Raw genomic sequence first — 54,370 nt, forward strand, 5'->3', positions numbered from 1 at the left:
TGGCGGCGGATGACGTCGCGCACCTGATGACTGATGGCGATACCCGCTGGATACACCGCGGCGCCTACGACCTGGTGGACCTGAACCCGCAGGCCGAGCTTTCGGCGGGGCAGATGCCGCGTTCGAAAACCCTGTACGGCAGCCTCAACCGCCAATTGCAGGACCCGGACTCGTTCGCCTCCCAGTTGCAGAAAATCCTCGCTGTGCGCCGTGCCTATGACATCGCGGCCAGTCGCCAGATCCTGGTGCCGGACGTCGAACATCCTGGCTTGTTGGTCATGGTCCACGAACTGCCGGCCGGTAAAGGCACGCAAATCACCGCGTTGAACTTCGGCAGCACGCCGATCACCGAAACCCTGCACCTGCCCAATATCGCGCCGGGGCCGGTGGTGGACATCATCAATGAGCGGGTCGAGGGCGATCTGACGGCCGAAGGGGCGTTCACCATTACCCTGGACGCGTATGAAGGGTTGGCGTTGCGAGTGGTCAGCAGTTCGCCGATGCTTTAGCGCAGATCAAGTGATGACCGGCACCGAGCCGCCAAACTGGTTGGGTGCAGGTTGGCACACGGGTTGAGGGCAACCCGACACGACGCTCATCCAGCCATAAAGGAAACCCGACCATGTTGTTTGATGCATATGCTGAAGAGTCGCTGAATGGTATCGGACATGTCGTCCAGGATATCGAGCAAGTCGCCAAGTACACTGAAGGCCTGCGAACGCGTCTTTCTGAACTCTTCACATCTACGCACAGCCGTTTTGGCGTGAGCTTTACCGTTCCGCCAGAGGGTTACTTCCAGCTTGAAGGTCATTTCGGCCTGATCAGAGCGAATCTGCTCTATGCCAATGAGGGCAGCGGCACCTTTGGTCGCGTGGTGCTTCGCAAGCACACGCTGGACGAGCAGGGGAGAGAAGCGTGGCCAGAAATCTGGGCGTTCCGCATTCTGAAAGATGGCGATGTCTGGGTGAGTGACAAAGGCCCGGTGCTCTACAACGAGTGGAGTACGCCAAGCGAACACAAGTTTGTCGCTGCTCGGCGTCTCGTTGAATCAATCGTGCTGTCTGCGATGAAGCCACGCTAGACCGCGCAGGTAGTCAGCAAGCAACCCCTGGGGGAGGCGCTTGAACGCGTTTACCGCTGCGGGTTGCGTCTCGCAAGCGCCACGGCCGCAGTGATGGCCGCGCGCGCTTGTGGGCTGTTCTTCCAGCACGTCGAGCCCAATGCCGCAGAGGCTTGGGCGAGGATGTCCCCCACGTTGGATTGGCTGAGTGTGTCCAGCGATTCAATGCCCATCTGTTCAAGCCGGGTAATCACCGTGGGGCCTACCCCCTTGAGTGCGAGCAACGCTGTTCTTTCTTCCAATGAGAATGGCATCGGTGAATTCCTTTTTCCAAGAGTCGCGGGAGTGTGCCGGATACTGGAGAGTGCCTCAATAGGTCGTTGTTGATTGGGTATATCGAACTCCCCGGCTATCGACGACAGCGCCACGCGGGCCTCCTGTTTTTGTGCGCTGAAGAGCCATATAAAGAACGTTACATTTTTGACTGTTAAATCACTCTCCATTAAAAAATAAAATAGCTGACTTTGGAGTCGATCCGCAAAAACAGGATCATATTTGAAGTAGGGAAATAAATTCCCTCTTAAAAAGGTGAGCCAATTGGAATATACGTATAAAAACCAGTTTCACGAAAAAGCCAATGTAAAAGCGGTTCTCGTGGGCGACAGTAAAGTCATTAGTCCCTCCGAGTATATTGAGATCTTCTTAATAACCAGAGGCTATGACACGAGCCCGGAAAACAGACTCCGGGTCGCGGAAAGCCTGGCCCACGTGCCCGCGCGCGAACGCCATTCCGCCTCTGAGCTGGACCACTGGCTTGATTGTCACTTCAAAAGCTGAGGGGCTCCGTCGCGGCACATTCAACGCAAGAGTGATAATCAAAGACAATGCCAGGTACTTATGCAGGCAGATTACGAGATACATTATATAAAGAGCGATCACAAGAAGGTCCGACGCGTCAGAGCCCAACACATGATGGATCTTGATGCGTGGAAATTCGCAATTATTGCCGAAGGCGGCAGCCGTGAAGAGACTTCGCCGTTAGTTTGTTTGGCACAGGTCAAAGCACTTGCCGCTAAATACGATGTAAGTTCAGTCAGGTGAAACAAGGCGATCCATGTCAACAACTTGGATACCGTCGTATCGAATAGGCGGATGGCGTTGGAGGATGCCGGCGACCGTAACTTAGAGTGGGCTCAACCTCGGGATGACGTGACACCCGATCAATCTGGCTGATAGAACGCAATCGAGTGTTGTTCGACTCGAAAAAGGCCTGGACGTGTTCCAGGCCTTTTCATCGAGCAGCGCCGCTTCAGCAGTTGGCGCTCCTTGGGCTTGGCTTGGTTTTGTCGGCGCATAAAAAACCCCGCACTGGGCGGGGTTAGTCTGCATCACCGATGCAGAGGGCGGGAAATAGTGCTGGGAACTTCCCCCAGCTTGCCCCTGTGGGGCGTTTTAACAAGCCTGTCATCAGGCAGGCTTTGTCGGGACTCTGTTAGCTGTTGGAGCAACCGTTAGCCATGACACTGTATTGCATGACATGTACGTGACCTTGGTGGTCCAGGTAGGTCATCTGGACAGGGACTACGGCACAGACATTGTCAGGGATGGAGTCCATGTGAATCACTTTGGCAATGTCGAGGTGCGAGCTGTAGCTGTATTGCTCAACGGCAGGCTCATCGGCAAACGCCATCTGGCTACCCAGCATTACAAAAGAAGCAGCAATCAACATTTTAAACAGTTTCATTTTTTCAGTGTCCCAACGATGCAAACGATTTACGTCTTCAGTCGGATTGGCTATGGCCGAAGGCTCTACGAGGCGCGGGAGGGTGGTTTGCTTGGACCCTATGGATTCGCGCTTCGTCGCTTTGTTTGGAAGCTGTGTTTAGTTTATGCCTATGGCGATTTTGATAAATCCCAAAGACTGGAAAGCATTGTTGTTGAAAAAGTAATAATTCACTCCGGCGCCTGGTAGCCACCCCAGCCGATACACTCGGTTTCTGCTCCTGTCGATGACGCGAACTTGCGCTTGTTTAGTGCCGTGAGAAAGCATGGGGTTGGGGGTAGTACGAATCTCAAAACCGAGCGTCTCAGCATTAAGTGATGGTGGTTTGAATTAATACTATTGGCCTGTTATTTCAATATTTAAGCGTTCTGGTTAAAGCGCTCATGAATAAAAATAATTGAGAGTATTTCGCAGGCTTAAGTTTGTTTCGGTACTTGGACAATCAAGTGTTGTGTGAAAAATTCGTGATATGTCTGTGATGCTTGGCGAGTTGCTTTTGCCCTATCCCTGTCGGCGGATCGTGTTGCCGGCGTCGCGCCAGGTTAATGATCAAGGTCGGGGCGGTGCCAGGGATCTACATGCGTCATAAGATTCAAAACACGATGAATCTGCATCACATTTTCCCTTGCGCAAACTGCAATGGCATGACCTTCCTCAACGGTAATTGAGGCATCCACTTCGATATGAGCGTCGACAATGATCATGTCCCCCATTTTTCGAGTGCGTAGATCATGTACACCTTTAATGCCGGGGGTATTTTTAAGCGTATTGCGGATAGTTTCGACTTCCTGCTCATCAGCCGATCGGTCCATCAGGTCGTGCAATGAATCCCAAGTGAAACTCCAACCCATCTTGGCGATCATGCCTCCAACAACCAGCGCAGCAATCGGGTCAAGAATCGGGTAGCCCGCCAGATTGCCCACAATACCTATGCCGACAACCAAGGAGGAGGCGGCGTCGGACCTTGCGTGCCAGGCATTGGCAACCAACAGACTAGACTTAACTTTTTTGGCCACCCGCAGCATAAAGCGAAACAGCAGCTCCTTGGCCACCAGCGCTGCGATGGCAACCCATAAGGCTGCAATGTGTACCGTTGGAATCGATTCAGGGGTTTCAAGCTTGAACACTGCAGAACCGATCATGCCCACGCCCACGATCAACAACAGTATGCCCAATACCATGGATGCGGCGGTCTCGAAACGCAGATGCCCATAGGGGTGACCTTCGTCGGCATCCTCCTTGCTTTTGTGGCTGGCGAACAGCACTACGAAATCGGCGATCAAGTCTGATAGCGAGTGAATACCATCGGCTACAAGCCCCTGGGATTTTGACATCACGCCTACGACAATCTGTGTGCACGACAGCGCGATATTGACGATGACGCTCATCCAAGTGCATCGCGAGGCTGCCGCTGCGCGGGCGACTTGACTATATTCCTCGTCTTCAGATTGTTCAGAGATCTGTTGATGATTCATGTGTATTTCTCTAATTGAAATTGATACTCGTCTCGCGCGGTAAGACGCGCCATAACTTAGTACTGGTTGCGCTTTTTATCGGGGTTGGAGGGTAAGGCGTCTGCCTCAATTAAAGCAAGGTGCGATGAGTTATAAAAGTGCCTATTTATCGGTATTTAGGTCTGATCGTAATGATGTAAATGCTAATACTTCGCGTAACTAAGTTTTCCACCTGGCCGCAGGGTTTGTGAGTCAAATAAGGATGACTCTCAACTTCACTAAAGAACAGGTGGGCCGGTGCGGCGGGGTGGGTTTTATCTCTCGAGCCGAAGCGGTCAGGCGCAAGAAAAATGCACGGAAGAATAATGTGATTGTCGTGGGGTATTTGTTTGTAATAGATGTATTGGGCGGCAAGTTCAGAACCTTGCGCTACAAAGTGAGGGCATGGCGAAAGACCTAGTGTTCGGTTGGCCAGACGCTTAGGAATGGGGAATTGCGGAGCCGGACAGATGATTGCGGCTCAAAAAAAAGGGGCTGCACGAAGTTCATCATGCACGCCCTTGATATCCATAGTACCCGAAGCCGGAATCGAACCGTCACGCCCTTACGAGCGGGGGATTTTAAGTTCGCATGAGGGCATGCGTCGGGCGTAAACCTTTAAGCCCGGCGCCATCCGTAATTAACGGCGGAAGCGGAATTTTTGCCAGCCATATTTGAACCTGAACGTTCCGGTATCTCCTCGTAGAACGTAGAGGCTGACCCTGTAAAAAGCAGTAAAACGAGAGAATCCAAGGTGTCTGATTTTTCTGTAGACCCAAACCCATCCGTGGCGATTGGTAGTTTTGGCGGGTCTCAACACGATTAACACGCTCCTTCTGCTATGCGTAATTTGGCGCAGATGATAGCGATGTGCCCCATCTAGAGGCTGTCAAATAATAACGGTGCGGGAACTCGTTGTCGCAATAGCTGTATTGCCAATATTCATCTTGGTACTGCACCGCGCGCCCACGTAAACCAAGCTGCTGTTCACCTCTAATCTCCGCCGTTGTGCGGGGTTTTTTCGTAGGGAGAAAAGTATGACTGCAACCGGAAAAGACCGGGATATCTTGGCGCGCCCCCCTTTGGCGTGAGGTCCGTGGTGCAGGTCTGGACGGACGGATCGCCGTGGCCCGGACCATCCGTCACCGAGTGCTCAACGAATTCTCGCCATCACCGGTGACGGCGATCAAGGATTGATCGCGCTGTGGGCGTGCCAGGCGTATGTGAGGAGTGTTTCAAAATAGGCGTTGGTGTTCGGTCGGCAGGACGCCGGGGAATGGAGAGTTGCGGAACAGGTCTGAAAATTGCGGAATAAAAAAGATAAGGGCTCGCATGAAGTTCATCATGCAAGCCCTTGATATCTATGGTGCCCGAAGCCGGAATCGAACCGGCACGCCCTTACGAGCGGGGGATTTTAAGTCCCATGCGTCTACCAGTTTCGCCATTCGGGCGGCAGCGCGGTGCAGCAGGGTTGGGAATATATAGATCCGGGCGCCAGGGCGCAAGGTCGGAGGTTGCCTTTCTTGCACAAACATCGGGATGAAAAAGCTCGATAGATCAGTGATCTACATCGGCTTTTGAGCAAAAGCCGAAGATTCCCAGGGCCGGCGAATACGCCTCATAAATGACAGGTGCGGCAATACGCCGTCACGCTGCTTCAGAGTGGACGACTCAGCAGTGGCGGCCTTGGGCATAAGCCGCTGCGACATGCGGTCCGCAACGGCGCTGGATGCGGGTGTAAGGTAGGCCGTGCAACGCTTGGAAATCTCAGGAAAAGCGAGGTGACTATGAGCGCTCCAACACTCAAGAAGCTGCATCTGAATGGGTATGACATCGTGCAGGTCAATTTCGGGCCGTGGCGGGTGTGTACGGCTCAGGACCGGTTGGCGTCCTTCGATTCCCGCGAGCAGGCGCTGGCCTATGCGGCCACGCTGTCGGTGCGCAAGGCGCGTGGCAGGCCGGGGTCCAATGATGACTGAGTGACTGATTCAGCAGAACCAAGCCCCGGCGCAACCGGGGCTTCTGCTGTTTGGGACTACACGAAGGGCTGACCACTGAAGCCGCGTGGCAGGCGCTGCAACCCTGGCAGGTCGGTCAAGTGTTGCGCCCAGGCGCTGCGCCAGTCGCTGGAGGTGTGGGTCTTGGCTGCGCGCGAAGCTCGGCGGGCGGCGTTGCGCTGGGTGCGGCGCGCTTCCTTGTAGGCCTCGGTGTTGCGGCAGGTTCGGCATTTGACGCGGTTCAGCTCGGTGCTGGAGGGGAGGCTGCCGCCGTGATGGCCGCAGGCTAAGTGCCCGGCGACCTTGAAGTGAATGACCATGTAAGCGTCTCCTTCTTGGGTATACGCGCATCTGCAGATCCACAATGCACGCGGGGAGGGCGGGCTGCGATTGATCCCGACACCTACAATTACGACCCCGTGCTGGTCGCAGCGTTCGGTTTACGGGCCTGGCCCTTCTCAACAGCAAGGCTCGACGTTACCCTGCCTCAAGTCCAATCATAAAAAGGAGTGAGTGATGAGCGTCGAGAACCTGCCTCGTGAAGGCAGTTGCCGTTGTAACCGCGTGCGCTTCAGTGTGAGCCAGCCCCCCGTGATCACCATGGCCTGCCATTGCACCGGTTGTCAGAAGATGACCGCCAGCGCGTTCTCCCTCAGTGCGCTGATTCCCGCCAGCGCGTTCACCGTGACCCAGGGTTGCCCGGTGATCGGCGGCATGCATGGCGTGGACCGCCATTACTTTTGCCCCCACTGCATGAGCTGGCTGTTTACACGGCCCCATGGCATCGATGAGTTCGTCAATGTGCGTGCGACGATGCTGGAGAATGCCGAGGATTATCCGCCGTTCATGGAAACCTGGACCGGCGAGAAATTGCCCTGGGCCACGACGCCGGCGGTCGAGCACTTTGCACAATTGCCCGGGCCGGAGGATTTTCCACGATTGTTGCAGGCTTACGCCGAGTTCAGCGCCCGCTGAGTTCAGTCGATCAGCGCGAGCAGGTCGGTATCGCCCACATCGTGTCCGGCCTGGGTCAGCAGTGTCGTCAGCTGGCCCCGGTGGTGGGTCTGATGATTGAAAAAATGCACCAGCAGGCCAAAGAACGGCTTGTCTGCCGCGACCCCGCGCATGTTGTGGTAATGCAGGCGCAGGTCGAGGTCAGGCTCGCGCAGGCTTTGCGCCCAGTCGATGATCAGTCGATCCAGCCAGGCGCGGTGGGTGGCCAGTTCGTGCAGGTCGGCGAAGGCCAGTTGCTTGAGATCGGTGGGCGCGGCAATGCCGCTTAACGGTGCCAGCGCCGCATGGCTGGCGGGGTGCTGGGCAAAGCGTTTGAGCCACACGGTGTCGCCCAGTGTCAGGTGGTTCAGCGTGCCGAGGATCGAGCCGAAAAATGCGCGGCGGTCCATCCGTAGTTCGGCGTCCGTCAGCTTCGCGGCCGCGTCGTAGACTTTACGGTTCATCCACTGGTTGTAGGTCGCCATCAGGGCGATCTGTTCGATACGGTTCACGGGCTTTCTCTCTGTCTGGGCGGCGCGATGGCGCCATCATAAGGCGTGCCCACCCCGCGGTCATCGGGTTCCGCCAGAGGACGCCACCCCTGCGAAGGCGTGACGCCTAGAAACGCAACGTGGCGCCGGTGGTCAACCATTGCGCGCGTTCAGCGACCAGGCTGCGCCCAACCACCACATCGATGTCGATCAACGGCCCAAGGTGGAACCGCGGCCCCGCTTGCCAGGCCTGCTCAGCACCTTTTTGGCCGTAGCGTTCGACAATCAGCGTCAACGAGTGCGCTACCCGATATTCGGCGCCGGCGCCCCATGTGAGACGCTGGTTTTGTTCGCCGTCGTCATACGCGTGGGTCCAGCCGGCATTCAGGTTCAGTCGCAGGGGCTCCAGCGGTTGCCACGTCAACGGCACGTTGAAGTCCGCGCCATCAAACGCATGTCGCCGGTCCAGGGCAACGTGGGCGCTGGCGGACACGGCTATCTCCAGGCGCAGGTCCTGACGTGACATTACTTGCGCCTTCACTTGCGGGCTCACTTGCGTCTCGCGGTTGGCCCGTGACAATGCCGCGCCCCATTGCACGGCGGGCAGGGCCTCGAAGGTGCAGGCAGGCGACAGTGTCTCATTGTGCGTGCCGCCGTCGTGTCGGTGGGCGCTGTGCCAGGCGTCGACGTTGCATTCGCCCGGCGCATTGATCGCGCCGTCGTCGACTGCATAAGCGCCCCCGGCCGCGAAAGCCTTCGAGAGTAGGCTGATGAGCAGGACGACGCTGAGTGTAAGCCCGATAAACATCAGGTTGCGCCGTAACGCCCGCCGTTTGGCTGGCGGTAACAACAAGAGGGTTTGGCGAGCGCCTCGATAGCGGGTAACCCTGTCCGAGGGTTGGCGGTGTTTTTTGTACATGTTGTGCCTCGCTTGAATTCAGCTTTCTACGGTCAGCACCGAGATGCCGCTGGCTTTGGCCTGACAGACCAGCTCTGACGTGTCATCGCCACCGGGCAGGGCGATGACCACATCAGGGCGGCTGTCGGTCAGCATGAAATGGTTGCGCTGGCGTTCCGCCTGCTTGCCGTGGCGTTGCCAATTGGGCGGATAACGCACCACGTCGATGCCGATTTCCCGCGCCCACTCCTCGATCTCGCTGCCGAGGAACTGGTTGCCGCCGTGGATCAATACCTGCACCGGGCGCAGGCGGTGGTAAGCGTCCAGCACGTGGCGGGAACGTTGGGTGTCGGCGTAATGACGACCTGCACAGATCAACACGCGCATGCTTGAAATCCTTGTAATGCACGGTGGCCGCCGAGCGACCGCCACCGTCTGAACGGCGGGAGTGATCAGTACCACTGCTTGAAGCGGCGGATGTAGATCGTCTTCATCAGTTGAGCCACGCAGCAGTAGCTGAGCAAGGTGCCTGCCAGCCATGGGAAGTACGCCAGCGGCAGCGGTTGCAGGCCCACCAGGGTGCCGAGCGGCGAGAACGGCACATAGATCCCCAGGGCGATCACCACACCGGTCATCAGCAACACCGGCCATGCCGCGGTGCTCTGGAAGAACGGGATCTTGCGGGTGCGCAGCATATGCACCACCAGGGTTTGCGAGAGCAGGCCCTCGATGAACCAGCCGGACTGGAACAGGGTCTGCATCTCCACGCTGTTGGCGGCGAACACGTACCACATCAGCGCAAAGGTGGTGATGTCGAAGATCGACGAGGTTGGCCCGATCCACAGCATGAAGCGGCCGATGTTCTTCGCGTCCCACTTGCGTGGCTTGGCCAGGTATTCCTTGTCCATCTTGTCCCACGGCAAGGCCAGTTGGGAGATGTCGTACATCAGGTTCTGCAGCAGCAGGTGGATCGCCAGCATCGGCATGAACGGAATGAACGCACTGGCCACCAGCACCGAGAACACGTTGCCGAAGTTGGAGCTGGCGGTCATGTTCAGGTACTTCATGATATTGCCGAAGGTTTCGCGGCCCTTGAGCACGCCTTCTTCCAGCACCATCAGGCTCTTTTCCAGCAGGATGATGTCGGCCGATTCCTTGGCGATGTCGGTGCCGCTGTCCACCGAGATCCCCACGTCGGCATCGCGCAGCGCCGGCGCATCGTTGATACCGTCACCGAGGAAACCGACAGTGTGGCCGTTGGCTTGCAGGGCCTTGAGCACCCGCGACTTCTGCAGCGGTGTCAGCTTGGCAAACACCGTGCGCTCTTCCACGCGGCGCTGCAGGGTTGCATCGTCCATTGCTTCGATGTCCACGCCGAGCAGCGGCTGGCCTGGGTCGAGGCCGACCTGGCGGCAGATCTTGCTGGTGACCACGGCGTTGTCGCCGGTCAGCACTTTTACCGCTACGCCGATCTGTTGCAGCGCCGCAATCGCCGGGCCTGCGGTTTCCTTCGGCGGATCAAGGAAGGTCAGGAACCCCTGGATCACCAGGTTGCGCTCATCGGCGGTGGTGTACTGCCGGCGCGCCAAGGCGTTCGGGATATTGCGGGTGGCCACCACCAGCACGCGAAAGCCGTCTTCGTTGTAGTCATTGGCAATCGCCAGCAACGCCTCGCGACGCCGCTGATCCAGCGGCACCGCGGCGCCGGCTTCGATCACGTGCGTGGCAATGCTCAGCATCTCTTCCACGGCACCCTTGCACACCAGCAGATGGTCGCCGGCGGCGTCCTTGACCACAATTGACAGGCGACGGCGTACAAAGTCGAACGGCAATTCATCGACCTTGCTGTAGGCAAACGGCGCCTGGAACTTGGGGTTTTGTGCCGAGAACTGCACCACGGCCTGGTCCATCAGGTTCTTCATGCCGCTTTGGTGATAACTGTTGAGCCAGGCCAGCGACAGCACCGCGTCATCGCGCTGGCCAAAGGCGTTGACGTGATGTTCGAGGATGATCTTGTCCTGGGTCAGGGTGCCGGTCTTGTCGGTACACAGCACGTCCATCGAACCGAAGTTCTGGATCGCGTTGAGGCGCTTGACCACCACTTTGCGCTTGGCCATGGCGGTGGCGCCCTTGGCCAGGTTGGCGCTGACAATCATCGGCAGCATTTCCGGGGTCAGGCCGACGGCGACCGCCAGGGCAAACAGGAAGGCATCGCCCCAGTCACCCTTGGAGAAACCGTTGAGGAAGAACACGATCGGCACCATCACCAGCATGAAGCGGATCAGCAGCCAGCTGACGCTGTTCACGCCGCGATCAAACGCGGTCTGCGCCCGGGAACCGACAATCGCCTTGGCCAGCGAGCCGAAGTAGGTGCGCGGTCCGGTGGCCACCACCACGGCTTTGGCGCGGCCGCTGACCACGTTGGTGCCCATGAAGCAGATGTTCGGCAGGTCGAGCAAGTTGCCCTGGTCGGCGGCAAGGGTACTGGCGGACTTTTGCGTCACGTCCCCCAGCGTGTCGTATTTTTCCACGGGCAAGGCTTCGCCGGTCAGCACCGCCTGGCTGATGAACAGGTCACGCGATTCGATCAGGCGGATGTCGGCCGGGATCATGTCGCCGGCCGACAGTTGCACGATATCGCCGGCCACCAGTTCGCGCATCGGCACTTCGCGCAGGGTTGGCTGGGCGCCGACCTGTTCGCGGCGTAGTACGGTGGCGGTGGTGCGGACCATGGCTTTGAGCGTTTCGGCGGATTTGGCCGAACGGTGCTCCTGCCAGAACCGCAGCAGGCTGCTGAGCAGGACCATGGTCATGATGATGATGACTTTGGTCAGGTCGACTTCTTCACCGGCCTGCAACGGCAACCAGTAATCGGTGACGAAGCTGATCGCGCCCAGCGTCAGCAGCACATAGATAAACGGATTGTTCAGCGCCTGCAGGAACTGGATGAATGCGTGAGGCGGCTTGTCATGGGCGACTTCGTTATGGCCTTGCCGTTGCAGGCGTGCAGTGGCATCCAACTCGGTCAGGCCATCCAGAGTGGCTCGCACATTGGCCAGGGTGGCCGACAGGCCGTTATGGGCTTCGCGGGCGGCCCGCATCGATAGCCGAGTGTCGGCGTCGGTGCGGTTTTTGTTGGGCTGTGGCGGTTTTTTTACGGCGCTCATGGTGTGTACTCCTGTCGCCAGTTCTCGACAAAACATACCCGGTACTGACCTGATGACAGGCGAGCGAAAGCATGCCGAGCCGCGGACTTCGCGATCGGTTCAAATAAGGTGTTGAATAACTTTCAATGGGCCCGCTAAGTGCGCCTTAGTTACTGAGCGCGCAGCGGGCTACTACTGGAAAGGTTCATAAAAGAACTCCAGGGTATTGATCAGAAAGTTGCTGTTTCCAAGCGGTCAAGCGGCGCGAGTGCCCAGGTAAAGAGCGGGCATCAGGCGGGCTTCAGCCAGGTTGGAAACGTTACGTCTCTGTGGGTCTTGAGGGTCGGCGTGAGCCCAATGCTGCTGCAGTCGGCCAGTCGTCGGGCAGGCACGCCAGTGCGCCAGCGGATGGGCCGGGCGCATTCGAGGGGAGGGTACGGCAAAGGTTGGGCGGGCAACACAAACGCCTGCGGGCGCTCGGCACAGCTTGGCCCGCAGGGTCGCGGCCAGCGTTCGTACATCTTTTACAACAAAGGTTTGGAAGGTCATAACACACCTCGGGACCGGACGGGCGACCGGCGAGGCAGTTACGGTGGAGCACAAGCTCTAGCGCAGCTTACCGGACCGGAGAGGCAAGTCCTGTCATCTTCTGGGTTGGGCGCCCGATGCCCGCCAACGCGGTGCTCGGACAGCGACTAGATACTGTGTCCATTGGCTTCTTTTGTGAGGTTTAAAAAAGGCCCCAATTGCGGGCAGGGGCAATCTACTCAGCCGGTTGCGGAATGTCAACGCATGATTAATTAAATTGCCAAGTGTTCAGAGTCTATTCAGATAAAACATATTCACAAGTTACCGGGCATATATAACTTCATATGCCTTGCGCGGCGAGAACGGCGAGATAGATCAAGACCACACCGCACGCCGCGTAACTGATGCGTTGCCAGGTCGGCGAGGCGTTCTTGCGCAGCAGATTGACCAGTGCGGCCGTCAGAAAACACGACAGCACCGAGGCCAGCATGAAACCGCCGAAAAACATCAGCGTCTGCGTGTGGCTGGGCGTAGCCCCGACGATGCCCGACAACGCACTGCCCAGCGCCCCCCAGTACACAATGTTCTTCGGGTTGGCCAGCGAAATGGCTGCGCCCACCGCCAGCGCATTCGTGCCGGAGCCGGCCGGTGCGCTGTCGGCTGCGGGCAAACGCCAGGCGTCGAGCAGGCTGCGCACGCCGAGCCAGGCGAGATAGAGCGCGCAGAGGAGGGTCAGCGGCACGCGCACGGCGTCATGCTGGATCAACAGCGCGATGCCGGTCAGGCCGATCACGGCCCACACCGCATCGCCGACCAGCGAACCGACCTGCACCAACAATGCCGGGGTGAAACCGTGTTGCAAACCGCGGCGCAAGGTCTCCGCCAGCACAGCGCCGGGGGACAGGCAAAACACAAAACCGAATACCAGTGCGTAAAAGAAGATCGCCAGCATCCCTATGCTCCATCAAGTGATGGCGGGCAGTGTGCTGGCGCACGCACACGTTGTCTTGGACCAGATTGTGCTGTTCAGCGTTTCGCCACACTCTGATAGCGGCCAGGCGTGAGGCCATAGGCGGCGCGGAAATGCCGGTTGAGGTGGCTCTGGTCGGCAAAACCGAGCTGATGGGCGACCTCGCCGGCCGCCATCCCATTGCGCAACAGGCCTTTGGCGCGGCGCGTGCGCAATTGCATGGCCCACTGGCGAGGGCTGAGCCCGGTCTCTTTTTGAAAGGTGCGCAGCAGGTGGAACTTGGACAACCCCAGCGCCTCGCCGAGGTGGTCCAGGGGCAGCGATTGATGCAACTGTGCGGCGAGCAATTCCTGGGCGCGGCCGATCAGGCTTTTGCCGGCTGCCGCGTTGCCGGGCAAGCGCACGCCGCTGAGGCCGACCACTTCTCCCAGCAGCACAACCAGGGCGTCTTCGTTCAGCTCGCGGACCAGAACGTCGCCGCTCGATGCGCCTTTTGCCACAACCGCCAGGCGCCGCGCCAGATCCGGCTGGAAACACAGCGATCGATCGAATTCGACATGCGCCAACCCCAGGTCGGCGGCCAATTGCTCGGCGCTGACGTACAGGCTGACAAACTGCCACGGCGCGCCTTCCGCCGCACCGCCGCCCTGAATCTGCCCGGGGTTGTACAAGGTGATGGCGCCTGGCCCAGCCACGAATTCGCGGCGGTCCAGCCACACGTTTTCTTCGCCCACCAAGTTCACGCCGATCACGCATTCGTCGTGGCTGTGGCGGGCAAAGGTCAGGCCGGAGCAGTGGACGCTGTTGATTTCGTAGTCGCCCAGCCAGGCGTGTTGCAGGGTGCTCATGGGGTCGGCTCAGTCATGGGATGGACGTGAGCATACGCCGTCAGCCAGGCTCAGATCGACCGTTGATTGACCCGTTGCGACAGTTCTTCGGCGCTTTCCCTGCGCTCCGAGTAGCGGTCGACCAAATCCGGACGATCACGCAGCAGCACGGTGAACTTCACCAGTTCCTCCATCACGTCGACAACGCGATCATAGAGCGCCGAGGGTTTCATGCGGTCCTGATCATCGAACTCCATGAACGCCTTGGGCACCGAGGATTGATTGGGGATGGTGAACATACGCATCCAACGCCCGAGTACGCGCAGTTGGTTGACCGTGTTGAAGGACTGGGAACCGCCGCACACTTGCATCACCGCCAGGGTTTTGCCCTGGGTCGGGCGGACCGCGCCCAAGGACAACGGCACCCAGTCGATTTGCGCTTTGAACACCGCCGACATCGAACCGTGTCGTTCAGGGGAACACCAGACCTGGCCTTCCGACCATTGCATCCGTTCCAACAGCTCCTGCACCTTCGGATGCTCACGCGGGGCATCATCGGGTAATGGCAAGCCGCTCGGGTCGAATGCGGCTTGGATGCTCGCCTCGTCGCCCGACATCCGAAGGGTCTGCCAACCCCCAGTGCGCCTTCAGCGCCGGGCCGAAATACACTGGGCAGGCTTCACCGGCGGCCTTGTCGCACACCGTGATCACCACATCCGGCGGGCTGCCTTCAAAGGCGTCGTTGCCCTTGCTGTACAAGCCCTGCGTGCGGATGCCTGCCGCCTGCAACGTGCTCAGGCTGCGGGGCAGCACCTGGCCCTTGGGGAAGCTGCCGGAGCTGACCGCCTCAAACCCTTCTGGCGCCAGGTGGTTGAACATCGCTTCGGACAAAATGCTCCGTCAGCTGTTGGCGGTACACATGAACAAGACTTTCATTGGCGTATGTCCTTCAGAGGCTAAGACGCAAGGCGAGGGCGGCGAGAGTGATCAGCAACACCGGCAAGGTCAGGACGATGCCGACCTTGAAGTAGTAACCCCAAGTGATGGTGATGCCTTTGCGCGCCAGGATATGCAGCCACAGCAGGGTGGCCAGGCTGCCGATGGGGGTGATTTTCGGGCCGAGGTCGCTGCCGATCACGTTGGCGTAGATCATCGCGTCCTTGACCACGCCCGCGGCATGGCTGGATTCGATGGAGAGCGCACCGATCAACACGGTCGGCAGGTTGTTCATTGCCGAAGACAACAATGCCGTCAGCACCCCGGTGCCCATCGCCGCGCCCCATACGCCGTAGGTGGCGAAGGTGTCGAGCCAGGTCGCCAGGTATGTGGTCAGCCCGGCGTTGCGCAGCCCGTAGACCACCAGGTACATGCCCAGGGAAAAGATCACGATCTGCCAGGGCGCTTCCTTGAGCACTTTGCGCGTGGAAATCTTGTGGCCTTTGGCGGCGATCACCAGCAGCAACACCGCGCACACTGCAGAGATCGCGCTGATGGGAATCCCCAACGGTTCCAGGGCAAAGCAGCCGATCAGCAGGATACCCAGCACCCACCAGCCGGCGCGAAAAGTCGCGTGGTCGTGAATGGCGCTGGCCGGGGCCGCCAGGTCGGCCGGGTCGTAGGTCTGCGGAATATCGCGGCGGAAAAACCACAACAGCACCGCCAGGGTGGCGGCGACGCTGACCAGGTTCACCGGCACCATCACCGCTGCGTATTCATTGAAGCCGATCTTGAAATAGTCCGCCGAGACAATGTTCACCAGGTTCGACACCACCAGCGGCAGGCTCGCCGTGTCGGCGATGAACCCAGCGCCCATGACGAACGCCAGGGTCGCCGCCGGGGAAAAACGCAACGCCAGCAGCATCGACATCACAATCGGCGTGAGGATCAGTGCCGCGCCGTCATTGGCAAACAGCGCCGACACCAGCGCGCCCAGCAGCACCATGTAGGCAAACAACCGCCGGCCGCGACCACGGCCCCAACGGGCCACATGCAGCGCAGCCCAGGCAAAGAACCCGGCCTCGTCCAGCAACAGGCTGATGACGATCAGCGCGACAAAGGTGCCGGTGGCATTCCAGATGATGTGCCACACCACCGGGATGTCTGCCAGGCTGATCACGCCGCAGGCCAGTGCGAGGATCGCGCCCATGGTCGCGCTCCAGCCGACACCCAGGCCTTTGGGCTGCCAGATGACCAGGATGATGGTGAAGATAAAAATCGCAATTGCGACAAGCATGAATAAACGCTCCGGTGGCTCAACAGCAGGTGCTGGCTCGTTGTGGTCTGTCGCCCATTGCATCAAGACGCAGCGCGTCGTTTTGCAACCATGGCTGGTTGGCTTGCAGGGTGGTGTCCAGCACGTGAGTCACCCAGTCGGGCAGTGCCGGATTGATGCGGTAGTAGATCCATTGCCCTTGGCGACGATCCAGCAGCAACCCGCTGTTGCGCAGTTGCGCGAGGTGGCGGGAGATTTTCGGCTGGCTGTCGTCAAGTGCGTGGATCAGTTCGCACACGCAAAGTTCGCCTTCGCGCAGGATCAGCAAGGTCATTCGCACGCGAGTGGCATCGGCCAGGCATTTGAATAGGGTTGGAGGTGAGAAAGGGACTGACACGGTCAAGGCCTGCTCGTATAGGCATATCCGAATATACGTATTTCCATATATTTCAGTCAAATCCTGTTTCAATTGATATGGATCAAATGTCTGGAAACACGCCACAAGTGATTGAAATTAAAATGAAACACAAATGTCCTAAAGTGCCTGCCCATAGCTGATGAAGGAATACCACGCGTGACCCGTGCCACTCGCAATCTGCGCAAGACCCTCGATTCCGTCGCGGAAAATAACGAAACCGCGGCGTTCGATCTGATGCGTGCCGTCGAAAAACTCGGCGATGAAGTGCTGCGCCAGCGCTTGCTCAATACCATCCACCGCCTCAACCAGGACGCCTATGAACTGCGCGAAGCGCGGGACTCGGTGGAACTGGTGTCGGTAAGGCTCGCCTGAGCAAGATCGTTCAAGACAACCTGCATATTGCGCTGGCATGCTTGTCGTCCGTCTGTCGATGAGCGGTTCCCATGCCTACTGCTTTACCTCACTACGCCTTCGCCCGTGGCGCGATTGCTGTCATTCCGTTATCCCTGGCGTGCGCGCCCTGGGGCTTGCTGGCGGGCTCAATGGCCATCGAAGCGCACTTTTCCCCGCTCGAAGCCCAGGGGCTTTCCGCTATCGTGTTTGCCGGTGCCGCGCAACTGGTGGCCATCGGCATGGTCAAGAGCGGCGCCAGCCTGATCTCCATCTTGCTCACGACTTTGCTGCTGACCTCACAACATCTGCTGTACGGCATGCATCTGCGCCCCACATTGTCCGTGCTCAAACCGCGCTGGCGCATGAGCCTGGGTTTCCTGATGACCGATGAGTTCTTCGCCCTGGTCAGCCAGTACGACCGCGAAACCTTCAACCGCTGGTACGCGCTGGGTGTTGGCCTGACGTTCTATATCGCCTGGAACCTGTTCACCCTCGCCGGCATTGTCCTGGGCAAGAGCATTCCGGGGCTCGAACACCTGGGCCTGGAATTCTCGATTGTCGCGACGTTTATCGCGTTGATCACGCCCGTGGTGCGCGATGTGCCCACCGTGGTGTGCGTGGCGGTGGCGCTGTTGTGCTCGGTCGGCTTGAGCTTCCTGCAGTGGGAGTCGGCCGTGGTGGTATCGGGTGTGTTGGGCATGAGTGCAGGGTATGCCTGCAAACGATTGGGAGTCGGGCAGGCATGATTTTTGTGATGATTGTTGCAATGGGTTTGATCGTATTTTTTAACCGCTACCTGTTTATCGAACCGCGCCTGCCCGTGCGGCTCACCCGTGGTGCGCGGGAGTTTCTCGGGTTCGCGGTACCGGGCATGCTCACGGCGATTTGCGGGCCGATCATTTTCTTCGCCGACCACCGGCTCAACCTGAGCCCGGCCAACCCCTACCTGCTGGCCGGGATCTGCGCGGTGGCGCTGATGGTCTGGACGCGCAATGTGCTGCTCACCGTGCTGTTGAGCATGGCGTTGTTCTACCTGTTTCGCTGGTGGTTCTAAACACATAGGCGAAAAAAAGCCCGCGGGAGAGCGGGCTGAAGGAGACTTCTAAAAGTGAGCCCGGCCATTATCGGTGGCGCGTTCTGCTGTCACAGTGAAACTAAATTCATTCGGTGGGCGGCGTCGGCTTCTTTTTCGCCTTGGCCTCGGCCGCCAGGCACTCCAGCGCGAACTGCTCGGTGTAGGTCATCTGGATCGGCGTACTTTCGCCTTTCACCGTGCGCTCGCCGTCGAGAATGTAGCGAATGCGCTTGTCCGTCACGCCAATGCGCTTGGCGATCCACGTGGGCGTCTGGCCGATGCGGCTGATCAGCTTGTCGGCATAGTCGGTGGATGGGTTGTAGCGTTCGGCATTGGGTGTCATCGGTTTTCCAGGTAGAAGCGAACTCGCAAGTAGGCGACAGGGTGACGTAATAATCCGTGAGTGTCGCCTGCTAATGGTAGAGTCGCGTTTTTTTCCAAGGAGCGATGGCATGCGGAAACTGGTAATTGGCGCATTGGTACTGGCAGCACTGGCCGGCTGCGCGGGCTCGAAAATGAACGCGGCACGCACCGGCACGCCCTACAAGACCTTGGCGTCGGACAAGGCTGCGCTGGTGGTTGCCCAATGTATCCAGTTCGGCTGGCAGGACGAGGCGGTGTTTGGTGTCGACGCCGGCGGCTTCAAGGAGCCGATCGGGGCGGGCGGTTTCACGGTGTACACCACCGGCGGCGATTACTTTGCCGACGTGCGCAGCGCAGGGGCCGGTTCCTCTGTCGATTACTACACCGCCGAAGACTCCATGGTCGCCAAGCGCCGTTTGGCCGCACTTGCGACTTGTCTGTAATCTGTTGCCGTAGTGCTTTTAGGAAATGCCCTGCGGGACAGTCGCAGGGCATTGTCCTATGATTCCCCCGCTCGCTCGACGTAATAGCTCTTTACCAGTACACGGATGTCGAGGCCGTCACGTCGGGCGAGCCTCCCAGGTCATCAGCGCGGCATATAACCCAAGTGCCAGCGCCGGGGGATCTTCAGTGACACCAGGCCCAAAACCGCAGCCAGCGCCCCGCTGACCAGCAGCGCACCCAAGCCCATGCGGTGCTCGAGCAACGCCCCGATCACCGCCCCGATGAACATCCCCGTCCAGGGGACCAACTGCACGCGCCACCCGTTGCGACGCTCCCCCAGCAACCAGCGCCCCAACCCGCGACCAAAGCGTGACAGCGCGCCGGTGACATAGGTAAGCCCCACCGGCAAGCCGTTGACCTCTTCGACCGCGGCATTGAGCATGCCCATCGCCACAATCGCCGCGAGCAAGGCGGGCAGCATATCGGCGAACGGCCACAGCGCGCCGCCGCAGAGCAGCGCCGCGATGCACAGCAGCAGGGGTAGGGCGTGACGGCCGCTCATGCGGCTGACCACGATACCCAAGGCGTTGCCGACCACGAAGGTCGCGACCAGCAACAGCAGGCGCCCGGTCAGGCCCAGGTCACCTTCGCTGATCGCTACTGCCAGGCGCGTGGTGTTGCCGCTCATGAATGAGACAAAGTCGCCACTGGCCATGAAACCAATGGCATCGGTCATGCCCGCCAGCACAGACAGGCTGGCCACCAGCATCATGCCGACACGACCCCGCCATTGCTGTTGACGGGCGAGTACGACGTTGGCGTAGGGTTTTTGGGACGAAGGCAGCATCGGGCTGGGTTCCTCGGTGAGATTATGCGGCCACTACCGTAAGGCGCTTTGATGTCTGGCGCAATGACCTCAGGCCGCTTCCAGCCTCCAGCCAGCGTCATGCCAGACCAAAGTATGAGAGGACTCGATCGCCTGTAAAAAACTCGAGGTGTGACACGCCCTTTGCGTAGGTAATGTTCTTGCAGGTCGCGGGGCAGGTCGGCGGACAGCAGGTTATAAACAGATCAGGCCGGTCTGTTTGATTGACTGCAACGCAAGACGCTGCGGCCACAAGGTTTCGCGGCTACGCTAGCACCGCCACCGCCTTGATCTGCGCCCACAGCATCTGGCCGGGGTGCAGTTGCAACTGGTCGCGGGAGAAGCGTGTGATCCGTGCCAGCAACGGCGTGCCGCCGGCATCCAGGCGCACCAGCACATGGGCGCTGTTGTCCGCCGCAATCTCCTGGGTGACCGTCACCGGCAGGCGGTTGAGGATGCTGCTGTGGGCTTCGGCCTGCAAATTGAGGCTTACGTCCCGCGCCTGCACCTTGACCCGCAGGGCTTTGCCCAAGGCCAGCGGCGTATGGGCGACGCGCATCTGCAAGGCGCTGCCGGGCAGTTGCAGGGTCAGCAATTGATAGTGCGCGTCGTAAGCGCTTACCGTGCCGTTGATCACCACACCGGCGTCGTCGCCCAAGGCCAAGGGCAAATCCAGCCGCGCCAGGGTTTCACCGATGGGGCCGCTGGCCAGGGCCTGGCCGTCGCGCAGCAACACGATGTGATCGGCCAGGCGCGCCACCTCGTCCTGGGCGTGGCTGACGTAGAGCACCGGAATGTCCAGTTCGTCGTGCAGGCGTTCCAGGTACGGCAGGATTTCACCTTTGCGTTGGCTGTCGAGAGCCGCCAGCGGTTCGTCCATCAATAACAGGCGCGGGCTGGTCAGTAACGCGCGGGCGATACCGATGCGCTGGCGCTCGCCGCCGGACAAGTGCTGCGGATGCCGCTCAAGCAAGTGGCCGATGCCCAACAGTTCGGTGGCCTGGGCCATGTCGACGCGACGTTGCGCAGGCGGGATGCGCTTGAGGCCGAATTCCAGATTGGCGCGTACCGACAGATGGGGGAACAGGCTCGCTTCCTGGAACACATAGCCCAGCGCACGTTTATGCGGCGGTACGAACAGACCGTTGCGGCTGTCTTGCCAGACTTCGTCGTTGACCTGGACAAAGCCGTCCTCGGCACGTTCCAGCCCGGCAATGCAGCGCAGGCAGGTGGTCTTGCCGGAGCCGGAATGCCCATACAGCGCGGTGACGCCGCGACCGGGCAGTTGCAGGTCCACTTTCAGGGCAAAGGCGGAATACGTGAGGTGCAGGCGTACATCGATCATCGGCATCAGCTCCAGCCCATCTTGGTTTTACGGCTGGAGTAGAGCGCCAGCAACACCAGGAACGCGAACACCACCATGGCGCCGGCCAGCCAGTGCGCCTGGGCGTATTCCATGGCTTCGACGTGGTCGTAGATCTGCACCGAGACGACCCGGGTCTTGTCCGGGATATTGCCGCCGATCATCAGCACCACCCCGAACTCGCCGACGGTATGCGCAAAGCCGAGAATCGACGCGGTGATAAACCCCGGGCGGGCCAGGGGCAGGATCACGCTGAAGAACGTGTCCCAGGGGTTGGCGCGCAAGGTCGCGGCCACTTCCAAGGGGCGTGTGCCGATGGCGGAGAAGGCGTTTTGCAACGGCTGCACCACGAACGGCATGGAATAGATCACCGAGCCGATCACCAGCCCGGCGAAACTGAAGGTCAGGGTGCCCAGGCCCAGCCATTGGGTGAACTGGCCGAAGTAACCGTGCGGCCCCATCGTCAGCAGCAGGTAGAAGCCGATGACCGTGGGCGGCAGCACCAGCGGCAGGGCGACCACCGCGCCGATAGGCCCGCGCCACCAGGAGCGCGTGCGCGACAGCCACAGGGCAATCGGAGTGCCGATGACCAGCAGAATCACCGTGGTCAGTGACGCCAGTTTGATGGTCAACCAGATCGCGGAAAAATCGGCACTCGATAGCGGCATTTAGAGCTCGTAACCGTAGGACTTGATAACGGCAGCGGCTTTCGGCCCTTTCAGGTACTCGACCAGCGCCTTGGCAGCGGCGCTGTCTTTGCCCTTATTGAGGATCACCGCATCCTGTTTGATCGGGTCATGCATGGACGCCGGGACGATCCACGCCGAACCGCTGGTGACTTTGCCGTCTTTGTAGATCTGCGACAAGGCCACAAACCCCAACTCGGCATTGCCGGTGGAGACAAACTGATAGGCCTGGGTGATGTTCTGGCCCTCGACGAGCTTGTCCTTGAGCTTCTCGGTCAAGCCTTCCTTGGCCAGCACTTGGGTGGCGGCCAGCCCGTAGGGCGCGGCTTTCGGGTTGGCGATGGACAGGTGCTTGAACGCGTTCTGCTTGAGCACATCGCCCTTGGCATCGACATAACCTTCCTTCGCCGACCACAGCGCCAGGGTGCCGACCGCGTAGGTAAAGCGCGAACCCTTGACGGTATCGCCTTCGGTTTCGAGTTTTTGCGGGGTGGTGTCGTCGGCGCTGAGGAACACTTCGAACGGCGCGCCGTTCTTGATCTGGGTATAGAACTGCCCGGTGGCACCGTAGGCGGCGATCAGCTTGTGACCGGTGTCCTTCTCGAAGTCGGCGGCAATCGCCTGGATCGGTGCGGTGAAGTTGGCGGCGACGGCCACCTGGACTTCATCGGCGTGGACCGCAGCGGCGGTGACTAGCGCAATGACGGCCGCCAGGCCGGGGCGAATCAAGCGTGGGAGGCTGAAGGTCATGGATAGCTCCGTATGAGAAGGAAAAAAGCCAGGATTGAGCGCTGCGGGACCAGGGGGGCGGTCAAGCGGTGTATGTATAGGTATATAGCGAAAAAATGGCAAGGGGAATCCGCCGGCCCCGCGCTGACATTTCCCGGCGGCAACGGCCCGCCTCCTGACAGCCAATGCATGGGAACCCGTTGATAGTGCAGCTCCTTTAGCAGGCAAAGGAGCAAGGGCCATGCAAAGGGAATATGCCTATATCAACGTCGGCGCCCCGAACAACCTTACCAGCGAGGCCGCCGTGAAAGCCTGGCTGGACCGCGTACTCAGCGCTTCGGCACTGGAACCGCAGGCCAAGGCGCTGATCACCACGCAATCGTTGATACCGGTGGAGTTTTCGATCCTGGAGGAGGGGGCCGAGCCGGGAAGTCCTGCGTTGATTGTCGAGCGCCAGGAAATGCCCCTGTGGAAAATACTCGACAAGCGCTTTACCTGGCGCGCGAGTGTCGGAAAAAACCAATCGACTGACAGCGTGCAAGTCAATGTTCTGTTTCCCAAGTTTTACGGGGCATTGGCCCAACGCTTGACGGCCCATCGATACTTTCTCGACAGCCTGCGAGTGTCAGGCCAGGTCCAGAGTGTCGAGTGGGAAGAGCGTGGCCTAGCGATCGCGACACGGCCTTTGCTCAAGACCGAGGTGGTGCTGTTCTCCGTGTGGGGGGCCAGTAAGCGCCTGCTTGCGGATATCTGGTTTGATCTCCCGCTGATTTCCCTGGGGGCCGGGCAATGGCCCAGGGCGATTGGCACCGGTTGGCCGGGGATGCGTATTGGCGCACGCAGCGGCGATCTCATTCGTTATTCCGATGAGCCCGGCAAAAACACGCTGTGGGTCAAGCCGTTCAACGAGGCGGTGCTCGACGCCGATTTCAGCATTTTCCCGCGCTGGACGCCCCGTGCCGTCCTCCTGGCCGACCAAGCGCTGAAGGCCGACGAAGTGATCGAGGTGACCCTGAGCGCAATGCCTTATCAGGCCGATGAGGAGCGCTATATCATAGAAGTTCCGGCCTCGCGCCGCGCCGCTGCGGATTGGCACTACTATCTCAGCGTCTACATGAGTTACCGCTGCCCCTGGGTCAACTGCGGCGTCTTGCAGGAAGACGGCGGCATCCGGCTGCAGAGCGAGCGGCTCAATCAATGGTTCGTGCGCTGCGATGCCGCGCGGCTGTTTATAGCGGTCAGCATTCAGCCCCGCGAACGTACCGGCTGGAAGGCCCCCACCGCGCCCCCGACGCCCGAGGCAACGACGACCCAGGCCTGGCAAAAATGGGATGGGCTGAGGGAGAGCGTGGGCAATAACAAGATCGCCAAAGACTATATCGAATCGTTGATCGATCGCTGCCTGAAGAAGTCCGGTCTGCCTCAAGACACCCAGCAATTGTTCAAAAAAGAACGCCAATTCAAGTTCAAATACCTGATAGGCCACCCCACATATTCTCCTGGCGTGAGTGCATTCGTGCCGCCACGCTACAAGTACTTTTCCTTTGAACAAGTGCTGTTGGGTGAGCCGCAACGGCGTGCGTACTTCCAGGAAAAACTCAGTGCCGTGGATGTGCAGGGGCAAGCCTTGCCGGCGTCGCAAGTCGCGACATTGACCGGGATGCGTGATGTGTTGCTGGCTGACTTCCTGGCGGATATCGATGCGCTGGCCGCCAGCGACGACTACCAGAAACTATTCGGCGAAACCTGTGACGCCCTCGCCAGGGTGCGGGTCGCACGCTACCTCGCGCAAGTCGATGCAGCCGACGAAGACTTGCGAGGGTGTGCGTTCCGCTACTTGAAAGGCGAGTTGAAACCGCGACTGCTGCTATTCAACGAAGCGGTGGTGCCCAATGCGATTGTGCTCAAATTCAACTCACAGAAGGCATTGCTGATATCCCTCAACTTCACCGAGCTCAAGTGGGCGGTCTGGGCACCAAGCACCACCGCCGGGCAACCCTCGGAGGTGTTGATGCGATTTGTCGCGGAACATTCCCCTTTCCCGCAGAAAATGAACCTGGTGCCTCAGGATTTTTTCCCGCAAAAAAAACGCTATGGCTACCATTACCGGCGTTTCGCCCCGGAGCCGGTGTCCTTTCGTGATACCCAGCACATCAACGCGCAATTGCAGTTGGCGGCCATCGCGGATATCAAGGGGCAGGTCGACTACGCAGTGTTTTCGTCCGACGAAGAGCGGCGCCGGGTAAAACTGGCGATGTTCAAAAGTGTCGCCCGTGCGGTGTCCGGTCTGGTGACGGCGGCCGTCGGGCCTCTGAGCGGGTTGGGCGCGCTGCTGCTTTCCGGCATGGCGCGCTTCATCGCCAATGTCGGTGATGTCGGCCTTACGTATGCGTTGGCGCAAAATACCGATCGGCCCGAGGACTACGCCCGCTACATCCATGAGTGCAAGCTGGGGGTGCTATTGGCGATGGTTGACCTGGGGGCCGATCTGCCCAGCGCCAATGCCAAGTTGCGCATATTGCTCAAGCAGTCGACGCTCGGCGGTCGGACCGTGGCGCCGATTCTGAATGCGCCCATAGACTACGACGCCCCGATAAAGTTGAAACAGACCAGTGAGTCCGAGACTTTTGTCTCCACGCCATTCTGGTTGATCGACCTGCGCCAGCGCATGGAAAAATCCTTCGATGACCGGGGCAAAGGCGCCGAACTCAAAGGTTACCTCCAGGCAACCGCCACCTGTGGGTATGCCGAGGCGAAAAGCTGTTCCGACTTTTTGCGCAGTCAGCGCTGGGAGACACAGGCCGTCGGCGTGCTGATTTTCTCCGAACTCGGCGATCAGCGCCCGCAAACGCATTTTGCGTTGTCGATTCGGGATGCAACGGACACCGCGATGGTCGATTTCAGCCTGGGCGACCTCGATGCCTCAATGAACGGTCGCGGCTATTTCGGTACGTTGAAAGGCTGGGAGGACTGCGTGCGCGGGTTGCCGGCCTTGGAGGGCGCGTTGGTGATTTACAAGTTTTATCCGGACTTTGCCAACGCAAGCCTGGAGGTTGACGGGGCGTTTGCGCTGGGCATCAGTTGGAGCCCCTTCGTCAATGGCGGCGATTACAGCGTGCTGTCGTTTCCCCTGGATTTCGTCTGCGGGGTTCGCGAGCAGTTGGAGCGTGTCTGGGCCCAGGTCTTTCACCAGTTGCCGATCAATGCATCGCTATCGCTCAATGAGCCGGCGACCTTCAATCAGTCTGAACTGCTGGCGCAAGTCAGCAACCTCAGCGGCCTGGTCGACGAGGCGGAAGGGCTATTGCGGCGCACCATTGGCGTGCAGGCGATCGGTGAGTTGCGGGCCTTGATGCTGGGCTTCCTTCAGGCATGGCGTAACGAACCATGGGGCGGCTATCGAGAACTGATGGAGGGCGTGATGGCTGAGGAGGCAGACTTGGTCAACCAGGCATTGATCCACCTCGAAGCCCTGCAGGCCGGTTTGCCAAGCACGCTCGCGAGCGCGCAAAACGCGCTGGTCGATTGTGTCGACTGGGTCGCGGTGCGGGCCGGAATCGACGACGATGCGTGGCGACTGTTATTTAAACAACAACTGGAACTTCATGTGTCAGGCGAGCAGGCGACGGTGGATTTATACACCGCCGCCGAACTGGATGCGTTGTATGAACAGCTCGCCCGGGGCCAGCAGCGCGAGTGTCATCACCAGCGCAGCTCCGGTTATGAGCGACTGACCATGACCAGTAGCCGGGCGTTGCTGGGGATAGGGTTGGGATTGATCCGCAAGATGGCCCCGGAGCGCCAGGCCGAATGCTGTTTCGCGCTGATCATGGCGAGCCAGCCCTACGACGACAGCAACGAACACTTTGCCCGAGTCGTATATGGTATCTGTGCGTTGCGCCAACAGCGGTTTACTGTGTTGACGCCGCTGCACGAACGTCGGCTCAGCGGCCTTCCACCCGCAGAGCCGATACTGATCTGACGTGCGCTACCGAGACAGCCGGCTCAAGGCTTGTTCTGCCAGCCAGGTGGTCAGCTCGCGGGTTGCAAACGGATGCCGCAGGCCCAACGCCTGGCCCGCCCACAGGTTGCTGAAGCCGGCTTCATCCTTGGCCTTGAGTGGCAGCAACGCACCGCCGGCCCTGGGGAAGGCCGGGGCCAGCGGGTTGATCGCGCCGAGTTCTCGCATCACCCGGTTGACGATGCCGCGCGCCGGTCGGCCGGTGAACAGGTTGGTCAGCGCGGTTTCGCTGGCCTGGGCGTGGCGCAATGCATGGTGGTGCGAGGGGCTGACCGTGGCTTCGGGGGTCAACAGGTAGGCGGTACCGATCTGCACCGCCGAAGCACCCAAGGCAAAGGCGGCCGCGATGCCGCGCGCGTCAGCGATACCGCCGGCGGCGATCACCGGCACGCTCACGGCGTCGACGATCTGCGGCACCAGCGCCATCAAGCCGATCTGGCTGTTGAGGTCGTCGCTGAGAAACATACCGCGGTGGCCGCCGGCTTCAAGGCCCATGGCGATGATCGCATCGCAGCCATGCTGTTCCAGCCAAATCGCTTCTTCGACGGTTGTGGCCGATGAAAGTACCTTGGCGCCGGTCGCTTTGACGCGGTCGAGCAGGGATTTTTCCGGCAAACCGAAATGGAAACTGACCACCTCGGGACGGAACGCTTCCACCACTTCACAAGCCGCTTCGTTGAACGGCGCACGGTTGGTCACCGGCGTCGGTGCATCAAAGTCGGCGCCCAGTTCGCGGTAGTAGGGTTGCAGCAGGTCTTTCCAGCGTCGATCACGGGCGTCGTCCGCCTCGGGCGGTTGATGGCAGAAGAAGTTGACGTTGATCGGCCGCGTGCCGGCCTGGCGGATAGTGCTCAACGCAGCGCGCAATTGCTCGATACTCAGTGCCGCCGCCGGCATCGAACCGAGCGCGCCGGCCTCGCTGGCGGCGATGACCATTTGCGCGGTGGTCGCACCGGCCATGGGCGCCTGGATAATCGGTACGTCGATGCCCAGCAGATCGAGAATGCGCGTGTCTGGCCAGGTGCTCATGGGATGCGTCTCCAGCGTTGGTAAGAGTTTTCGCTGTTTTAGCAGGGCCCTTGGCGTCCGGCCAGTCTGTTTTATTCACTGGACGCAGCCTGGGTTTCGTGTAGTGGCGCGGGCTGTTTTAGCGGTCGCGCTCGCGTTCCAGCAACTGGCGCTTGCGCTCCACCCCCCATCGGTAGCCCGACAACTCGCCATTACTGCGCACCACGCGGTGGCAGGGAATCGCCACTGCGAGGCGATTGGCGCCACAGGCCTGGGCCACGGCCCGAAAGGCGGTGGGCGCGCCAATCCGTTCGGCGATCTGCGCGTAGCTGGCGGTGCTGCCCACCGGGATGTCACGCAAGGCTTGCCATACCCGTTCCTGAAAGGCCGTGCCGCGCAGGTCCAAGGGTAAGTCCAGGCCCAGGGCCGGGGCTTCTATAAACCCCACCACCTGGGCGACCAACTGTTCGAAGGCCGGGTCCGCACCCAGCAGTTCGGCCTTGGGGAATTGGTCCTGCAGGTCGCGCACCAGCGTGTCCGGCTCGTCGCCCAGCAGGATCGCGCACACGCCGCGATGACTTTGCGCCACCAGAATCGCGCCGAGGGAACATTGGCCGACGGCAAAATGGATGTGAGTATTCGTGCCGCCGGCTTTGTAATCGCTTGGCTTCATGCCAAGCAGTTGGTCCGCCGATTCATAGAAGCGGCTGTTGGAATTGAAGCCGGCGTCATACAGCGCGTCGGTGACGGTGTTGCGACCTTTGAGCCCCTTGCGCACTTTGCGCGAGCGCTGTGCGCTGGCATAGCCCTTGGGGGTGAGGCCGGTGACTGACTTGAACACGCGATGGAAATGGAACGGGCTCAGCCCGGCTTGCTGTGCCAGTTGGTCGAGGCTGGGCGGGGTTTCGGCGTGTTCGATCTGCCGACAAGCGTTGGCCACCAGCTCGGCATGGCGTGCCGCGCGTTGCGTCTGGTCACCGGTCGCACGTTTGCTTGGGCGATAGCCTGCCGCCTCGGCCTGTTGAGGTGTCTCAAAGAATTCGACGTTTTCCGGACGCGGCAAGCGCGAGGCACTGCTGGGGCGGCAATACACACCGGTGGTTTTTACCCCATAGACAAACAGCGCGTCGGCCTGAGGATCACGGGCGAGGATCGCTGCCCAGCGCGGGTCATGTTCGTTATTCATTGCCTGCTCTCATGACGGGTCACGGCCAGATTAGTCGTGTCGCGGCGGCCTGGCACTCTGAAGCTTGCGGTCAAATCAGCCGGCGGTGCGAAAGGTCAGGTTGATGCGTTGCGGGCCCATGACCGGATGCGTGCCGTCCTTGACCGGCATGACTCCGTGGAAGCGCAGACGATCAACCCCGCCCCACACCACCACATCGCCATGGAACAACGAGATTTTTTGCGGCTTGTCGCTGCGTGCATGGCCGCCGAACAGGAAGATCGCCGGCAGCCCCAGCGACACGGAAACCACCGGCGCGGTATAGCAGCGTTCGTTCTTGTCCTGGTGCAACGACATCTTTGCCCCCGGCACATAACGGTTGATCAGGCAGGCATCGGGCACAAAATCGCTGAACCCGGCGTCGGTCGCCGCGTGTGCCGCCAGTTGGCGCAACGTTTCGGGCATGGCTGGCCAGGGGTGGCCACTGCGCGGGTCAAGCGCGGTGTAGCGGTAGCCGCTGGGATCGGTGGTCCAACCCAGTTCTCCGCAACTGCTCAGCGCGGCTGACATGGTGAAACCACCGGGCGTGACCATTTGCCGAAACGGCGACTGAGCCAGCACGCAGCGCAACGCTGGCAGAAGATGCTCAATCCAGGGCAGGGCATAGCCCCTCAGAACGTGGGACTGTTCGCCAATCTGCTCACGCCCTGCGGGTTGTTGCAGGGCGTCGTCGGCGAACAGGTCGACGGTCGGGCCGGGCATGGGCTTACAGCGCCTTGCTCACGTTGATGTCAGTGATTTCATCGCTGGCGTCGTGAATCTTCGCCAGTACTAGCTTGGCTTCTTCGACGCTGTTGCTGTGCAGTTGGGCAAACTCAAAGCGGCGTTCGCCGTTGAGTTTGTACTTGATGACGTATTTGGTCGTGGTCACAACTTTTTTCCTGTCGAGTGTTCGGGTCAGCTCAATTTGCTGTTGGTGCGACGAACGATGCGGATCTTGTGGGACAGCGCAGGTTTGCGGGTAACGCTGATGGCGCGGCGCGTCACAACGTCCAGGGTGATGTTCCAGAAACCGGTGCTCGGCGCGGTGATTTTCGCCGGGAACTTGTCGAACGCGCCGCCGTGGTAGGTGTGACGGCCGCCATTCTTGAAGCTGCGAAAATTCGCATCGCTCATCAGACGAATATTACAAGTCTGTGAGCATTCGATGACGACAATATCTCCCTCGTTGAGGTGCTCACGCTGGTGGATGAATTTCATGGGCGGGTGTCTCCAGAAGGGCTTTTTCTGAAAAATCAGAACGATACGTAGGTTAAGATAGAGTTTATCAGCCCCAGCGCGTTTATTATCGGGCCGTCGTCGACGACTTCGACAATTTAAAACAGTTATTTACCGAGTTATCAGGGATAAATCCTACGTTGGCGGGAGAAAATTACCATCCCCGCTGTCCTAGGGTCTTTATCGGAGGTTTTATATGAAGTGGAGTGTGTTGGTTCTGGCCTTGGCGATTGGTGGGTGTGCTTCGGTTGCAGATATCAAGCAGACCCCCCCGACCTTGGCGGTCATTTCAGGGAAAAAACCGCAGGAATATGCCGCCTGTGTGGTACGCAAATTGTCGACTACCCGCCGGCCGCCGCAGATCGAGCCGCATAAAAACGGCGTGCAGGTGATTGTGCCGCAGAAATTCTCCGCTGACCCGTCGGCTATTTTCGAGATTGACGAGCGCTCCAGCGGCAGCAGCATCAAGCTCTACGAGAGCATGTCCAATGTGCCGATCCGCCCGGGCGATGTGAAGAAGGCCGGGGAGGACTGCATTTCCGGCTGAGGCCGCGCGTTTACACGGTCCGTTTGAATCCGATAAAGAAGCCTGACCTGCCGTTGCAGTGTCGGGCTTTTTTTGGTGGTTGCGTTTTCGCAGTTGTCGCGGCGGGAAGGTTCTCCTACCATTTGTAGGCTTATGACATAAACGCCTAAATATATAACTATAAAAAATGGAGCCGTGATGATGTCTCTGGAACGAGTACTGATAGGCAGTGCGCTGATGTTGCTGCTGGGCAATGCCCACGCGCTGGATGGGAAGAAGATATTCACCGAGGGCGGCTCGCAGCCGGGCGCCATGCCCTGCGTAGCCTGCCATGGTGCCGATGGCGCGGGGCTCGCCGCCGCGGGCTTCCCCAGGTTGGCGGGGTTGCCGGCCCTGTACGTGCGTAAACAGTTGGAAGACTTCAGGCGCGGCACGCGTGCCAACCCGGTGATGCAACCCTTGGCGAATGCCCTCACTGACGCCGAGATCGACGCTGTCAGCCAGGCGCTGGCGGCGATGCCAGGCGTCGTCCCGCAACCGATCCATCGCAGCGAGATGCCTATCGGTGCTGCGCAAAAGCTTGCCCAGCAGGGCGCCTGGGAGCGGCAGATTCCGGCATGTGCAAGTTGCCATGGTCCTGCCGGTACAGGTGTCGGCGACACGTTCCCGCCTCTTGCCGGTCAGCCTGCCACCTACCTGGCAGCACAGTTGACGGCCTGGCAAAACGGCACCCGTCACAACGACCCGAATGACCTGATGGGCCACATCGCAAAATCCCTGACGCCGGATGAAGTACAGGGCGTGGCCCAGTATTTCGCCTCACTGAAACTGGAGGCCAAGCCATGAGCCCGTTTGTTTTAGTTCTAGGACTGTTGGGTCTGCCGTCCGCCCACGCCGCTACGATCGCCATGGAAGACCAGTCGCAGTTGCAGCCTTCTGCCGGCCATGCGGCTGTCAGTCAATTCCAGCCGCCCCAAGAGAGCGAGCTGCCTGACAATGCCTACGGCAAGCTGGTCAAGGAGGGCTACGCGTTGTTCGTGGATACCAAGCGCCTGGCGCCGACATTCGTCGGTAACGGGCTCAACTGCAGCAACTGCCACCTGGATCAGGGCCGCCTGGCCAACTCGGCGCCGCTGTGGGGCGCCTACCCGATGTATCCGGCCTATCGAAAGAAGAACGACAAGGTCAACACCTTTGCCGAGCGGTTGCAGGGGTGTTTCCAATTCAGCATGAACGGCGGTACGCCGCCGACCGCTGATAGTCGCGAAATTACCGCGCTCTCGGTGTACGCCTACTGGTTGGCCAGCAAAGCACCGTTGGGCGTGGAGTTACCAGGCCGTGGGTATCCCGACGTGACCCAACCGGCCAAGGGTTATGACCTGTCCGGGGGCGCGCAGGTTTACAAAGGGCAATGCGCCGTCTGCCATGGCCCCGAAGGGCAGGGCCAGAAGGTCGGTGACAGTTACGTGATGCCACCGTTGTGGGGTAAGGACTCCTACAATTGGGGCGCCGGCATGCACCGCATCAATACTGCGGCGTCCTTCATCAAGCACAACATGCCCCTGGGCAAGGGTGGCAGCCTGAGCGACCAGCAAGCCTGGGACGTGGCGGCCTACGTCAACAGCCACGAGCGACCGCAGGACCCGCGGCTGGTTGACGGTTCCGTGGAGAAAACCCGGGTCAAATTCCACGCCAACGATGGGGTCAATCTCTACGGCCAAACCGTAGAAGGCGTGTTGATTGGGCAGGGCATCCGTTAGACTCACGCCCAATCAACGCAAAAATGCCGCGCAAACCCTCGGTTTGTGCGGCATGTGTCTTTTTTGGGAAGTCTTTCATGAAGCGTGAACACGTCAGGGCTCGCCAGGCCGAAGGTCAGATATCGGCCACTCACATCATCCAGAACCCGGCTGACCTCGGGGAATGGATCGTATTCTTCAAGAAAAGCGGCGGTCGCAGTTTTTTCCTGGTGGACGATCAGGATGAAGTCGAATCTTTCTCGCGCCTGGATGACCTGGTGGAGACCGTCCGTGGCCTGGGTATCAAGTTTGCCGATATCCAGCTGTAGACGTAACGCTTACTTGCAGACCACCACCACACTGCGGCTTTTGAAGTTGCCCACGTCCTGGCCCAGGGTCTTTTCACTTTCCTTGAGCGAAGGCGTGCCTTCGGTACCGACGATACGGTAGCCGGTGCCCGCACAAGAGGCGTCGGCCTTTTCGTAGCAACTGGCCCAGGAATTGGCTTCGCCCGAGCAGTCGATGGTCAGGCCTTGTTCGCCGTTTTTCAGGTAGACATCAGACGTGGTCGTGCAGCCGGCGAGCGCCAATACTGCAGTGAGTGCCAGAATCTTGTTCATATGTGTTCATCATCGAGGGTGTTGGAGGGTGCGCTGACACTGTCGTGGGGCGTTTCGACGAGACTATAGCGAACTGCCATCTACGTATAGACATGTCTCGTCCTGAAAGTCAGGTGTAAGCCTATTCCAGGGTTATACAAAAGATACAAAAAAGCCCCGTTCACCGGGGCGTTTTTACGCAGCTTCCAAGGCTTACTTGCCCTTCGGTCGCTTGCTCGATGCGTGGCCCGCTTCATCCACAAACACTTCCGCAACCGCAGTTGCCTGGCTCTCGGTCGCGAATGCGCCAGCGACGCTGTCGCCGTGGAAGTTGATCAGGTGCCAACCGTCCGCTCGCTTTGTGATCAGGTAGCCGTTCACGCCTTTGGGTTCTGACATCTATTAACAATCTCGTGGTCTGGTTCAAGGGCGTAATGATAGCGCCAATTGTCGCGCCACCGCCCAAGTTATTCCAGGTCAATGTTTGCGGCGCCGAAGCGTGCTAAAAGGGTTGCAGCCCTTTTCAAGCCACAGGGCTACGCTGTTTTTGTCGGGGTATTGGTGAAGCTCTTTGTAGGATTAGCGGAACTTACGCCGACATTTTTTCTCTATGATGACATCGCAACGCCAGCAGGACCCATTGTAAGGTGACTGCGGCCTGATTAGACTGCGCCGAATTCCGTACGCACAGCCCTTTGTAAGGACCCATATGATCAAGAAATGCTTGTTCCCAGCAGCCGGTTACGGCACTCGCTTCTTGCCAGCGACCAAGGCCATGCCCAAAGAGATGCTGCCGGTGGTGAACAAGCCACTGATCCAGTACGGCGTCGAAGAGGCACTGGATGCCGGTTTGAATGAAATCTCTATCGTTACCGGCCGTGGTAAGCGCGCGCTGGAAGACCACTTCGACATCAGCTACGAGCTGGAAAACCAGATCAAAGGCACCGACAAGGAAAAATACCTGGTTGGTATCCGCAAGCTGCTCGACGAGTGCTCGTTCTCCTACACCCGTCAGACCCAGATGAAAGGCCTCGGCCACGCCATCCTGACCGGCCGTCCGCTGATCGGTGACGAACCGTTCGCCGTGGTACTGGCCGACGACCTGTGTGTGAACCTGGAAGGCGACGGCGTACTGACCCAGATGGTCAAGCTGTACCAGAAGTACCGTTGCACCATCGTCGCGGTTCAAGAGGTCGATCCTCAAGAAACCAACAAGTACGGCGTGATCGCTGGCGACGACATCGGCGATGGCCTGATCCGCGTGCGCGACATGGTCGAGAAGCCAGCGCCTGAAGATGCTCCGTCGAACCTGGCGATCATCGGTCGTTACATCCTGACCCCGGACATCTTCAAGTTGATCGAAGAAACCGAGCCGGGCAAGGGTGGCGAGATCCAGATTACCGACGCCCTGTTGAAGCAGGCCAAAGACGGTTGCGTGATCGCGTACAAGTTCAAGGGTCGTCGTTTTGACTGCGGTGGCGCCGAAGGCTACATCGAAGCGACCAACTTCTGCTACGAGCACTTCTACAAGACTGGCAAGGCTTACTGATTCACGGTTGCCCGCCTGTTGTAAGAGAAAGCCACCTTCGGGTGGCTTTTTCGTTTTTCACCCCCAACTAAGTCGGTATGCTGATTGCCTGCCGAGGAGAGTGAAATGGCCTACGATTTTGACCTGTATGTGATTGGCGCCGGTTCCGGCGGTGTTCGTGCTGCGCGCTTTGCCGCTGGTTTTGGCGCCAAGGTGGCCGTGGCGGAAAGCCGCTACCTGGGCGGCACGTGTGTGAACGTCGGCTGCGTGCCGAAGAAACTGCTGGTCTACGGCGCGCATTTTGCCGAAGACTTCGAGCAGGCCAGCGGTTTCGGCTGGTCCCTGGGGGAGGCGAACTTTGACTGGGCGACCCTGATCGCCAACAAGGACCGTGAGATCAACCGCCTCAACGGCATCTATCGCAACCTGCTGGTCAACAGCGGCGTGACCCTGCATGAAGGGCATGCGCGACTGGTCGATCCGCATCAGGTGGAAATCAATGGCGAGCGCTTCACGGCCAGGCACATCCTGATCGCGACCGGCGGCTGGCCGCAGATCCCGCAGATACCGGGGCATGAGCACGCGATCGGTTCCAATGAAGCGTTCTTCCTCAAAACGCTGCCCAAGCGCGTGCTGGTGGTTGGCGGTGGCTATATCGCCGTTGAGTTCGCCGGAATTTTCCATGGTTTGGGTGCGCAGACGTCTTTGCTGTATCGCGGCGACTTGTTCCTGCGCGGTTTTGACGGTGCGGTGCGCAAGCATCTGCAGGAAGAATTGACCAAGCGTGGCCTGGATCTGCAGTTCAATGCCGATATCGAACGGATCGACAAGCAAGCCGACGGCAGCCTCAAGGCCACCCTCAAAGACGGGCGCGTGCTGGAAACAGACTGCGTGTTCTACGCCACCGGCCGTCGGCCGATGCTGGATAACCTGGGCCTGGAAAACACCGGGGTCAAACTGGATAAGCGCGGTTTTGTCGAAGTGGATGACCTGTACCAGACCGCCGAATCGTCGATCCTGGCGATTGGCGATGTGATCGGTCGCGTGCAGTTGACCCCAGTGGCCCTGGCCGAAGGCATGGCCGTGGCGCGTCGCCTGTTCAAGCCGGAGCAGTATCGCCCGGTGGACTACGCGATGATCCCGACGGCCGTGTTCAGCCTGCCGAACATCGGTACGGTCGGTCTGAGCGAGGAGGACGCGAAGGGCAAAGGCTATAAGGTGAAGGTTTTCGAAAGCCGTTTCCGGCCGATGAAGCTGACATTGACCGGCTGTCAGGAGAAAACCCTGATGAAACTGGTGGTCGACGCCGACACCGACAGGGTCCTGGGTTGCCATATGGTCGGCCCGGACGCCGGGGAAATCGTGCAGGGCTTGGCGATCGCGCTCAAGGCGGGCGCGACCAAGCAGCATTTTGATGAAACCATTGGCGTACACCCGACGGCGGCCGAAGAGTTCGTCACCATGCGAACGCCCGTGGCCGACTGATCAGGTGCTGGGCGTTGCCTCGGCGGTCGCTGCAACGGCGGCTGTCAGACGCAACGCCTCGATGCTGGCCTGAGCCTTGATCAGGTCCAGCTCCAGCGCCTTGTTGGCCTGCTGGAATTCGCTCAGCGCGGCTTGGCGTGACTGACTGTCTTGCACCGCGACCCGCAGGCGTTCCTGGAGCAGGGTGCGTTCGCTGTCGATCTGCTTCAACTGTTCGCTCAGGTGGAGTTGTTGCGCCTGGTCCTTGCGCACTTGCTCCTGCAGTGTCGCCAACTCCTTCACCGTCACCCGATGTTCGATCAGCAGGCGCTCGTTGTCGCGGTGCAACTGGGTGATCTCGTCCTGGCGCACCATGGCGCTCTGCTGGGCCTGGCGCAGTTCCGCCTGGACCTGTTGCACCTGGCCTTCGTGGCGTCGTTGCTCCTGTTCGCGCTGTTCTTTGATGGCGTTGCGGTAATGCTCCAGCGCATCCCGGGCGTGCAGGTGTTTGTCTTCCAGCGAGCGAATCTGTTCGTCCTTGTCGCTGATGCGCAGCTCGTAGTCACTGCATGCCTGGCTCAACCCGGCGTTACGGGTTCGTTCGGTCTGCAGGCTGGTGCTGGTGGTTTGCAGGGCTGCGCTTTCTTCGGCAAGGGCTGCGGCCTGGATATCGAATTGCTGTTGCAGTTGGTTGTGGGCTGCTTGCAGCGTTTCGAGCTGGGCGAGCAGGGCGGTTTTCTGTTGCTCGAATTGCGCCAGGGCCAAGTCGATGGGCTCTTGGGCTTTCTCTTTCAGGCGCTGGGCAAGCCGTGCCACCAATTCGCCGAGTTCATCGTCGATGGGCGCTTCGGTGATGGTCTGCCGCGTTTCGCTCTCGTCCAGTTCCTTCAAGTAGCGATGAATCGTGGTTTTCGAGCCGGTATTGCCCATTTCGATGCGTACCGCATCGATGCTGGGGTTTTCGCCGCGGGCGAGGATCGCCAGGCGTGCCGTTTGAACGACTGCTTTGTTTATGCCGCCACGAGCCATGGGGTCTCCGTCGATTTAGTACTGTGGTACATGGTATGTATTTACGTATCATATCATGAATAAAAACGAGTTAAAAATCATGATCTAATAGATGGGATATTGGCGTATTATCCCGTGTCAGCGCGGTTTTCACCGTGAGTGCGCCCTATCAGCAGTACGAAAAGGCTTTCATGAGCGATCTGGATCGTTACCTCAACGCCGCTACCCGCGATAACACGCGCCGCAGCTATCGCGCAGCCATCGAGCACTTCGAGGTGAGTTGGGGCGGATTCCTGCCCGCCACCAGTGACAGCGTGGCGCGCTACCTCGTGGCCCATGCCGGGGTGTTGGCGGTGAATACCTTGAAGTTGCGCCTTTCGGCATTGGCGCAATGGCATACGAGCCAGGGTTTTCCCGACCCGACCAAGGCGCCGGTCGTGCGCCAGGTGCTCAAGGGAATTCGCGCCGTACACCCGGCGCGGGAGAAGCAGGCGCAGCCGTTGCAGCTCAAGCATCTGGAACAGGTGGTTGCATGCCTGGAAGGGGAGGCGCGCGCAGCGAGCGAAGCCCAGGACCCCGCCCGGCTGTTGCGCGCCAAACGCGACAGCGCATTGATCCTGCTCGGCTTCTGGCGCGGCTTTCGCAGTGATGAGTTGTGCCGGTTGAGCATCGAGCACGTTCAGGCCGTGCCCGGGGCCGGCATCAGCCTGTACCTGCCGCGCAGCAAAAGCGACCGCGACAACCTCGGCAAGACCTACCAAACCCCGGCATTGCTGCGGCTGTGCCCGGTGCAGGCCTACAGTGAATGGCTCAGTGCCTCGGCGCTGGTCCGCGGCCCGGTGTTTCGCGGGATTGACCGCTGGGGCAACCTGGGCGAGGCGGGGTTGCACCCCAACAGCGTGATCCCGCTGTTGCGCCAGGCCCTGGAGCGTGCGGGCATTGCGGCCGAGCACTACACCAGCCACTCCCTGCGTCGGGGCTTTGCCACGTGGGCCCATCGCAGTGGTTGGGATTTGAAGTCGTTGATGAGTTACGTCGGCTGGAACGACATGAAATCCGCCATGCGCTATGTTGAAGCGACACCCTTTCTAGGCATGACCCTGGCAACTGCGCCGCTGATTTGAGGTTTCTTCTATTAATACTGTCGACTGATAGAGAAAGCCAATCGCGAGCATCAGGTTTGCCAATGAGCCATCGGCCAAGAGAGTGGGTAGGATTCACTTCATCAACTTACCAACCCCTGACGGAGAGTCAACGATGCCTATCATCAACAGCCAAGTAAAACCGTTCAAAGCGACCGCCTACAAAAACGGCAACTTCGTAGACGTGTCTGACGCTGACCTGAAAGGCAAATGGTCCGTAGTGTTCTTCTACCCGGCCGACTTCACCTTCGTTTGCCCGACCGAGCTGGAAGACCTGGCTGACAACTACGCCGAATTCCAGAAGCTGGGCGTCGAAATCTACAGCGTTTCCACCGACACCCACTTTGCCCACGCTGCGTGGCACAACACCTCGCCAGCCATCGGCAAGATCCAGTACACCATGATCGGCGACCCAACCCTGACCATCTCCCGCAACTTCGACGTGCTGATCGAAGAAGCCGGCCTGGCAGACCGCGGTACTTTCGTGATCAACCCAGAAGGTCAGATCAAGATCGTTGAACTGAACGACGGCGGTGTTGGTCGTGACGCTTCCGAGCTGCTGCGCAAAATCAAAGCCGCTCAGTACGTCGCTGCCCACCCAGGCGAAGTGTGCCCAGCCAAGTGGAAAGAAGGCGAAGCCACCTTGGCTCCGTCCCTGGACCTGGTCGGCAAGATCTAAGTCTGTGACACATCAAGGGCGGGATTCCGCACCTAAGTAAGCTGCAACCGCCCTCAAAAACGCCCGGGCGAGATTCGCTCGGGCGTTTTTTTTACCAAATTCAAAGGAATCGCCCGTATGTTGGACGCCAATCTTAAAGCTCAGTTGAAGTCATACCTGGAACGGGTCACCCAGCCGATTGAGATCGTCGCCTCCCTCGATGACGGCGCGAAATCCCAGGAAATGCTTGCACTTTTGCAGGACGTAACCAGCCTCACCACGCTGATTACCCTGAAAACCGAGGGTGACGATGCACGCAAGCCCTCGTTCTCCATCAACCGCCCGGGTGCCGAGATCAGCCTGCGTTTTGCCGGCATCCCCATGGGGCATGAATTCACTTCGCTGGTGTTGGCCCTGCTGCAAGTCGGTGGCCACCCGTCGAAGGCCAGTGTCGAAGTGATTGAACAGATTCGCGCGCTCAAAGGCGAGTTCAACTTCGAGACTTACTTCTCGCTGTCATGCCAGAACTGCCCGGACGTGGTCCAGGCGCTGAACCTGATGGCCGTGCTGAACCCGAACATCAAGCATGTGGCCATCGACGGCGCGCTGTTCCAGGCCGAAGTCGATGAGCGCCAGGTCATGGCCGTGCCAAGTGTCTACCTCAACGGTGTGAACTTCGGCCAGGGCCGCATGGGCCTGGAAGAAATCCTCGCCAAGCTCGACACCAGCGGTATCGAAAAAGCCGCCGAGAAGATCAGTGCCAAAGCCGCATTCGATGTGCTGGTGGTCGGCGGTGGCCCGGCCGGTTCGGCGGCGGCTATCTACGCTGCGCGCAAAGGTATCCGTACCGGTGTGGCGGCCGAGCGTTTTGGCGGCCAGGTGCTGGACACCATGTCCATCGAGAACTTTATCTCGGTACAGGAAACCGAAGGGCCGAAACTGGCCAGCGCGCTTGAAGCCCATGTGCGTCAGTACGACGTGGACATCATGAACCTGCAGCGTGCCAGCAGCCTGGTGCCGGCGAAAAATGCCGGTGACTTGCACGAAATCCGTTTTGAAAGCGGTGCGACGCTCAAGTCGAAGACGGTGATCCTGGCTACCGGCGCCCGCTGGCGTGAAATGGGCGTTCCGGGCGAGCAGGAATACAAGGCCAAGGGCGTGTGTTTCTGCCCGCACTGTGATGGCCCGCTGTTCAAGGGCAAGCGCGTAGCGGTGATTGGTGGCGGTAACTCCGGCGTCGAAGCGGCCATCGACCTGGCCGGCATCGTCAGCCACGTGACCTTGCTCGAATTCGACAGCAAGCTGCGCGCTGATGCTGTGTTGCAACGCAAGCTGTTCAGCCTGCCGAATGTCGACGTGATCACCAGCGCACTGACCAGTGAAGTTAAAGGCGATGGCCAGAAAGTCACCGGCCTGGTGTACAAGAATCGCGACAATGGCGAGTTCACGACCATCGGCCTGGAAGGCATCTTTGTGCAGATCGGTTTGTTGCCCAACACCGATTGGCTCAAAGGCACCGTCGAACTGTCGCCCCGGGGCGAGATCATTGTCGATGCGCGTGGCGAAACGTCACTGCCGGGTGTATTCGCTGCCGGTGACGTGACCACCGTGCCGTACAAGCAGATCGTGATTGCGGTGGGCGAGGGCGCCAAGGCTTCCCTGAGCGCGTTCGATCACCTGATCCGGACCTCGGCGCCGGCCTGAAGTCCGCGCCGTAAATAAAAAACCCCGTGTGTAAACATGGGGTTTTTTATTTCAGGATGGTTTCGGTAGCGTATTTTGATGGGCTACGCCACTGCCCGATACACAAGGTCTGCACCTTCAGTGCGGGTTTTATTTCTGAGACATCACCTCAAACGCTGCTGGGTATCGGTCGCCCGAGATGTTTTCGGGCGAGAACGTCGCTTCGAGCCAGGTGCATTCCTCTTCGGTCAATTTCAGGCGGGTCGCAGCGACGTTCTGCTCCAGATGTTCGAGGCGTTTCGCACCGGGGATCGGAATGATGTCGTTGCCTTGGGCCAGCACCCAAGCCAGGGCGACTTGCGCGGCGCTCACTCCTTTTGCGGCGGCGATTTCTTCGATCACGCTCACCAACCTGCGGTTTGCCTCGACGTGCCCAGGCTGGAAGCGCGGCAGATTGTGTCGGAAATCTCCTGCTTCCAGCGTGGCGGTAACGGGCGCCTTGCCGGTCAGGAAGCCGCGGCCGAGCGGGCTGAACGGCACGAAAGAAATGCCCAGCTCGCGGCAAGTGTCGAGAACGCCATTGGTTTCGACATCACGCGTCCACAGAGAATATTCGCTCTGTAACGCGGTGATCGGGTGGATGGCATGGGCTCGGCGCAGCGTATCGGCAGAGACTTCGGAAAGGCCGATCGCGCGGACCTTGCCCTCGGTGACCAGTTCGGCCATTGCTCCGACACTCTCTTCGATGGGCACCGCTGGGTCGACACGGTGCAGATAGTAGAGATCGATGACGTCGGTATCGAGGCGCTTCAGCGAAGCGTGCGCGACGGCCCGGGCATTTTCGGGACGGCCATCCGTTCCGGTGATTTCACCGAAATCGTTCCGATCCCGGTTGTAGATGAAGCCAAACTTCGTCGCGATGACCACGCGTTCCCGATACGGCTTGAGCGCCTTGCCCAGAAGTATCTCGTTGCGATACGGGCCATAAACCTCGGCAGTATCGAAGAAGGTTACGCCAAGTTCGACTGCACGATGCAGTGTCTGGATTGAACTGGTTTCATCTTGGACGCCGTAGGCCTGGCTCAGTCCCATGCAGCCCAAACCGATGGCCGAGACGTCGATTTTGCCTAATTTGCGAAGTTCCATAACGTGTTCCTCTGTGAAGTTAGCCGGAATACGAACAGGGTAGAGCGAGCGACTAGTACTGATAATCCGTGCAAGCGAGATTGTGTTGATCTAAAATTTAGAACAATGGATAGAACACAGCTCTCCCAACTCGTCGTTTTCGTCGCCGTCGCCAAGACAGGCAGCTTTCGCGCGGCGGCCGATCAACTCGGCATCGCGCCTTCTGCGGTCAGCCATGCGGTCTCCACGTTAGAGGGCGCCTTGGGGCTGCGCCTATTGGCAAGGACCACACGCTCGACACGCCCGACAGAGGAGGGCGAACGCCTTCTGGCACGGGTCGCAGGCCCCCTCGCCGAAATCGAAACCGGGTTCGCGGAAGTTACGGAGGATGCTGTTGCGCCTTCTGGTCCCTTACGGATCACGATGCCGCTCCTCGCTGTCCAGGAAGTCATCATGCGTCGACTGCCGGCATTCGTGGCGCTCTATCCTGCGATTGAGCTCGACATTCGCGTTTCGGATACGTTTGAGAACATAGTCGAGGAAGGGTGTGACGCCGGGATCAGGCTCGGGGAGAGCCTGGAGATCGACATGATCGCGGTACGTGCTGGTGGGGCACGGCGCGGCATGATCGTTGGGGCCCCGGCTTACTTCGCCGGGCATCCCAAGCCTCTGCACCCCCGCGACCTGGCCGCACACAACTGCATCCGCCGCAGGTTCCAGAGTGGCCGTATCTACCGCTGGGAATTGGAGCGCGACGGGCATGCCGTCAGTGTCGGGGTGAACGGCAATCTGATCCTGCCACAGCAGGAACTGATGAGGCAGGCCGCCCTCGACGGCATTGGGCTGGCTTTTTTGTTTGAGGAAAGCGTTTTGGCCGATGTCCGCGCAGGCAGGCTGATTTCCGTCATGGAAGAGTGGTGTCCACCCTTCGATGGCTTTTATATCTACTATCCTTCCCGGCGACTGATGCGTCCTGCATTGCGGGCCTTCATAGAATTCTTCCGTTATGGAGAGTCTGCGTAACACGCCATTCGCGGCACGCTTGGGGATTGCGCGATGACGTCCGCCGGCCTGGGTCGTTTCATTGCGGTTGCCGGGGCTTGGTTCTGACATGCCCAAGCGTGCAACCGCTGCACACCCATATGGCCCCCAGCCCACCAAAGCGCCAATGCTTCAGTGAGCGGAGGGCTGCGCCGTGTAGGTTTTCTTGGCGTCTCATGTCCTCACGCTAGGCGTGGCATCGGACATTTTGATGGCGTCGGATTTTTACAGCGGCGTGGGCTGAATGATCTCAACCCAGTAAGCGTCCGGGTCCTTGATGAACGCCAGGCTTTTCATGCGGCCATCGCTCAGGCGCTTCTGGAAGTCGCAGCCCAGGGCTTCGAAGCGCTCGCACGCGGCCACGATATCCGGCACCGAAATGCAGATATGGCCAAAGCCGCGTGGGTCGGTGTTGCCGTTATGGTAGGCGAAGTCGGCGTCGTTTTCGGTGCCGTGGTTGTGGGTCAGTTCCAGGATGCCTGGGATCGAGTTCATCCACTGGGTACGCTCGGCGGCGTCTGCGGGGATCCGGGCCTTGTCCACCAGTGCGAGGAAGTACAGGCTGAATTCGGCTTCCGGGAAGTCGCGCTTTTCGAGCAGCGAGAACCCGAGGACGCGGGTGTAGAAATCCAGGGATTTGGTGATGTCCTTGACCCGCAGCATGGTGTGGTTGAACACGAAGTTCGACGTGGCGGTGTCAGGCTGGGCGGTGACGCCCGGGAAAGTGTTCAGATCATGCAGGCTCATGGGCCCTCCAGAAAAAAATGGGGCAAACGCGGCGTGAGATGAGCGGTGCGTTCCCTTGGCTTGCGGCAAGCATTCGTGCGGCTGGGCCATGATACGCAAGGCCCGCCCGCCGCGCCAAATGAAAAAGCCCACGCAGGCCTTGCGAGCCGCAGGGGCTGGGCCGCAAACTTCGGCGCTTGAACCTGGGATGTTTTTGTAATGAGCGAATGTCGTACAGCGTTGTTGAGCACGTTGTGTTTGTTCTTGGGTAGCCCTATGGCGCTGGCGGCCGAACCGGAAATTCACTGGCCCAGCGGCTGGCAGATCGAGGAAGTGGAGCCTGCCGGGGAGACGCCCGCCAACACTCAACCGGTGTCTCGGCAACGGGCAATCAAGAATGATGAAAATGGCGCGACAGTGATGGTCATGGAGTTGACGGGCACGCCGATCGAGGCCGGGCATGCCGTCAATCTTGAGGGCGTGTTACTGGAAATGCGCAAGTCCATCCAGAAAGACTTTGCCCAGGGCGGCTATCAAAGTGTGTGCAGCAAGATGCATCCTACAACATTGAGTCGTCTTGAGGCGCTGGAAACTACTTGTGTGATTACCGAGAACGGCCGCCACGTACTCTCGCAAACATTGGTGGGCGCTGTTGATACCGATAAAGCCTTTGTTTTTTCATACGCAGGCCAGGCGCAAGCATACGAAGCGAGCAAGGATGAAGTCCGTTCGGTGCGTGACAGCCTGAAACTTTGAAAAGGCCCCACGGTAAGCGTTTTTGAACAAAGTGAAATGTTATTTAAGTTCGCATTCGAACGTTTAAACCAAAAAAGCCCCGCTGTTGCGGGGCTCTTTGCAAGTGCGTTGTCGATCAGCCGCGAAGCCAGGAATCTACAGTGGCAGCGCCGTACTGTTCTTTCCAGGCTTTCAGGCCGCGGTGGTTGCCGCCTTTGGTCTCGATCAGTTCGCCGGTGTGCGGGTTCTGGTAAACCTTGACCACGCGTGCGCGACGCTGTTTTGGTGCGGTGGCGACCGCTGCGGCCTTGCCTGGGTTAGGGTCAAGGATGGAAATGATATCGCGCAGGCCCTTGCCATAGCTCTTCATCAACGCTTGCAGCTTTTCTTCGAATTCGATTTCTTTCTTCAGGCCAGCGTCGTTCTTCAGGGATTCCAGCTGGGCAAGCTGCTCTTGAAGGGCTTTTTCTGCTGCGCGAAATTCGGCGAGTCTGGACAAAATCTTTACTCCAATAGTGTATTTGGCTGATATCAACTGCAGATAACGCTATAAGCCAAGAGCTGTAAGGCGACTCAAGAAAGAAGCCTTCCTGCGAGTTCTGCACAGGTATGAAAAATTGTAGTAGTTAATCCGTCACGAGTAAATCATGTCTTTAGCTAATTAACACTCTTTCATCGGCGCGGTAGATGGCTATTCAATGGCTGATCAGGGATTTAATGAACTCATCGCAGGGCAGCGGGCGCCCGAACAGGTAACCCTGCAGGAAATCCACGCCTTGTGCCGCCAGGTATTCACATTGCTCGATTGTTTCCACGCCTTCGGCAACGATGCCCAAGTCGAGCTTGCCGGACAGCTCTATGATGCTGTCCAGAATATGCCGCGAGAGTGCATCTACACCGATCATGGCGACAAAGCTTTGATCGATCTTCAAGTAGTCGACATTGAAGTTGCGCAAGTAGGCCAGGCTGGAGTGACCGGTACCGAAGTCATCGATTGCAATCATCACACCCAGTTCATGCAGCGCATCGAACAGGCGGCGGGTGATGTCCGTAGGGTTGATCAGCTCGCGCTCGGTCAGTTCCAGCACCAAGGTTACCTGGCCAGGCGGGAAGGCCGCGAGAAACTCGCGACAGTCCTGCACCAGGGCCAAGTCCTGGCAATGACGCGCGGTGATATTCACGCCGATATGGAAACCACGGGGAAAACGCTCGGCATGCGGCGCCAGTTGCGCTGCCGTCTGGCGCAGCAGCGCGCGCGTCATGGGTACGATCAGGCCGCAATCCTCGGCCAGCGGAATGAACAGGTCCGGCCGCACCAGGCCCTCCTTGGGGTGGTTCCAGCGCATCAATACTTCGCAGCCGGCCCACTCGCGCGTATCGCCGCGTACCACCGGCTGGAAATAGGCGACGAACTCATTGGCACCCAGGGCCCGTTGCAGCTCGTGGGTCGGGGCCGACGAGCGTTTCTGCAGCCAGTGAGCCAGCCCGCCCGCCAGTACACCGAAGAACACCACCAGGCTGAACAGCGCCGGGTAACGCTCTTGCATATAGCGCCAGGTTTCCCCGGCCGGCATGCCGGCGTCGACACTGTAGTGATAACGCGGCGACACCAGATGGTGATGGGCCACGGCAAATACCGGCAACGCCGTGTCCTGCACCTTGCCGTCAGCGCCCATCCAGTGCGGCCCGACCTGCAGGATCAGCTCTGCATGGCGGCTGATCAGGCGCAGGGCATTGGTCAGGTGGTAGCCGTCAATCGACGCAAAGGCGCCTTGATCGCCGTCGACCAGGCGGTATACCAGCAGCGCGGTATCCGGTGTGACCGGGTTGCCATCCATCAACCACAAGCGCCCATCGACATAATCGCCCGGGTTGACCAGCGATTCATAACCGCCGCCGAACAAGGAGCTGCAATAGATGTTCTTCTGCCAGGACAAGGTGGTTGCCCGGACAAACGGCCGGCGTGTGACTTGCTCGCGCAGTGCCAACTGCACGCCGCTGTCACAGGGCTGACCGGCCAGCGGCAGCAAGGCCTGGGCGGCGAGGGCGGTGTTGTCGAGCATCAGGTCGAACTGGCGCACCGCTTCCTGGGCCATCTGCGCGGTACTTTGTTGCAGCGTGCGTTCAGCCTGCCAGTGCAGGATGAGTATGCCCAGGCCGATTGGCAGCAGCGCGCTGAGTGCGCTGATCAGGTAGCGGGTGGCGCGTTTTTGCGGGCCGTTGACGGTCAGGGGCATGGGGCGAGCGGTCTGTGGTGGGAGGCGGAGCGCCGCAAGGCGCAGGATTAACTCGATGATAGATGGCCGGGCTCAATTAAGCTCGCCGCGGCAGAGAAATCCACGCTTTGTGCAACTTGAATAAAGGCCAGGGTCGCCGGTGTCGACTGGCGTTGATCCAGCACCGCCAGGCCAACTTCGCGGCTGACCGGCGGCGACAGCGGGCGCACGGTGTAGCGCGCATCCGGCGTTTCGGGCAGCGACGCCTGCGCCACCACGCTGACGCCGTCGCCGCGACTCACCGCCTCCAGGGTGCTGAGCAATTGCGAACAGCGATAACGCACATTCGGGGTCAACCGGGCGCTGTCGAACAGTCGCGAAACCAGTTCCAGCGAGCCGGCTTCGGTGAGGATGAACGGGTCAGTGCACAGCGCCTTCAGTGCCACGCAAGGGCGTTCGGCCAAGGGGTGGGCGGCGGGCAAAAGGGCGACCATCTGGTCTTTGAACAGCGCAAACGTATCGAATCGTTCGTGCTCCAGTACCACAAACCCGACGTCGATACGCCGCTCATCCAGCCATTGGATCACTTGGCGATCCGGGCCTTCGTCGACATGCACTTCAATGCCCGGATGCTGTAGCCGATAGCGCTTAAGAATGCGCGGCAGCAGGCGATTGGATGAGGTGGGGCCGAAAGAGCCGATGCGCAGCGTACCGCGTTTCATCCCGCGCGCGTCGCAGGCTTCCTGCTGCAAGGTGTCGGCCACGCCGAGCAACGTGCGGGCGCGCATCAGCAGTTGCCGGCCGATATCGCTGAGCTCGATTGGGGACTGATGGCGTCGAAACAACTCCACCCCCAGCTCTTGCTCCAGGGCTTTGATCGCATGGGACACGGCAGACTGACTGATCCCCAGGCGAAGGGCCGCACTGGTGAAACCTTGCAGTTCGGCGACCCGTGAGAATATTTCCAATTGCGTGAGGGTCATGAGTATTTACTCATTTTACGATGATTGATCATTAGCTGGAGGATACGCCAATCCTACAGGCCACAGAGCAACCCGCCGATGACATCTTCCCCCGACCGCTCGACTTATCTGAAGCTCACCGCTGTGACCGTGATCTGGGGCGGGACCTTTGTGGCCGGCCGCTACCTGGCGGCCGACCTTGACCCGCTGCTGGCCGCGACCCTGCGTTTTCTATCGGCGAGCGTTGCACTGTTGCTGTTCATGGCCTGCGCACGCGTGCGCCTGACTCGCCCTGACGCCAGGCAATGGGCGCGCCTGGCCGTGTTGGGTTTTTTCGGCATCTTTTTCTACAACCTGTGCTTCTTTTACGGCCTGCATTACATCAATGCATCGCGAGCCTCCTTGATCGTGGCCCTAAACCCCGCAGTGATCGGCGTGGCTTCATGGTGGCTGTTCAAGGAGCGCCTGGGCGCGGCCAAGTGGCTGGGGATTGCCTTGTGCCTGGTCGGCGCGGGCACGGTGATTGTCAGCCGCAACCCCCAACTGCTGCAGGCCGCAGCCAACGCGTGGGTCGGCGATGTGCTGATCTTCGGTTGCGTGGTGGGGTGGGGCGTGTACTCATTGTGTTCCCGTGAGCTCAACCAGAGCCTGGGCGCGTTGCAAACAGTCACGTGGTCGATTCTGCTGGGGACAGTAATGCTGACGGCCACCACCCTCATCAGTGGCAGGATCAGCCTGAATGCGCTGGCCGCCGTGCATTGGCCGCAACTGTTCAGCCTGTTGTACCTCGGGGTGCTGGGCTCGGCGCTGGCGTATATCGGCTGGTACGACGGCATCCGCCGAATCGGCGCGACCCGCGCCGGTGTGTTTATCGCGCTGAATCCGCTGACCGCCGTCATTTGCGGCGCGGCGTTGCTGGATGAGCGACTGACTCTGCCGATGCTGTTGGGCGGCGCGGTGATCCTGCTCGGTATTTACCTGTGCAACAAACCCCTTGCTCCGAGCAGGCCAATGGGGATTTGATAAGAGTACGGACAAACGCTGTTACGCTGTGTAGAATCGATTTACGCATACAAGAATATGGACTTGCGCTCACGCAAGCCTCAGCCGTCAGAGACTGATGTACCCATGAAGCTACTCGGCTCCCCCCTCATCTTCGGTGACTTCCTCGCCCGCAGCGTGCGAGGTCTCTCGTGTGCGCCTCCCTCCCACTTCATCCTTGCTGGCAATTGACATCCGTTCATCCCAAGAATGAAGAGGCGCCGAAAATGGCTGACCAATACGAAAACCCAATGGGCCTGATGGGCTTTGAGTTCATCGAATTCGCATCACCCACCCCAGGCACCCTGGAGCCGATCTTCCAGATCATGGGCTTCAGCAAAGTCGCGACCCACCGTTCCAAGAACGTCGACCTGTATCGCCAGGGTGAGATCAACCTGATTCTCAACAATGAACCCAACAGCATCGCCTCCTACTTCGCGGCCGAGCACGGCCCATCGGTGTGCGGCATGGCGTTCCGTGTGAAGGACTCGCAAAAGGCCTACAACCGCGCCTTGGAACTGGGCGCCCAGCCGATCCATATCGACACCGGGCCGATGGAGCTGAACCTGCCGGCGATCAAGGGCATTGGCGGCGCGCCGTTGTACCTGATCGACCGTTTCGGTGAAGGCAGTTCGATCTACGACATTGATTTCGTCTACCTCGAAGGCGTAGAGCGCAACCCGGTCGGTGCCGGCCTCAAGGTCATCGATCACCTGACCCACAACGTGTATCGCGGGCGCATGGCCTACTGGGCCAACTTCTACGAGAAACTGTTCAACTTCCGTGAAGCGCGCTATTTCGATATCAAGGGCGAGTACACCGGCCTGACCTCCAAGGCCATGAGCGCCCCGGACGGCATGATCCGCATCCCGCTCAACGAAGAGTCGTCCAAGGGCGCCGGGCAGATCGAAGAGTTCCTGATGCAGTTCAACGGTGAAGGCATCCAGCACGTGGCGTTCCTCACCGACGACCTGGTCAAGACCTGGGACGCATTGAAGAAGATCGGCATGCGCTTCATGACCGCGCCGCCGGATACCTACTATGAAATGCTCGAAGGTCGCCTGCCGAACCATGGCGAGCCGGTGGACCAACTGCAAGCGCGCGGCATCCTGCTCGACGGTTCGTCCATTGAAGGCGACAAACGCCTGCTGTTGCAGATTTTCTCGGAAACCCTGATGGGCCCGGTGTTCTTCGAATTCATCCAGCGCAAGGGCGATGATGGCTTCGGCGAGGGCAATTTCAAGGCGCTGTTCGAGTCCATCGAGCGTGACCAGGTGCGCCGCGGTGTACTGAACACCGACTGATCACCTTCTCGTCACAACAAGCCCGGTCGAGGTCGCCTCTGCCGGGTTTTTTTGTACGCCAGGTGTGAGGAACCGTATTTCGAGCCGCGTCCACAAAGATGGCAGGGCCGCAGGAAACCTCCTGTGCCTTGATGCAGGGATGCCGAACTTCAGTAGTCACGTCGGGATACATTTTATGATCAATACATCCTATGCAAGCCAACATCCGCTTACCCCTTACGCGCAAAACGAGCCCGCAGTGTCCACTCGCCGCATCCGCTCGACCAGCGACTCGGACCCAGTCGACCAGGCGTTTCAAAACTACATGGAGCGCATACAGTCAGAGTTCCGCGACGGTTCGCTGAGTGCTGGCGGGCGAGCACTGGCGACTGCCGTCGTAAGGCCTGGCAAACCGGGAGCACCCGGTGTGCAGGTGTCGACCTTTGCCGTCGATGGCGTACAAGCCAAAGACATCGTCATGGCCAAGCGCACGCCGGCGACCGCCGAAGGGCCGAACTTTCTGATGTATTTGCCGGAGCAAGAAGGTCAGTCGTTTCACGCATTCAACACCCGTGAAGAAATGACAGCCTCGCTCAAGGCGGCGCTCAGCGATCCAAAGAAGGTGGACCAGCTTGCCGCACACTTCTCCAGTGACGCGGCGCCAAAGCAAGTGGAGCGTGTCAAGCGGGTGCTGGAAAAGTTTGCCGCTGGCGATCCCAATGCGGTGGTCGGCAGTTATGGGTATGAGAAGGGGGACATCTTTACGCGCCTGGACAAAGACGCCAGCACCCCGCCGGTGCCGGTCAACGGCCTGACCGACACGCGCCTCCACAACCTATCGCCGGACGGCACAGCCACCTACGTCGGGACGCGCGCGGATGGCAATAAGGTGCTTTATTATTATGACGGTTACGGCAACCTGCATGGCGGTAGCAAGGATGGTCCCTACTTAGTGCGTAACGGGCTGAACAATAACGACCCGCTCGTATTGATGACGCCCAAGGAATACAAAGCGGATCTCGGTAATCTTCTCCTGAGCAATGCGGGCGCCAATGATCTGAATGGGCTCTACGACGAGTTCCTCAAGCAGCTCAGAAACCCTGGCCATGGCCTGGGGACGGCGCTGGAGGCGTTGGGCGTTCCTGAAGACGTGGCTTATTCTATCGAAAAAATCGCCAAGAACCCGGTCACAGGCACGTTGCTCGAGCTGAACCAGGGCAATCGACTGGGCAATCTGTTTGGCGTCAAGAAAGAAGTGATGGATGCCTCCCTGGAAGAGATAGGCAATCAAGTGCAGAGCGACATCCCGATTTACAGCTCAAGGCGCGAGCAACTGAACGCCTTGGCCGACCTGTTGGAAAAGCAGTTTGGCACGCCTGTTCAGCCAACAGTCCAGGTGCAAACCCGCTGAATGGCGGCGCAGCCCTGAGCAGGAGGGCATGGATGCCCCCCAACGCTCTCGCACTTATGCCCTGCGTTGACGCACCAGGTGCTTGAAGCCTTCGTACACCAGCACCATCACCGCCAGCCAGATCGGGATGTAGGTCAGCCATTCGCCCGCCTTGATACCTTCACCCAGCAGCAACGCCACCCCCAGCAGCAGGACCGGCTCCACATAACTGAGCAACCCGAACAGGCTGAATGCGAGCAAGCGGCTGGCAATGATATAGCTCACCAGCGCCGAGGCACTGATGACGCCCAGCATCGGGATCAACGCGTACAGTTTCGGATGGGCCGCCATCACCGCAAAGCCCTGTTCGCCGCTTTGCACAAACCACCAGGCCACCGGCAGCATCAGCGCCATGTCCAGCCACAGCCCGCCCAAATGGTCGGTGGTCAGGTATTTGCGCACCACGAAATAGACCGGGTAACCGATGATCACCACCAGCGTGGCCCAGGAAAAACCACCGACCTGATACAGTTCGTTAAGCACCCCAAGGGCTGCAAAAAATACCGCGATCTGTTGCAGCCGCGACAAGCGTTCGCCGTACACCAGGCGCCCGGTCAGCACCATGGTCAGCGGCAGCAGGAAATAGCCCACCGACACATCCATGCTGCGCCCATTCAGCGGCGCCCACATGAACAGCCACAATTGCACGCCGAGCAGCGCCGAGGACACCACGATGCCGCCAATCAGTCGCGGCCTGGCCGCCAGCATCCGCAGCACGTCCCATACCCGTCGCCATTCGCCGCTGATGAGCATGAACACCGTCATGCACGGCATGGTGAGTAACATGCGCCAGCCGAAAATCTCCAGGCCACTCAAGGGCGTCAGCAGCGACGTGAAGTAATACATCACGGCAAACAACACCGAAGCCAAGACCGATAACACAACACCTTTAGACACGCTGTCCTCGCGAAAACCGTTGGATACAAAAGAGGGGGGATTTCAGCAGGGGAATATAGTGCTTTTGGCGTCAGAGGGTGGCTCTGTTTTGGGGCGTTTCATCCAGGTTTTGCTCACTGCCCTCGGCAGAAGGGCAGTGAACTGCGATTTTCCGGGGGTTACGTGCGTGCCATGCGGCCCGACACAAAGTGACCGACATCATTGAAGCCCGGGGTGGACGAGTGCCCCGGCGTCACCAGCGAGTCGATAAAGGCCTCGTCCTCAGCGGTGAGCTTCACATCCAGTGCGCCGGTGTACGCATCCCACTGCGCTTCGGTGCGCGGGCCGACAATCGCAGAGCTGACGGCCGCGTTGTTCAGTACCCAGGCGATTGCGAATTCGACAATCCCCACGCCACGTTCTTGGGCGTATTGCTGGATTTGCTGGGCAATGCGCAGCGACTCGACCCGCCATTCGGTTTCCAGAATGCGCTTGTCCTGCCGCGCGGCGCGGCTGCCGGCCTCGGGCGTGGCATCGGGTGCGTATTTTCCGCTGAGTACGCCACGGGCCAGTGGGCTGTAAGGCACCACGCCCAAGCCATAGGCGGCTGCGGCGGTGATCTGTTCGACCTCGGCCTGGCGATTGACGATGTTGTACAGCGGCTGGCTGATCACCGGCTTGTCCACGCCCAGGCGCTCGGCCACGCGAATCACTTCGGCAATGCGCCAGCCGCGGTAGTTGGACAGGCCCCAGTAACGGATCTTGCCCTGGCGAATCAGGTCGCCGATCGCCGATACGCTGACCTCCAGCGGGGTGTTGTGGTCTTCGCGGTGCAGGTAGTAGATATCCAGGTAGTCGGTGTCGAGGCGGGTCAGGCTGGCTTCCAGTGCATTGAAAATACGCTTGCGGCTCAAACCGCTGCGGTTGGGCAAACCGTCCGGTGGGCCAAAGCCGACCTTGGACGCCACCACCCAGTCCTGACGCTGGCGGGCGATGGCTTCACCGACCAGCTCTTCCGAACGTCCGCCTGTATAAACGTCGGCGGTGTCGATGAAGTTGATGCCCTGGTCCCAGGCCTTGTCGATGATGCGCAACGAGTCTTCGGTGTTGGTCTGTTCGCCAAACATCATGGTGCCCAGGGTCAAGGCGCTGACCTTCAACCCGGATTGGCCCAACGTGCGATAAATCATACAAAGCTCCTCAAATCAGGAAAACGTGTGCCATGCAATACCAGACTCGCAGGCTCTGGGACAAGCCCTGGGCGCGTTTCTTCATACGCTCAGCAGCGTCCGGCAACGTGTCTGGAGGAAGCGATGCAACACTTTCACCCGTTCCGACACTTGCAGGCGATGGGGGCACATCAGATTGAAGGGCGTGGGTTCGCCCTGCCAGTCGGTCAACAGCGGCACCAGGCGTCCGGCCTGGATGTCGCTGGCGATATCCAGGTTGGCTTTATAGGCGATGCCATGCCCGGCCAATGCCCAGCGCCGCACGATTTCGCCGTCATCGCTCAAATAGTCGCCCGTCACCTCGACTTCCTGCAGCTCGGCGCCTTGGCGGAAGTACCAGGTGTTGTTGGCCCGCCCCTGGCGCATGTAGCGCAGCGTATTGTGTTGCGCCAGTTCTGCCGGCGTGCTCGGTGCGCCATGGCGCGCGAGGTAGGCGGGGCTGGCGCAGGCGATGCGGCGGTGGTCCGGCACCACTGGCAACGCCACCAGGCTGGAGTCACGGGGTACACCGAAGCGCAGCGCGATGTCGACGGTTTCGCGGAACAGGTCGGCGTTACTGTCGTTCAGCAACAGTTGAACGCGGATGTTCGGGTGCTCCAGCTTGAACTCATCCAGCCAGCCCAGCAGCACGTTGCGCCCGAAATCCGAAGGCGCGGCCAATTGCAGCCAACCGCTGAGGCTTTGGCCTTGTTGCTTGATCGCCTGTTCACCCTCGGACAGGGCTTCCAGGGCCACACGCACGCTGTCCAGATAGCGCCGGCCTTCCTCGGTCAGGCGCATGCTGCGGGTGGAGCGCGCCAGCAGCCGTATGCCCAGGCGGGTTTCCAGGCGTTTGAGCGCAATACTCGCGGCGGCCGGCGTGAGACTGAGGCTGCGCGCGGCCGCCGACAGGCTGCCGGTGTCGGCGCTGCGCACGAAGACTTCCAGGTCGAGAATCGAGCTCATTTGTAAAAATCCCTTAAATATCTTGTCGTTTTACCGGGATTTTTCGCTGATTGCCAAGCTGGGAAGATGAACGCTCATTTTTTGACCCAGGATCTTTCCCCATGACCCATTCCCTCAGCGGTAAAACTGTCATCGTTATCGGCGGCAGCAGCGGCATTGGCGCGGCAGTGGCCAAGGCGGCAGCCGCG

The 54,370-nt window shown here is 59.7% G+C and carries 59 protein-coding genes, 1 tRNA gene and 3 pseudogenes (2 of these 63 cut by a window edge); 26 read left to right on the forward strand and 37 right to left on the reverse strand.

Going from position 1 to position 54,370, the window contains the following annotated elements; translation table 11 throughout:
- Together treS and RGV59_RS19885 are read left to right on the forward strand one after the other, a co-directional pair.
- On the forward strand, positions 1-509 hold the 3' end of the coding sequence (gene treS, locus RGV59_RS19880; protein WP_126585210.1) for a maltose alpha-D-glucosyltransferase. The gene continues 1,558 nt to the left of window position 1, outside the view; only the last 509 of its 2,067 coding nucleotides appear in the window; its start codon lies beyond the left edge, outside the window; its stop codon occupies positions 507-509.
- Between the two features lie 113 nt (positions 510-622).
- Entirely contained in the window at positions 623-1,081 is a 459-nt protein-coding gene (locus RGV59_RS19885) for a hypothetical protein (protein WP_017846344.1), read from the forward strand.
- Between the two features lie 50 nt (positions 1,082-1,131).
- On the opposite strand, the gene RGV59_RS19890 is transcribed toward RGV59_RS19885, so the two are convergent.
- A complete protein-coding gene (locus RGV59_RS19890) occupies positions 1,132-1,374 on the reverse strand; it encodes a Pathogenicity locus (protein ID WP_046383567.1) in 243 nt (80 codons plus the stop codon).
- A 655-nt stretch (positions 1,375-2,029) separates the two neighbouring features.
- Here RGV59_RS19890 and RGV59_RS19895 point away from each other — a divergent pair.
- Positions 2,030-2,161: a hypothetical protein gene (locus RGV59_RS19895; protein WP_256580711.1), complete on the forward strand. Its 132-nt coding sequence runs from the start codon at positions 2,030-2,032 to the stop codon at positions 2,159-2,161.
- A 391-nt stretch (positions 2,162-2,552) separates the two neighbouring features.
- On the opposite strand, the gene RGV59_RS19900 is transcribed toward RGV59_RS19895, so the two are convergent.
- Together RGV59_RS19900 and RGV59_RS19905 are read right to left on the reverse strand one after the other, a co-directional pair.
- Positions 2,553-2,789 (reverse strand): DUF2790 domain-containing protein, encoded by a 237-nt coding sequence (locus RGV59_RS19900; protein WP_169884367.1) that lies wholly within the window; start codon positions 2,787-2,789, stop codon positions 2,553-2,555.
- A gap of 596 nt (positions 2,790-3,385) precedes the next feature.
- A complete protein-coding gene (locus RGV59_RS19905; RefSeq protein WP_017846339.1) occupies positions 3,386-4,318 on the reverse strand; it encodes a cation diffusion facilitator family transporter in 933 nt (310 codons plus the stop codon).
- Between the two features lie 1,169 nt (positions 4,319-5,487).
- Between RGV59_RS19905 and RGV59_RS19910 the strand changes: the two are divergent.
- A pseudogene (locus RGV59_RS19910) lies at positions 5,488-5,580 on the forward strand (lysis protein); the annotation flags it as partial.
- Positions 5,581-5,700: 120 nt separating this feature from the next.
- Here RGV59_RS19910 and RGV59_RS19915 read toward each other — a convergent pair.
- Positions 5,701-5,787, reverse strand: a tRNA-Leu gene (locus tag RGV59_RS19915).
- Between the two features lie 336 nt (positions 5,788-6,123).
- On the opposite strand from RGV59_RS19915, the gene RGV59_RS19920 reads away from it, so the two are divergent.
- Entirely contained in the window at positions 6,124-6,315 is a 192-nt protein-coding gene (locus RGV59_RS19920; protein ID WP_079443901.1) for a DUF2188 domain-containing protein, read from the forward strand.
- 56 nt (positions 6,316-6,371) lie between these two features.
- On the opposite strand, the gene RGV59_RS19925 is transcribed toward RGV59_RS19920, so the two are convergent.
- Positions 6,372-6,653 carry a hypothetical protein gene (locus RGV59_RS19925; RefSeq protein ID WP_017846337.1) on the reverse strand — a complete coding sequence of 94 codons (282 nt, stop codon included), beginning with the start codon at positions 6,651-6,653 and terminating at the stop codon, positions 6,372-6,374.
- A 196-nt stretch (positions 6,654-6,849) separates the two neighbouring features.
- On the opposite strand from RGV59_RS19925, the gene RGV59_RS19930 reads away from it, so the two are divergent.
- Positions 6,850-7,308 carry a GFA family protein gene (locus RGV59_RS19930; protein ID WP_102617056.1) on the forward strand — a complete coding sequence of 153 codons (459 nt, stop codon included), beginning with the start codon at positions 6,850-6,852 and terminating at the stop codon, positions 7,306-7,308.
- A 2-nt stretch (positions 7,309-7,310) separates the two neighbouring features.
- Here the strand turns inward: RGV59_RS19930 and RGV59_RS19935 are convergent, their stop codons facing one another.
- The 11 genes and pseudogenes from RGV59_RS19935 to RGV59_RS19985 form a co-directional block, all read right to left on the reverse strand.
- Positions 7,311-7,838, reverse strand: a complete 528-nt coding sequence (locus tag RGV59_RS19935) for a DinB family protein (protein ID WP_017846335.1) — start codon at positions 7,836-7,838, stop codon at positions 7,311-7,313.
- Between the two features lie 106 nt (positions 7,839-7,944).
- Positions 7,945-8,736 (reverse strand): hypothetical protein, encoded by a 792-nt coding sequence (locus RGV59_RS19940; protein ID WP_102617057.1) that lies wholly within the window; start codon positions 8,734-8,736, stop codon positions 7,945-7,947.
- Positions 8,737-8,754: 18 nt separating this feature from the next.
- The gene (locus RGV59_RS19945) at positions 8,755-9,102 is read right to left on the reverse strand and encodes a DUF2493 domain-containing protein (protein ID WP_046383555.1); all 348 of its coding nucleotides are present in this window, start codon (positions 9,100-9,102) and stop codon (positions 8,755-8,757) included.
- 65 nt (positions 9,103-9,167) lie between these two features.
- On the reverse strand, positions 9,168-11,882 hold the full coding sequence (gene mgtA / locus RGV59_RS19950; protein WP_017846332.1) for a magnesium-translocating P-type ATPase: 2,715 nt from the start codon (positions 11,880-11,882) through the stop codon (positions 9,168-9,170).
- Positions 11,883-12,116: 234 nt separating this feature from the next.
- Entirely contained in the window at positions 12,117-12,410 is a 294-nt protein-coding gene (locus tag RGV59_RS19955; protein ID WP_082118869.1) for a hypothetical protein, read from the reverse strand.
- 319 nt (positions 12,411-12,729) lie between these two features.
- On the reverse strand, positions 12,730-13,341 hold the full coding sequence (locus RGV59_RS19960; protein ID WP_017846331.1) for a LysE family transporter: 612 nt from the start codon (positions 13,339-13,341) through the stop codon (positions 12,730-12,732).
- A 74-nt stretch (positions 13,342-13,415) separates the two neighbouring features.
- On the reverse strand, positions 13,416-14,207 hold the full coding sequence (locus RGV59_RS19965) for an AraC family transcriptional regulator (protein ID WP_102617058.1): 792 nt from the start codon (positions 14,205-14,207) through the stop codon (positions 13,416-13,418).
- A 50-nt stretch (positions 14,208-14,257) separates the two neighbouring features.
- Positions 14,258-14,770, reverse strand: a pseudogene (gene arsH, locus RGV59_RS19970) (arsenical resistance protein ArsH); the annotation flags it as partial.
- Positions 14,768-15,065: pseudogene (locus RGV59_RS19975) on the reverse strand (arsenate reductase ArsC); the annotation flags it as partial. The pseudogenes arsH and RGV59_RS19975, both read right to left, overlap by 3 nt.
- A 70-nt stretch (positions 15,066-15,135) precedes the next feature.
- Positions 15,136-16,419, reverse strand: a complete 1,284-nt coding sequence (locus tag RGV59_RS19980) for an arsenic transporter (protein ID WP_102617059.1) — start codon at positions 16,417-16,419, stop codon at positions 15,136-15,138.
- 19 nt (positions 16,420-16,438) lie between these two features.
- Positions 16,439-16,795: a metalloregulator ArsR/SmtB family transcription factor gene (locus tag RGV59_RS19985; RefSeq protein WP_046385300.1), complete on the reverse strand. Its 357-nt coding sequence runs from the start codon at positions 16,793-16,795 to the stop codon at positions 16,439-16,441.
- 177 nt (positions 16,796-16,972) lie between these two features.
- Between RGV59_RS19985 and RGV59_RS19990 the strand changes: the two genes are divergently transcribed.
- The 3 genes from RGV59_RS19990 to RGV59_RS20000 all read left to right on the forward strand — a co-directional run bounded on the left by RGV59_RS19990 (position 16,973) and on the right by RGV59_RS20000 (position 18,263).
- The gene (locus RGV59_RS19990; protein ID WP_017846326.1) at positions 16,973-17,188 is read left to right on the forward strand and encodes a hypothetical protein; all 216 of its coding nucleotides are present in this window, start codon (positions 16,973-16,975) and stop codon (positions 17,186-17,188) included.
- Positions 17,189-17,259: 71 nt separating this feature from the next.
- Entirely contained in the window at positions 17,260-17,955 is a 696-nt protein-coding gene (locus tag RGV59_RS19995; protein WP_046383548.1) for an AzlC family ABC transporter permease, read from the forward strand.
- On the forward strand, positions 17,952-18,263 hold the full coding sequence (locus RGV59_RS20000; RefSeq protein ID WP_046383547.1) for an AzlD domain-containing protein: 312 nt from the start codon (positions 17,952-17,954) through the stop codon (positions 18,261-18,263). Before RGV59_RS19995 ends, RGV59_RS20000 begins: the two co-directional genes overlap by 4 nt.
- 106 nt (positions 18,264-18,369) lie before the next feature.
- Here the strand turns inward: RGV59_RS20000 and RGV59_RS20005 are convergent, their stop codons facing one another.
- Positions 18,370-18,627 carry a hypothetical protein gene (locus RGV59_RS20005; protein ID WP_046489453.1) on the reverse strand — a complete coding sequence of 86 codons (258 nt, stop codon included), beginning with the start codon at positions 18,625-18,627 and terminating at the stop codon, positions 18,370-18,372.
- Positions 18,628-18,736: 109 nt separating this feature from the next.
- On the opposite strand from RGV59_RS20005, the gene RGV59_RS20010 reads away from it, so the two are divergent.
- Complete coding sequence (locus RGV59_RS20010) at positions 18,737-19,090, forward strand: hypothetical protein (RefSeq protein ID WP_017846322.1); 354 nt, start codon at positions 18,737-18,739, stop codon at positions 19,088-19,090.
- 143 nt (positions 19,091-19,233) lie between these two features.
- Here the strand turns inward: RGV59_RS20010 and RGV59_RS20015 are convergent, their stop codons facing one another.
- From RGV59_RS20015 to modA, 4 genes are all read right to left on the reverse strand, one after another.
- Positions 19,234-19,938, reverse strand: a complete 705-nt coding sequence (locus tag RGV59_RS20015) for a YoaK family protein (RefSeq protein WP_017846321.1) — start codon at positions 19,936-19,938, stop codon at positions 19,234-19,236.
- Positions 19,939-20,221: 283 nt separating this feature from the next.
- The gene (gene modC, locus RGV59_RS20020) at positions 20,222-21,307 is read right to left on the reverse strand and encodes a molybdenum ABC transporter ATP-binding protein (protein WP_371918418.1); all 1,086 of its coding nucleotides are present in this window, start codon (positions 21,305-21,307) and stop codon (positions 20,222-20,224) included.
- A complete protein-coding gene (modB, locus tag RGV59_RS20025) occupies positions 21,307-21,987 on the reverse strand; it encodes a molybdate ABC transporter permease subunit (protein ID WP_017846319.1) in 681 nt (226 codons plus the stop codon). The genes modC and modB overlap by 1 nt, the downstream gene beginning before the upstream one ends.
- Positions 21,988-22,755: a molybdate ABC transporter substrate-binding protein gene (gene modA, locus RGV59_RS20030; protein ID WP_046383545.1), complete on the reverse strand. Its 768-nt coding sequence runs from the start codon at positions 22,753-22,755 to the stop codon at positions 21,988-21,990.
- Positions 22,756-22,975: 220 nt separating this feature from the next.
- Between modA and RGV59_RS20035 the strand changes: the two genes are divergently transcribed.
- Positions 22,976-26,716, forward strand: a complete 3,741-nt coding sequence (locus RGV59_RS20035; protein ID WP_126585211.1) for a hypothetical protein — start codon at positions 22,976-22,978, stop codon at positions 26,714-26,716.
- A gap of 6 nt (positions 26,717-26,722) precedes the next feature.
- On the opposite strand, the gene RGV59_RS20040 is transcribed toward RGV59_RS20035, so the two are convergent.
- The 5 genes from RGV59_RS20040 to RGV59_RS20060 all read right to left on the reverse strand — a co-directional run bounded on the left by RGV59_RS20040 (position 26,723) and on the right by RGV59_RS20060 (position 30,188).
- On the reverse strand, positions 26,723-27,784 hold the full coding sequence (locus tag RGV59_RS20040) for an NAD(P)H-dependent flavin oxidoreductase (protein ID WP_126585212.1): 1,062 nt from the start codon (positions 27,782-27,784) through the stop codon (positions 26,723-26,725).
- A 118-nt stretch (positions 27,785-27,902) separates the two neighbouring features.
- Positions 27,903-28,949, reverse strand: coding sequence for a bifunctional DNA-binding transcriptional regulator/O6-methylguanine-DNA methyltransferase Ada (ada, locus tag RGV59_RS20045; protein ID WP_126585213.1), 1,047 nt, complete (start codon positions 28,947-28,949; stop codon positions 27,903-27,905).
- A gap of 75 nt (positions 28,950-29,024) precedes the next feature.
- Positions 29,025-29,690 carry a DNA oxidative demethylase AlkB gene (alkB, locus tag RGV59_RS20050; protein ID WP_126585214.1) on the reverse strand — a complete coding sequence of 222 codons (666 nt, stop codon included), beginning with the start codon at positions 29,688-29,690 and terminating at the stop codon, positions 29,025-29,027.
- Positions 29,691-29,694: 4 nt separating this feature from the next.
- The gene (locus RGV59_RS20055) at positions 29,695-29,859 is read right to left on the reverse strand and encodes a hypothetical protein (RefSeq protein ID WP_017846313.1); all 165 of its coding nucleotides are present in this window, start codon (positions 29,857-29,859) and stop codon (positions 29,695-29,697) included.
- Between the two features lie 26 nt (positions 29,860-29,885).
- Positions 29,886-30,188 (reverse strand): DUF1883 domain-containing protein, encoded by a 303-nt coding sequence (locus tag RGV59_RS20060; RefSeq protein ID WP_017846312.1) that lies wholly within the window; start codon positions 30,186-30,188, stop codon positions 29,886-29,888.
- A 214-nt stretch (positions 30,189-30,402) separates the two neighbouring features.
- Here RGV59_RS20060 and RGV59_RS20065 point away from each other — a divergent pair, with 214 nt between their 5' ends.
- The 4 genes from RGV59_RS20065 to RGV59_RS20080 all read left to right on the forward strand — a co-directional run bounded on the left by RGV59_RS20065 (position 30,403) and on the right by RGV59_RS20080 (position 32,800).
- Positions 30,403-30,753 carry a hypothetical protein gene (locus tag RGV59_RS20065; RefSeq protein ID WP_017846311.1) on the forward strand — a complete coding sequence of 117 codons (351 nt, stop codon included), beginning with the start codon at positions 30,403-30,405 and terminating at the stop codon, positions 30,751-30,753.
- A 177-nt stretch (positions 30,754-30,930) separates the two neighbouring features.
- Entirely contained in the window at positions 30,931-31,578 is a 648-nt protein-coding gene (locus RGV59_RS20070; RefSeq protein WP_126585215.1) for a c-type cytochrome, read from the forward strand.
- On the forward strand, positions 31,575-32,492 hold the full coding sequence (locus RGV59_RS20075) for a c-type cytochrome (protein WP_126585216.1): 918 nt from the start codon (positions 31,575-31,577) through the stop codon (positions 32,490-32,492). The genes RGV59_RS20070 and RGV59_RS20075 overlap by 4 nt, the downstream gene beginning before the upstream one ends.
- Before the next feature lie 77 nt (positions 32,493-32,569).
- Positions 32,570-32,800, forward strand: coding sequence for a hypothetical protein (locus RGV59_RS20080; protein WP_102617064.1), 231 nt, complete (start codon positions 32,570-32,572; stop codon positions 32,798-32,800).
- Between the two features lie 9 nt (positions 32,801-32,809).
- Here the strand turns inward: RGV59_RS20080 and RGV59_RS20085 are convergent, their stop codons facing one another.
- On the reverse strand, positions 32,810-33,091 hold the full coding sequence (locus RGV59_RS20085; RefSeq protein ID WP_017846307.1) for a hypothetical protein: 282 nt from the start codon (positions 33,089-33,091) through the stop codon (positions 32,810-32,812).
- Between the two features lie 192 nt (positions 33,092-33,283).
- The gene (locus RGV59_RS20090; RefSeq protein ID WP_017846306.1) at positions 33,284-33,469 is read right to left on the reverse strand and encodes a hypothetical protein; all 186 of its coding nucleotides are present in this window, start codon (positions 33,467-33,469) and stop codon (positions 33,284-33,286) included.
- A gap of 310 nt (positions 33,470-33,779) precedes the next feature.
- On the opposite strand from RGV59_RS20090, the gene galU reads away from it, so the two are divergent.
- Together galU and gorA are read left to right on the forward strand one after the other, a co-directional pair.
- Positions 33,780-34,619 (forward strand): UTP--glucose-1-phosphate uridylyltransferase GalU, encoded by an 840-nt coding sequence (gene galU / locus RGV59_RS20095; RefSeq protein WP_003212579.1) that lies wholly within the window; start codon positions 33,780-33,782, stop codon positions 34,617-34,619.
- Between the two features lie 105 nt (positions 34,620-34,724).
- Positions 34,725-36,083 (forward strand): glutathione-disulfide reductase, encoded by a 1,359-nt coding sequence (gene gorA / locus RGV59_RS20100; protein ID WP_046489458.1) that lies wholly within the window; start codon positions 34,725-34,727, stop codon positions 36,081-36,083.
- On the opposite strand, the gene RGV59_RS20105 is transcribed toward gorA, so the two are convergent.
- Positions 36,084-37,091 carry a DNA-binding protein gene (locus RGV59_RS20105; RefSeq protein ID WP_126585217.1) on the reverse strand — a complete coding sequence of 336 codons (1,008 nt, stop codon included), beginning with the start codon at positions 37,089-37,091 and terminating at the stop codon, positions 36,084-36,086.
- Positions 37,092-37,261: 170 nt separating this feature from the next.
- Here RGV59_RS20105 and RGV59_RS20110 point away from each other — a divergent pair, with 170 nt between their 5' ends.
- From RGV59_RS20110 to ahpF, 3 genes are all read left to right on the forward strand, one after another.
- Positions 37,262-38,194, forward strand: coding sequence for a site-specific integrase (locus RGV59_RS20110; RefSeq protein WP_102617065.1), 933 nt, complete (start codon positions 37,262-37,264; stop codon positions 38,192-38,194).
- Between the two features lie 133 nt (positions 38,195-38,327).
- A complete protein-coding gene (ahpC, locus tag RGV59_RS20115; RefSeq protein ID WP_010210361.1) occupies positions 38,328-38,891 on the forward strand; it encodes an alkyl hydroperoxide reductase subunit C in 564 nt (187 codons plus the stop codon).
- Positions 38,892-39,008: 117 nt separating this feature from the next.
- Positions 39,009-40,574, forward strand: coding sequence for an alkyl hydroperoxide reductase subunit F (ahpF, locus tag RGV59_RS20120; RefSeq protein ID WP_126585218.1), 1,566 nt, complete (start codon positions 39,009-39,011; stop codon positions 40,572-40,574).
- A 129-nt stretch (positions 40,575-40,703) separates the two neighbouring features.
- On the opposite strand, the gene RGV59_RS20125 is transcribed toward ahpF, so the two are convergent.
- The gene (locus RGV59_RS20125) at positions 40,704-41,699 is read right to left on the reverse strand and encodes an aldo/keto reductase (protein ID WP_126585219.1); all 996 of its coding nucleotides are present in this window, start codon (positions 41,697-41,699) and stop codon (positions 40,704-40,706) included.
- A gap of 105 nt (positions 41,700-41,804) precedes the next feature.
- Here RGV59_RS20125 and RGV59_RS20130 point away from each other — a divergent pair, with 105 nt between their 5' ends.
- Positions 41,805-42,701: a LysR family transcriptional regulator gene (locus RGV59_RS20130; protein ID WP_017846300.1), complete on the forward strand. Its 897-nt coding sequence runs from the start codon at positions 41,805-41,807 to the stop codon at positions 42,699-42,701.
- Positions 42,702-42,944: 243 nt separating this feature from the next.
- On the opposite strand, the gene gloA is transcribed toward RGV59_RS20130, so the two are convergent.
- A complete protein-coding gene (gene gloA / locus RGV59_RS20135; protein ID WP_017846299.1) occupies positions 42,945-43,466 on the reverse strand; it encodes a lactoylglutathione lyase in 522 nt (173 codons plus the stop codon).
- Between the two features lie 198 nt (positions 43,467-43,664).
- Between gloA and RGV59_RS20140 the strand changes: the two genes are divergently transcribed.
- On the forward strand, positions 43,665-44,201 hold the full coding sequence (locus tag RGV59_RS20140) for a DUF4946 domain-containing protein (RefSeq protein WP_026139941.1): 537 nt from the start codon (positions 43,665-43,667) through the stop codon (positions 44,199-44,201).
- Positions 44,202-44,316: 115 nt separating this feature from the next.
- On the opposite strand, the gene RGV59_RS20145 is transcribed toward RGV59_RS20140, so the two are convergent.
- The 3 genes from RGV59_RS20145 to RGV59_RS20155 form a co-directional block, all read right to left on the reverse strand.
- A complete protein-coding gene (locus tag RGV59_RS20145) occupies positions 44,317-44,679 on the reverse strand; it encodes a histone-like nucleoid-structuring protein, MvaT/MvaU family (RefSeq protein WP_017846297.1) in 363 nt (120 codons plus the stop codon).
- A gap of 196 nt (positions 44,680-44,875) precedes the next feature.
- A complete protein-coding gene (locus RGV59_RS20150; protein ID WP_126585220.1) occupies positions 44,876-46,417 on the reverse strand; it encodes an EAL domain-containing protein in 1,542 nt (513 codons plus the stop codon).
- Positions 46,418-46,464: 47 nt separating this feature from the next.
- Positions 46,465-47,379 carry a LysR family transcriptional regulator gene (locus RGV59_RS20155; protein WP_046383527.1) on the reverse strand — a complete coding sequence of 305 codons (915 nt, stop codon included), beginning with the start codon at positions 47,377-47,379 and terminating at the stop codon, positions 46,465-46,467.
- A 78-nt stretch (positions 47,380-47,457) separates the two neighbouring features.
- Here RGV59_RS20155 and RGV59_RS20160 point away from each other — a divergent pair, with 78 nt between their 5' ends.
- The 3 genes from RGV59_RS20160 to RGV59_RS20170 all read left to right on the forward strand — a co-directional run bounded on the left by RGV59_RS20160 (position 47,458) and on the right by RGV59_RS20170 (position 51,093).
- A complete protein-coding gene (locus RGV59_RS20160; protein ID WP_126585221.1) occupies positions 47,458-48,381 on the forward strand; it encodes a DMT family transporter in 924 nt (307 codons plus the stop codon).
- Between the two features lie 245 nt (positions 48,382-48,626).
- Entirely contained in the window at positions 48,627-49,703 is a 1,077-nt protein-coding gene (hppD, locus tag RGV59_RS20165; RefSeq protein WP_017846293.1) for a 4-hydroxyphenylpyruvate dioxygenase, read from the forward strand.
- A gap of 175 nt (positions 49,704-49,878) precedes the next feature.
- Positions 49,879-51,093, forward strand: a complete 1,215-nt coding sequence (locus RGV59_RS20170; protein WP_256580712.1) for a dermonecrotic toxin domain-containing protein — start codon at positions 49,879-49,881, stop codon at positions 51,091-51,093.
- 54 nt (positions 51,094-51,147) lie between these two features.
- On the opposite strand, the gene rarD is transcribed toward RGV59_RS20170, so the two are convergent.
- From rarD to RGV59_RS20185, 3 genes are all read right to left on the reverse strand, one after another.
- On the reverse strand, positions 51,148-52,029 hold the full coding sequence (rarD, locus tag RGV59_RS20175) for an EamA family transporter RarD (protein WP_102617074.1): 882 nt from the start codon (positions 52,027-52,029) through the stop codon (positions 51,148-51,150).
- A 158-nt stretch (positions 52,030-52,187) separates the two neighbouring features.
- Positions 52,188-53,198, reverse strand: coding sequence for an aldo/keto reductase (locus RGV59_RS20180; protein WP_017846290.1), 1,011 nt, complete (start codon positions 53,196-53,198; stop codon positions 52,188-52,190).
- Between the two features lie 81 nt (positions 53,199-53,279).
- On the reverse strand, positions 53,280-54,182 hold the full coding sequence (locus RGV59_RS20185) for a LysR family transcriptional regulator (RefSeq protein ID WP_046383522.1): 903 nt from the start codon (positions 54,180-54,182) through the stop codon (positions 53,280-53,282).
- A gap of 101 nt (positions 54,183-54,283) precedes the next feature.
- Here RGV59_RS20185 and RGV59_RS20190 point away from each other — a divergent pair, with 101 nt between their 5' ends.
- On the forward strand, positions 54,284-54,370 hold the 5' portion of the coding sequence (locus RGV59_RS20190; protein WP_126585223.1) for an SDR family oxidoreductase. Its footprint extends 618 nt past the window's final position; the window shows 87 of its 705 coding nt (coding positions 1-87); its start codon is at positions 54,284-54,286; the stop codon falls past the right edge of the window.

The sequence above is a fragment of the Pseudomonas sp. FG1 genome (genome assembly GCF_034313875.1).
GTDB classification, from domain to species: Bacteria; Pseudomonadota; Gammaproteobacteria; order Pseudomonadales; family Pseudomonadaceae; genus Aquipseudomonas; species Aquipseudomonas veronii.

What these genes read in the sequence shown, in the direction of transcription:
- RGV59_RS19885 (WP_017846344.1), top strand. Translation starts at nt 623, where the DNA reads ATGTTGTTTGATGCATATGCTGAAGAGTCGCTGAATGGTATCGGACAT.
- RGV59_RS19890 (WP_046383567.1), bottom strand. Translation starts at nt 1,374, where the DNA reads ATGCCATTCTCATTGGAAGAAAGAACAGCGTTGCTCGCACTCAAGGGG.
- RGV59_RS19895 (WP_256580711.1), top strand. Translation starts at nt 2,030, where the DNA reads ATGATGGATCTTGATGCGTGGAAATTCGCAATTATTGCCGAAGGCGGC.
- RGV59_RS19900 (WP_169884367.1), bottom strand. Translation starts at nt 2,789, where the DNA reads ATGTTGATTGCTGCTTCTTTTGTAATGCTGGGTAGCCAGATGGCGTTT.
- RGV59_RS19905 (WP_017846339.1), bottom strand. Translation starts at nt 4,318, where the DNA reads ATGAATCATCAACAGATCTCTGAACAATCTGAAGACGAGGAATATAGT.
- RGV59_RS19920 (WP_079443901.1), top strand. Translation starts at nt 6,124, where the DNA reads ATGAGCGCTCCAACACTCAAGAAGCTGCATCTGAATGGGTATGACATC.
- RGV59_RS19925 (WP_017846337.1), bottom strand. Translation starts at nt 6,653, where the DNA reads ATGGTCATTCACTTCAAGGTCGCCGGGCACTTAGCCTGCGGCCATCAC.
- RGV59_RS19930 (WP_102617056.1), top strand. Translation starts at nt 6,850, where the DNA reads ATGAGCGTCGAGAACCTGCCTCGTGAAGGCAGTTGCCGTTGTAACCGC.
- RGV59_RS19940 (WP_102617057.1), bottom strand. Translation starts at nt 8,736, where the DNA reads ATGTACAAAAAACACCGCCAACCCTCGGACAGGGTTACCCGCTATCGA.
- RGV59_RS19945 (WP_046383555.1), bottom strand. Translation starts at nt 9,102, where the DNA reads ATGCGCGTGTTGATCTGTGCAGGTCGTCATTACGCCGACACCCAACGT.
- mgtA (WP_017846332.1), bottom strand. Translation starts at nt 11,882, where the DNA reads ATGAGCGCCGTAAAAAAACCGCCACAGCCCAACAAAAACCGCACCGAC.
- RGV59_RS19955 (WP_082118869.1), bottom strand. Translation starts at nt 12,410, where the DNA reads ATGACCTTCCAAACCTTTGTTGTAAAAGATGTACGAACGCTGGCCGCG.
- RGV59_RS19960 (WP_017846331.1), bottom strand. Translation starts at nt 13,341, where the DNA reads ATGCTGGCGATCTTCTTTTACGCACTGGTATTCGGTTTTGTGTTTTGC.
- RGV59_RS19965 (WP_102617058.1), bottom strand. Translation starts at nt 14,207, where the DNA reads ATGAGCACCCTGCAACACGCCTGGCTGGGCGACTACGAAATCAACAGC.
- RGV59_RS19980 (WP_102617059.1), bottom strand. Translation starts at nt 16,419, where the DNA reads ATGCTTGTCGCAATTGCGATTTTTATCTTCACCATCATCCTGGTCATC.
- RGV59_RS19995 (WP_046383548.1), top strand. Translation starts at nt 17,260, where the DNA reads ATGCCTACTGCTTTACCTCACTACGCCTTCGCCCGTGGCGCGATTGCT.
- RGV59_RS20000 (WP_046383547.1), top strand. Translation starts at nt 17,952, where the DNA reads ATGATTTTTGTGATGATTGTTGCAATGGGTTTGATCGTATTTTTTAAC.
- RGV59_RS20005 (WP_046489453.1), bottom strand. Translation starts at nt 18,627, where the DNA reads ATGACACCCAATGCCGAACGCTACAACCCATCCACCGACTATGCCGAC.
- RGV59_RS20010 (WP_017846322.1), top strand. Translation starts at nt 18,737, where the DNA reads ATGCGGAAACTGGTAATTGGCGCATTGGTACTGGCAGCACTGGCCGGC.
- RGV59_RS20015 (WP_017846321.1), bottom strand. Translation starts at nt 19,938, where the DNA reads ATGCTGCCTTCGTCCCAAAAACCCTACGCCAACGTCGTACTCGCCCGT.
- modC (WP_371918418.1), bottom strand. Translation starts at nt 21,307, where the DNA reads ATGCCGATGATCGATGTACGCCTGCACCTCACGTATTCCGCCTTTGCC.
- modB (WP_017846319.1), bottom strand. Translation starts at nt 21,987, where the DNA reads ATGCCGCTATCGAGTGCCGATTTTTCCGCGATCTGGTTGACCATCAAA.
- modA (WP_046383545.1), bottom strand. Translation starts at nt 22,755, where the DNA reads ATGACCTTCAGCCTCCCACGCTTGATTCGCCCCGGCCTGGCGGCCGTC.
- RGV59_RS20035 (WP_126585211.1), top strand. Translation starts at nt 22,976, where the DNA reads ATGCAAAGGGAATATGCCTATATCAACGTCGGCGCCCCGAACAACCTT.
- RGV59_RS20040 (WP_126585212.1), bottom strand. Translation starts at nt 27,784, where the DNA reads ATGAGCACCTGGCCAGACACGCGCATTCTCGATCTGCTGGGCATCGAC.
- ada (WP_126585213.1), bottom strand. Translation starts at nt 28,949, where the DNA reads ATGAATAACGAACATGACCCGCGCTGGGCAGCGATCCTCGCCCGTGAT.
- alkB (WP_126585214.1), bottom strand. Translation starts at nt 29,690, where the DNA reads ATGCCCGGCCCGACCGTCGACCTGTTCGCCGACGACGCCCTGCAACAA.
- RGV59_RS20060 (WP_017846312.1), bottom strand. Translation starts at nt 30,188, where the DNA reads ATGAAATTCATCCACCAGCGTGAGCACCTCAACGAGGGAGATATTGTC.
- RGV59_RS20065 (WP_017846311.1), top strand. Translation starts at nt 30,403, where the DNA reads ATGAAGTGGAGTGTGTTGGTTCTGGCCTTGGCGATTGGTGGGTGTGCT.
- RGV59_RS20070 (WP_126585215.1), top strand. Translation starts at nt 30,931, where the DNA reads ATGATGTCTCTGGAACGAGTACTGATAGGCAGTGCGCTGATGTTGCTG.
- RGV59_RS20075 (WP_126585216.1), top strand. Translation starts at nt 31,575, where the DNA reads ATGAGCCCGTTTGTTTTAGTTCTAGGACTGTTGGGTCTGCCGTCCGCC.
- RGV59_RS20080 (WP_102617064.1), top strand. Translation starts at nt 32,570, where the DNA reads ATGAAGCGTGAACACGTCAGGGCTCGCCAGGCCGAAGGTCAGATATCG.
- RGV59_RS20085 (WP_017846307.1), bottom strand. Translation starts at nt 33,091, where the DNA reads ATGAACAAGATTCTGGCACTCACTGCAGTATTGGCGCTCGCCGGCTGC.
- RGV59_RS20090 (WP_017846306.1), bottom strand. Translation starts at nt 33,469, where the DNA reads ATGTCAGAACCCAAAGGCGTGAACGGCTACCTGATCACAAAGCGAGCG.
- galU (WP_003212579.1), top strand. Translation starts at nt 33,780, where the DNA reads ATGATCAAGAAATGCTTGTTCCCAGCAGCCGGTTACGGCACTCGCTTC.
- gorA (WP_046489458.1), top strand. Translation starts at nt 34,725, where the DNA reads ATGGCCTACGATTTTGACCTGTATGTGATTGGCGCCGGTTCCGGCGGT.
- RGV59_RS20105 (WP_126585217.1), bottom strand. Translation starts at nt 37,091, where the DNA reads ATGGCTCGTGGCGGCATAAACAAAGCAGTCGTTCAAACGGCACGCCTG.
- RGV59_RS20110 (WP_102617065.1), top strand. Translation starts at nt 37,262, where the DNA reads ATGAGCGATCTGGATCGTTACCTCAACGCCGCTACCCGCGATAACACG.
- ahpC (WP_010210361.1), top strand. Translation starts at nt 38,328, where the DNA reads ATGCCTATCATCAACAGCCAAGTAAAACCGTTCAAAGCGACCGCCTAC.
- ahpF (WP_126585218.1), top strand. Translation starts at nt 39,009, where the DNA reads ATGTTGGACGCCAATCTTAAAGCTCAGTTGAAGTCATACCTGGAACGG.
- RGV59_RS20125 (WP_126585219.1), bottom strand. Translation starts at nt 41,699, where the DNA reads ATGGAACTTCGCAAATTAGGCAAAATCGACGTCTCGGCCATCGGTTTG.
- RGV59_RS20130 (WP_017846300.1), top strand. Translation starts at nt 41,805, where the DNA reads ATGGATAGAACACAGCTCTCCCAACTCGTCGTTTTCGTCGCCGTCGCC.
- gloA (WP_017846299.1), bottom strand. Translation starts at nt 43,466, where the DNA reads ATGAGCCTGCATGATCTGAACACTTTCCCGGGCGTCACCGCCCAGCCT.
- RGV59_RS20140 (WP_026139941.1), top strand. Translation starts at nt 43,665, where the DNA reads ATGAGCGAATGTCGTACAGCGTTGTTGAGCACGTTGTGTTTGTTCTTG.
- RGV59_RS20150 (WP_126585220.1), bottom strand. Translation starts at nt 46,417, where the DNA reads ATGCCCCTGACCGTCAACGGCCCGCAAAAACGCGCCACCCGCTACCTG.
- RGV59_RS20155 (WP_046383527.1), bottom strand. Translation starts at nt 47,379, where the DNA reads ATGACCCTCACGCAATTGGAAATATTCTCACGGGTCGCCGAACTGCAA.
- RGV59_RS20160 (WP_126585221.1), top strand. Translation starts at nt 47,458, where the DNA reads ATGACATCTTCCCCCGACCGCTCGACTTATCTGAAGCTCACCGCTGTG.
- hppD (WP_017846293.1), top strand. Translation starts at nt 48,627, where the DNA reads ATGGCTGACCAATACGAAAACCCAATGGGCCTGATGGGCTTTGAGTTC.
- RGV59_RS20170 (WP_256580712.1), top strand. Translation starts at nt 49,879, where the DNA reads ATGATCAATACATCCTATGCAAGCCAACATCCGCTTACCCCTTACGCG.
- RGV59_RS20180 (WP_017846290.1), bottom strand. Translation starts at nt 53,198, where the DNA reads ATGATTTATCGCACGTTGGGCCAATCCGGGTTGAAGGTCAGCGCCTTG.
- RGV59_RS20185 (WP_046383522.1), bottom strand. Translation starts at nt 54,182, where the DNA reads ATGAGCTCGATTCTCGACCTGGAAGTCTTCGTGCGCAGCGCCGACACC.